The 55675-nt window shown below is 73.6% G+C and carries 51 protein-coding genes and 1 pseudogene (2 of these 52 only partly in view); 34 read left to right on the top strand and 18 right to left on the bottom strand.

The annotated features are described in order from the left end of the window. From ACJ9NR_RS03115 to ACJ9NR_RS03105, 3 genes are all read left to right on the top strand, one after another. Positions 1-259 carry the 3' end of a lysylphosphatidylglycerol synthase transmembrane domain-containing protein gene (locus tag ACJ9NR_RS03115; RefSeq protein WP_412489910.1) on the top strand. It extends 797 nt beyond the left edge of the window, so the window shows 259 of its 1056 coding nt (coding positions 798-1056); its start codon lies off the left edge, out of view; the stop codon is at positions 257-259. A 126-nt stretch (positions 260-385) separates the two neighbouring features. Then, positions 386-613 (top strand): hypothetical protein, encoded by a 228-nt coding sequence (locus ACJ9NR_RS03110; protein WP_412489911.1) that lies wholly within the window; start codon positions 386-388, stop codon positions 611-613. A 52-nt stretch (positions 614-665) separates the two neighbouring features. Continuing rightward, positions 666-1283, top strand: coding sequence for a TetR/AcrR family transcriptional regulator (locus ACJ9NR_RS03105; RefSeq protein WP_412489912.1), 618 nt, complete (start codon positions 666-668; stop codon positions 1281-1283). 102 nt (positions 1284-1385) lie between these two features. Here the strand turns inward: ACJ9NR_RS03105 and ACJ9NR_RS03100 are convergent, their stop codons facing one another. Then, positions 1386-3011, bottom strand: coding sequence for an MFS transporter (locus ACJ9NR_RS03100; protein ID WP_412489914.1), 1626 nt, complete (start codon positions 3009-3011; stop codon positions 1386-1388). A 301-nt stretch (positions 3012-3312) separates the two neighbouring features. Here ACJ9NR_RS03100 and ACJ9NR_RS03095 point away from each other — a divergent pair, with 301 nt between their 5' ends. The 5 genes from ACJ9NR_RS03095 to ACJ9NR_RS03075 all read left to right on the top strand — a co-directional run bounded on the left by ACJ9NR_RS03095 (position 3313) and on the right by ACJ9NR_RS03075 (position 7886). Continuing rightward, positions 3313-3543, top strand: coding sequence for a YHS domain-containing protein (locus ACJ9NR_RS03095; RefSeq protein WP_412489915.1), 231 nt, complete (start codon positions 3313-3315; stop codon positions 3541-3543). Beyond that, the gene (gene ftsH, locus ACJ9NR_RS03090; RefSeq protein WP_412489916.1) at positions 3540-5579 is read left to right on the top strand and encodes an ATP-dependent zinc metalloprotease FtsH; all 2040 of its coding nucleotides are present in this window, start codon (positions 3540-3542) and stop codon (positions 5577-5579) included. Before ACJ9NR_RS03095 ends, ftsH begins: the two co-directional genes overlap by 4 nt. A gap of 322 nt (positions 5580-5901) precedes the next feature. After that, positions 5902-6183, top strand: coding sequence for a PspA-associated protein PspAA (pspAA, locus tag ACJ9NR_RS03085; protein WP_412490524.1), 282 nt, complete (start codon positions 5902-5904; stop codon positions 6181-6183). Positions 6184-6378: 195 nt separating this feature from the next. Further along, the gene (locus ACJ9NR_RS03080; RefSeq protein WP_412489917.1) at positions 6379-7122 is read left to right on the top strand and encodes an ANTAR domain-containing protein; all 744 of its coding nucleotides are present in this window, start codon (positions 6379-6381) and stop codon (positions 7120-7122) included. A gap of 5 nt (positions 7123-7127) precedes the next feature. After that, complete coding sequence (locus ACJ9NR_RS03075) at positions 7128-7886, top strand: GAF and ANTAR domain-containing protein (RefSeq protein WP_412489918.1); 759 nt, start codon at positions 7128-7130, stop codon at positions 7884-7886. A gap of 93 nt (positions 7887-7979) precedes the next feature. On the opposite strand, the gene ACJ9NR_RS03070 is transcribed toward ACJ9NR_RS03075, so the two are convergent. Further along, complete coding sequence (locus ACJ9NR_RS03070) at positions 7980-8441, bottom strand: OsmC family protein (protein ID WP_412489919.1); 462 nt, start codon at positions 8439-8441, stop codon at positions 7980-7982. Positions 8442-9026: 585 nt separating this feature from the next. On the opposite strand from ACJ9NR_RS03070, the gene ACJ9NR_RS03065 reads away from it, so the two are divergent. Continuing rightward, positions 9027-9737 (top strand): CBS domain-containing protein, encoded by a 711-nt coding sequence (locus ACJ9NR_RS03065; RefSeq protein ID WP_412489920.1) that lies wholly within the window; start codon positions 9027-9029, stop codon positions 9735-9737. A gap of 168 nt (positions 9738-9905) precedes the next feature. Further along, complete coding sequence (locus ACJ9NR_RS03060) at positions 9906-10355, top strand: avidin/streptavidin family protein (RefSeq protein ID WP_412489921.1); 450 nt, start codon at positions 9906-9908, stop codon at positions 10353-10355. A gap of 97 nt (positions 10356-10452) precedes the next feature. Here the strand turns inward: ACJ9NR_RS03060 and ACJ9NR_RS03055 are convergent, their stop codons facing one another. From ACJ9NR_RS03055 to ACJ9NR_RS03045, 3 genes are all read right to left on the bottom strand, one after another. Continuing rightward, positions 10453-11505, bottom strand: coding sequence for a class I fructose-bisphosphate aldolase (locus ACJ9NR_RS03055; RefSeq protein ID WP_412489922.1), 1053 nt, complete (start codon positions 11503-11505; stop codon positions 10453-10455). A gap of 67 nt (positions 11506-11572) precedes the next feature. Further along, the gene (locus ACJ9NR_RS03050) at positions 11573-12598 is read right to left on the bottom strand and encodes a 6-phosphofructokinase (RefSeq protein ID WP_412489923.1); all 1026 of its coding nucleotides are present in this window, start codon (positions 12596-12598) and stop codon (positions 11573-11575) included. A gap of 345 nt (positions 12599-12943) precedes the next feature. Further along, positions 12944-13618 (bottom strand): CBS domain-containing protein, encoded by a 675-nt coding sequence (locus ACJ9NR_RS03045; RefSeq protein ID WP_412489924.1) that lies wholly within the window; start codon positions 13616-13618, stop codon positions 12944-12946. 244 nt (positions 13619-13862) lie between these two features. On the opposite strand from ACJ9NR_RS03045, the pseudogene ACJ9NR_RS03040 reads away from it, so the two are divergent. Next, positions 13863-14081, top strand: a pseudogene (locus ACJ9NR_RS03040) (DUF1918 domain-containing protein); the annotation flags it as partial. Positions 14082-14168: 87 nt separating this feature from the next. On the opposite strand, the gene ACJ9NR_RS03035 reads toward ACJ9NR_RS03040, so the two are convergent. Continuing rightward, on the bottom strand, positions 14169-15323 hold the full coding sequence (locus ACJ9NR_RS03035; protein ID WP_412489925.1) for an ABC transporter ATP-binding protein: 1155 nt from the start codon (positions 15321-15323) through the stop codon (positions 14169-14171). Between the two features lie 158 nt (positions 15324-15481). On the opposite strand from ACJ9NR_RS03035, the gene ACJ9NR_RS03030 reads away from it, so the two are divergent. Next, on the top strand, positions 15482-16183 hold the full coding sequence (locus tag ACJ9NR_RS03030) for a hypothetical protein (protein WP_412489926.1): 702 nt from the start codon (positions 15482-15484) through the stop codon (positions 16181-16183). A gap of 2 nt (positions 16184-16185) precedes the next feature. Beyond that, positions 16186-19599 carry a glycosyltransferase gene (locus tag ACJ9NR_RS03025; RefSeq protein WP_412489927.1) on the top strand — a complete coding sequence of 1138 codons (3414 nt, stop codon included), beginning with the start codon at positions 16186-16188 and terminating at the stop codon, positions 19597-19599. Between the two features lie 12 nt (positions 19600-19611). Here the strand turns inward: ACJ9NR_RS03025 and ACJ9NR_RS03020 are convergent, their stop codons facing one another. Next, positions 19612-19869, bottom strand: a complete 258-nt coding sequence (locus ACJ9NR_RS03020; protein WP_412489928.1) for a DUF1876 domain-containing protein — start codon at positions 19867-19869, stop codon at positions 19612-19614. Between the two features lie 567 nt (positions 19870-20436). Here ACJ9NR_RS03020 and ACJ9NR_RS03015 point away from each other — a divergent pair. Then, a complete protein-coding gene (locus tag ACJ9NR_RS03015; protein ID WP_412489929.1) occupies positions 20437-21426 on the top strand; it encodes a CapA family protein in 990 nt (329 codons plus the stop codon). A gap of 385 nt (positions 21427-21811) precedes the next feature. Next, positions 21812-22309: a hypothetical protein gene (locus ACJ9NR_RS03010; RefSeq protein ID WP_412489930.1), complete on the top strand. Its 498-nt coding sequence runs from the start codon at positions 21812-21814 to the stop codon at positions 22307-22309. A gap of 183 nt (positions 22310-22492) precedes the next feature. On the opposite strand, the gene ACJ9NR_RS03005 is transcribed toward ACJ9NR_RS03010, so the two are convergent. Next, positions 22493-24463 carry an N-acetylmuramoyl-L-alanine amidase gene (locus ACJ9NR_RS03005; RefSeq protein WP_412489931.1) on the bottom strand — a complete coding sequence of 657 codons (1971 nt, stop codon included), beginning with the start codon at positions 24461-24463 and terminating at the stop codon, positions 22493-22495. A 303-nt stretch (positions 24464-24766) separates the two neighbouring features. Beyond that, on the bottom strand, positions 24767-25909 hold the full coding sequence (locus tag ACJ9NR_RS03000; protein ID WP_412489932.1) for an aminoglycoside phosphotransferase family protein: 1143 nt from the start codon (positions 25907-25909) through the stop codon (positions 24767-24769). Positions 25910-26154: 245 nt separating this feature from the next. Here ACJ9NR_RS03000 and ACJ9NR_RS02995 point away from each other — a divergent pair, with 245 nt between their 5' ends. Beyond that, entirely contained in the window at positions 26155-27648 is a 1494-nt protein-coding gene (locus tag ACJ9NR_RS02995) for a DNA-binding protein NsdB (RefSeq protein ID WP_412489933.1), read from the top strand. Positions 27649-27702: 54 nt separating this feature from the next. Here the strand turns inward: ACJ9NR_RS02995 and ACJ9NR_RS02990 are convergent, their stop codons facing one another. Further along, positions 27703-29118, bottom strand: coding sequence for a PP2C family protein-serine/threonine phosphatase (locus ACJ9NR_RS02990; RefSeq protein WP_412489934.1), 1416 nt, complete (start codon positions 29116-29118; stop codon positions 27703-27705). A 326-nt stretch (positions 29119-29444) separates the two neighbouring features. Between ACJ9NR_RS02990 and ACJ9NR_RS02985 the strand changes: the two genes are divergently transcribed. Beyond that, the gene (locus tag ACJ9NR_RS02985) at positions 29445-29858 is read left to right on the top strand and encodes an SsgA family sporulation/cell division regulator (RefSeq protein WP_412489935.1); all 414 of its coding nucleotides are present in this window, start codon (positions 29445-29447) and stop codon (positions 29856-29858) included. A 1-nt stretch (position 29859) separates the two neighbouring features. On the opposite strand, the gene ACJ9NR_RS02980 is transcribed toward ACJ9NR_RS02985, so the two are convergent. Beyond that, positions 29860-30957 carry a baeRF3 domain-containing protein gene (locus ACJ9NR_RS02980; protein WP_412489936.1) on the bottom strand — a complete coding sequence of 366 codons (1098 nt, stop codon included), beginning with the start codon at positions 30955-30957 and terminating at the stop codon, positions 29860-29862. A gap of 149 nt (positions 30958-31106) precedes the next feature. Then, positions 31107-31541 (bottom strand): PaaI family thioesterase, encoded by a 435-nt coding sequence (locus ACJ9NR_RS02975; RefSeq protein ID WP_412489937.1) that lies wholly within the window; start codon positions 31539-31541, stop codon positions 31107-31109. Positions 31542-31619: 78 nt separating this feature from the next. Between ACJ9NR_RS02975 and ACJ9NR_RS02970 the strand changes: the two genes are divergently transcribed. Continuing rightward, a complete protein-coding gene (locus ACJ9NR_RS02970) occupies positions 31620-32045 on the top strand; it encodes a MarR family winged helix-turn-helix transcriptional regulator (RefSeq protein WP_412489938.1) in 426 nt (141 codons plus the stop codon). Between the two features lie 21 nt (positions 32046-32066). Here the strand turns inward: ACJ9NR_RS02970 and ACJ9NR_RS02965 are convergent, their stop codons facing one another. Continuing rightward, entirely contained in the window at positions 32067-33638 is a 1572-nt protein-coding gene (locus ACJ9NR_RS02965) for an alpha/beta hydrolase (RefSeq protein ID WP_412489939.1), read from the bottom strand. A 299-nt stretch (positions 33639-33937) separates the two neighbouring features. Here ACJ9NR_RS02965 and ACJ9NR_RS02960 point away from each other — a divergent pair, with 299 nt between their 5' ends. From ACJ9NR_RS02960 to ACJ9NR_RS02950, 3 genes are all read left to right on the top strand, one after another. After that, positions 33938-34618 carry a chaplin gene (locus tag ACJ9NR_RS02960; RefSeq protein WP_412489940.1) on the top strand — a complete coding sequence of 227 codons (681 nt, stop codon included), beginning with the start codon at positions 33938-33940 and terminating at the stop codon, positions 34616-34618. 246 nt (positions 34619-34864) lie between these two features. Beyond that, entirely contained in the window at positions 34865-35719 is an 855-nt protein-coding gene (locus ACJ9NR_RS02955) for a GNAT family N-acetyltransferase (RefSeq protein ID WP_412489941.1), read from the top strand. Positions 35720-35814: 95 nt separating this feature from the next. After that, on the top strand, positions 35815-36591 hold the full coding sequence (locus ACJ9NR_RS02950) for a GNAT family N-acetyltransferase (protein WP_412489942.1): 777 nt from the start codon (positions 35815-35817) through the stop codon (positions 36589-36591). Positions 36592-36681: 90 nt separating this feature from the next. On the opposite strand, the gene ACJ9NR_RS02945 is transcribed toward ACJ9NR_RS02950, so the two are convergent. Further along, positions 36682-37383 carry a TetR/AcrR family transcriptional regulator gene (locus ACJ9NR_RS02945; RefSeq protein WP_412489943.1) on the bottom strand — a complete coding sequence of 234 codons (702 nt, stop codon included), beginning with the start codon at positions 37381-37383 and terminating at the stop codon, positions 36682-36684. 148 nt (positions 37384-37531) lie between these two features. Between ACJ9NR_RS02945 and ACJ9NR_RS02940 the strand changes: the two genes are divergently transcribed. Together ACJ9NR_RS02940 and ACJ9NR_RS02935 are read left to right on the top strand one after the other, a co-directional pair. Next, the gene (locus ACJ9NR_RS02940; RefSeq protein WP_412489944.1) at positions 37532-38491 is read left to right on the top strand and encodes an NAD-dependent epimerase/dehydratase family protein; all 960 of its coding nucleotides are present in this window, start codon (positions 37532-37534) and stop codon (positions 38489-38491) included. A 66-nt stretch (positions 38492-38557) separates the two neighbouring features. Beyond that, positions 38558-39481, top strand: a complete 924-nt coding sequence (locus ACJ9NR_RS02935; RefSeq protein ID WP_412489945.1) for an NAD-dependent epimerase/dehydratase family protein — start codon at positions 38558-38560, stop codon at positions 39479-39481. Between the two features lie 188 nt (positions 39482-39669). Here the strand turns inward: ACJ9NR_RS02935 and ACJ9NR_RS02930 are convergent, their stop codons facing one another. Continuing rightward, positions 39670-39933 carry a GlsB/YeaQ/YmgE family stress response membrane protein gene (locus ACJ9NR_RS02930; RefSeq protein WP_412489946.1) on the bottom strand — a complete coding sequence of 88 codons (264 nt, stop codon included), beginning with the start codon at positions 39931-39933 and terminating at the stop codon, positions 39670-39672. 298 nt (positions 39934-40231) lie between these two features. On the opposite strand from ACJ9NR_RS02930, the gene ACJ9NR_RS02925 reads away from it, so the two are divergent. Beyond that, a complete protein-coding gene (locus ACJ9NR_RS02925) occupies positions 40232-41683 on the top strand; it encodes a hydrolase (protein WP_412489947.1) in 1452 nt (483 codons plus the stop codon). A gap of 161 nt (positions 41684-41844) precedes the next feature. Here ACJ9NR_RS02925 and ACJ9NR_RS02920 read toward each other — a convergent pair whose 3' ends face one another. Beyond that, the gene (locus ACJ9NR_RS02920; protein ID WP_412489948.1) at positions 41845-43029 is read right to left on the bottom strand and encodes an ROK family protein; all 1185 of its coding nucleotides are present in this window, start codon (positions 43027-43029) and stop codon (positions 41845-41847) included. 126 nt (positions 43030-43155) lie between these two features. Here ACJ9NR_RS02920 and ACJ9NR_RS02915 point away from each other — a divergent pair, with 126 nt between their 5' ends. The 8 genes from ACJ9NR_RS02915 to ACJ9NR_RS02880 all read left to right on the top strand — a co-directional run bounded on the left by ACJ9NR_RS02915 (position 43156) and on the right by ACJ9NR_RS02880 (position 51677). Continuing rightward, positions 43156-44610, top strand: a complete 1455-nt coding sequence (locus ACJ9NR_RS02915; RefSeq protein WP_412489949.1) for an APC family permease — start codon at positions 43156-43158, stop codon at positions 44608-44610. 149 nt (positions 44611-44759) lie between these two features. Next, positions 44760-45251, top strand: coding sequence for a GNAT family N-acetyltransferase (locus ACJ9NR_RS02910; protein ID WP_412489950.1), 492 nt, complete (start codon positions 44760-44762; stop codon positions 45249-45251). A 115-nt stretch (positions 45252-45366) separates the two neighbouring features. Continuing rightward, positions 45367-46134 carry an ArsR/SmtB family transcription factor gene (locus tag ACJ9NR_RS02905; RefSeq protein ID WP_412489951.1) on the top strand — a complete coding sequence of 256 codons (768 nt, stop codon included), beginning with the start codon at positions 45367-45369 and terminating at the stop codon, positions 46132-46134. A gap of 120 nt (positions 46135-46254) precedes the next feature. Continuing rightward, on the top strand, positions 46255-47565 hold the full coding sequence (locus ACJ9NR_RS02900) for an NAD(P)/FAD-dependent oxidoreductase (RefSeq protein WP_412489952.1): 1311 nt from the start codon (positions 46255-46257) through the stop codon (positions 47563-47565). Beyond that, positions 47559-48293 carry a DUF1365 domain-containing protein gene (locus tag ACJ9NR_RS02895; protein WP_412490526.1) on the top strand — a complete coding sequence of 245 codons (735 nt, stop codon included), beginning with the start codon at positions 47559-47561 and terminating at the stop codon, positions 48291-48293. The genes ACJ9NR_RS02900 and ACJ9NR_RS02895 overlap by 7 nt, the downstream gene beginning before the upstream one ends. Next, on the top strand, positions 48290-49567 hold the full coding sequence (locus tag ACJ9NR_RS02890) for a class I SAM-dependent methyltransferase (protein ID WP_412489953.1): 1278 nt from the start codon (positions 48290-48292) through the stop codon (positions 49565-49567). The genes ACJ9NR_RS02895 and ACJ9NR_RS02890 overlap by 4 nt, the downstream gene beginning before the upstream one ends. Next, entirely contained in the window at positions 49564-50874 is a 1311-nt protein-coding gene (locus ACJ9NR_RS02885) for a class I SAM-dependent methyltransferase (RefSeq protein ID WP_412489954.1), read from the top strand. Before ACJ9NR_RS02890 ends, ACJ9NR_RS02885 begins: the two co-directional genes overlap by 4 nt. Beyond that, positions 50871-51677, top strand: a complete 807-nt coding sequence (locus tag ACJ9NR_RS02880) for a DUF1295 domain-containing protein (protein WP_412489955.1) — start codon at positions 50871-50873, stop codon at positions 51675-51677. Before ACJ9NR_RS02885 ends, ACJ9NR_RS02880 begins: the two co-directional genes overlap by 4 nt. 111 nt (positions 51678-51788) lie before the next feature. Here the strand turns inward: ACJ9NR_RS02880 and ACJ9NR_RS02875 are convergent, their stop codons facing one another. Both ACJ9NR_RS02875 and ACJ9NR_RS02870 read right to left on the bottom strand, forming a co-directional pair. Continuing rightward, positions 51789-52373, bottom strand: a complete 585-nt coding sequence (locus tag ACJ9NR_RS02875; protein ID WP_412489956.1) for a sigma-70 family RNA polymerase sigma factor — start codon at positions 52371-52373, stop codon at positions 51789-51791. Positions 52374-52832: 459 nt separating this feature from the next. Then, positions 52833-53474: an RNA polymerase sigma factor gene (locus ACJ9NR_RS02870; protein ID WP_412489957.1), complete on the bottom strand. Its 642-nt coding sequence runs from the start codon at positions 53472-53474 to the stop codon at positions 52833-52835. A 184-nt stretch (positions 53475-53658) separates the two neighbouring features. Between ACJ9NR_RS02870 and ACJ9NR_RS02865 the strand changes: the two genes are divergently transcribed. Both ACJ9NR_RS02865 and ACJ9NR_RS02860 read left to right on the top strand, forming a co-directional pair. Next, positions 53659-54678: a MerR family transcriptional regulator gene (locus ACJ9NR_RS02865; RefSeq protein WP_412489958.1), complete on the top strand. Its 1020-nt coding sequence runs from the start codon at positions 53659-53661 to the stop codon at positions 54676-54678. Between the two features lie 146 nt (positions 54679-54824). Then, positions 54825-55675, top strand: the 5' portion of a protein-coding gene (locus ACJ9NR_RS02860; RefSeq protein ID WP_412489959.1) for an NAD(P)/FAD-dependent oxidoreductase. It continues 430 nt past the right edge of the window; only the first 851 of its 1281 coding nucleotides appear in the window; its start codon is at positions 54825-54827; its stop codon lies beyond the right edge, outside the window.

Raw genomic sequence — 55675 nt, 5'->3', positions numbered from 1 at the left:
CGGTGTGCCCTGGCACGGGCTGCTGCTCGCCTACGTCCTCACCCAGATCCCGGGCAGCCTGCGGCTGACCCCCGGCAGCCTCGGCGTGGTGGAGACGAGCCTGTCCGCGCTCCTCGTGCTGTACGGCCTGCCGTCGGCATCCGCGATCGCCGCCACGCTCCTGTACCGGGCCGTCAGCTTCTGGGCACTGCAGCCGATCGGCTGGGCGTGCTGGCTCGCCGTCACCCTCCATGCCCGTCCGCCCCGGCGCCCCGGCTGACCGGCCCCGGCTCGGCCGTCCGGACAGGGCCGCCAGCTCCCCGCGCCACCAGGCCGCTTGCGGGACGGCGCCGCGAGCGGGAGACTGTTAACGCAAGGATGACTGCGTTTGTGGGAGGCGAGAGGCATGCTGCTCCCCGAGGGCTTCTGGATGTCGTTCACCTTCATCGTGGTGGCCGGCCTGGCGGCCACGGCCGTCGTGGCGGCGCTGATCGCGGCGCTCGCCTCCGGGCGCACCGCGGCCCACCCGCACGAGAGCCCCCACCTCGCCGGGGCGCCGCGCACCCCCGTGGTGCGGTCCCTGCACACGAAGCGGCGCGGACCGGCGCAGGCACCTTCCCGGCGAGCGGGCTGATCGCTTCCCTCACGGGGGTGAAGCGGCCGCGCCCGTGCGTTACGTTGGCACGGTGCCGGTCACCGATCAGCCACGCGTACGCCGACCCGGCGGCCGCAGCGCCAGGGTCCGCGCCGCGGTGTTGTCGGCGACGGTGGACGTGCTGCTGGACGGCGGCATGGAGGCGTTGTCCATCGGCGAGGTCGCCCGGCGCGCGGGGGTGCACGAGACGTCGGTCTACCGGCGCTGGGGGAACAGGGCCAATCTTGCTCTGGACGCGGTGCTCGACCGGACGCGGACGGAGGTGCCGATCCCGGACACGGGCTCCCTGCGGTCGGATCTGAGCGCGTTGCTGCACCATGCCGCGTCGTTCGCCCGCACACCGCTCGGCGCGTTGCTGCTGCGGATGGCGGTGCGCGAGGACCTGGCCGAGTACGAGGAGACCCGCGAACGGTTCTGGCACCACCGATTCGCGGCCGGGTCGGCCGTGCTCGGCCGCGCCGAACAACGGGGAGAGGTGCGCGCGGGCGTCGATCACCGGCTGGCGTTCGAGACGCTCATGGGGCCGCTCCACATGCGGCTCCTGCTGACCCGGGAGCCGCTGGACGACGACTTCCTGGACGGCGTGGTCGATCTGGTCCTGGCGGGCATCGGCGCCCGGGAATCCTCGCGGGCCGAGCCATCGTCCTGAGCCGTCAGTCATCGTCCTCAGCCGCCCAGCCGCCCAGCCGCCCAGCCGCCCGGCCGCCCGGCCGCCCGGCCGCCCGGCCGCCCAGCCGTCAGCTGTCAGCCCTCAGCCGTCCCGCTCGGACCGGTCGTGTGGCGCGTCCTGCTCGGACCGGTCGTGCGGCGCGTCCCGCTCGGACCGGTCGGGCGACGGGCGTGAGGGCAGCGCGGCGAGCGCCAGTACGGCTCCGCCCGCGGTGACCGCCGCCCCGACGGTCAGGCCGAGGCCCATGCCGCTGACGAACGCCGATCGCGCCAACTGCGCGAGGAGCCGTCCGGAGGTACCGCCCACCCGTTCGGCCAGGCCGAGCGCGCCGCCGAGGGACCCGAGCACGCTGTCCGACACCTCGCGCGGCAGCCGGTACGGGGCCAGCGGCGGTCGCATGCGGTCCTGGTACCGGGTGCTCAGCAGGCTCCCGACGATCGCGACCCCGAGCGCACCGCCCATCTGCACGGAGACGCCGTTGGTCGCCGAGCCCACCCCGGTGTCCCCCGGGGGCAGCGTGCCCATCAGCGAGTCCAGGGCGGCCGGGACGACCAGCCCGGCGCCCAGCCCGAGCAGCAGCATGCCGCCGACCACATCGCCGTAGGTGGAGCGCACATCGGCGCCGGACAGCTGCCACAGCCCGCCCGCGACGGCCACGAGCCCCGCCGTCACCACGGCCTTGGTGCCCGCCACGCGTACCAGCACCGGCGACAACGGGGCGATGACCGCGAGCAGCCCGGCCACCGGCAGTACGCGGACCCCGGTGGCCAGGGCGGTGTAGCCGAGGCTGAACTGCAGATACTGGGTCAGCACGAACAGCGCGCCGAACAGCCCGAACATCGCCAGCGCGACCGAGGACGTGGCGACCGAGAACCGGCGCTCGCGGAAGAAGCCGAGATTGAGCATGGGATGGGAACTGGCCCGCTCCCACAGCGCGAAGCACACCAGCACCGCCAGCCCGGCGCCGCCCGCCGTCAGCACGACCGCCGACGTCCAGCCGTGGACGGGTGCCTCGATGATCGCCCACAGCAGGAGCCCGAGGCCCGCGATCGACAGTACCGATCCCATGGGGTCGGGGCGCAGTGCGGCGGGGTTGCGGGACTCCGGCACCAGCACACGCGCGGACAGCACACCGGCTACCGCGAAGGGGATGTTGACCCAGAAGACCGACCCCCACCAGAAGTGCTCCAGCAGCAGTCCGCCCGCCACGGGACCGATGGCTATCCCCAGGCCGCTGGTGGCCGCCCACACGCCGATGGCCCGCCGCCGCTCGCCGGGATCGCGGAACACGTCGGTGATGATCGACAGGGTGGCCGGCATCATCATCGCCGCGCCCACGCCCATGCCCGCCCGCGCGGCGACGAGCATCCCGACGGAGCCGGAGTAGGCCGCCCACGCCGAGGCGGCGCCGAACACCACGAGACCGCCGGTGAACACCCTCCGGCGGCCGAACCGGTCCGCGCTGCTGCCCGCGACCAGCATCAGCCCGGCGAACGCCAGCGCGTAGGCGTCCACGATCCACTGCAACTGGGTCGTCGTCGCGCCGAGTTCCCTCACCAGGGTGGGAAGCGCGACGTTCAGGATCGTGTTGTCCAGCGTCACGATCAGCAGCGACACACACAGCACCACCAGGGCGGCCCAGCGGCCGCCCGCACCGCCGGCGCGCGGCTCGGCGGCCGCCGGCGGCATCTCATCTGCCTTCGTCATGACTCCATGCAGCGCCCCGGACGTCTGCCCGGGCAGGTGCCGAACGTCCTCCGGAAGGGCCGCCCGGCCGTTGCCGCGGGAAGCCCGCCGGCCGGTTGCCGGCCACGCCGCCCGTGCCGCACGGTGCCGCGGGGGCCGCCGCACGGTGCCGCATGGGCCGGGTAGCCCCCGTGGACGGGGACGGTGGGCCCCTGTGGCAGGGGGCCCGGGGCCGTGACAGTGGAGGTGTGACCCACGCCGCCCGTCCTCGCAGCGCGTGGCCCCGGTGTCACCGACGCGTGTCCCGACCGTGGAGGCCGACGTGAGCATCCGCCGTCACAACCATCACCGGCACGGCAATCCGGAGACGGTCACGGATCCGGTGTGCGGCCTGCTGCTGAGCAAGTACGGCACCACCGTGCGCCGCGAGGCGGACGGAACGACCTACCACTTCTGCTCGGCCCGCTGTGGCTGCGCGTTCGACGCCGACCCGGCTCGCTACGCCGTCTCCACCCGGTGGCCCGGTACCGGGGACGCAGGGAGAACGCCATGACCAAGCAGGCCCAGCCGCCGCCTCCCGGGGACCGGCCCGCCCCCACCGCACCGCCGCCCCCGCCCGCCTGGCGGCACTGGCTGTGGCCGATCGCGATCGTGCTCGCCGTCGGCCTGTGGACGCTGCTGCCCGGGATGCAGCCCTCGGCGCCGCAGAAGGAGAACCTGACGTACTCGACGTTCCTCACCGACGTCGACGCCGGGAAGGTCAAGTCGGTCACCATCAGCACCGACGGTGACACGAACGGCACGCTCACCGACGGGCGCCGCTTCACCACCGTCGTCCCCGTCCAGCTCGCCGGCGACCAGCTGCTCGGCCGGCTGGAGAAGAAGCACGTGGAGGTGACGGCGTCCCAGCCGTCCACCTCGCCCTCCTTCGGCTCCCAGATCCTGGCCTGGGTCCTGCTGCTGGGGCCGATCGTGCTGATCTTCTGGTTCTGGCGGCGGCTGTCGAAGGGCGGCGCCGCGCAGATGACCGGGGCCCTGGGCGGGGTCGGCAAGTCCCGGGTCAAGGTGTTCGACGCGGAACGGCCCGAGACCACGTTCGCCGACGTCGCCGGGTACGCGGGCGCCAAGTCCGAGATCGCCGAGGTGGTCGACTTCCTGCGGCGGCCCGAGCGCTACCGCCGCGCCGGGGCGATGGCACCGCGCGGTGTGCTGATGGTCGGCCCGCCCGGCACCGGCAAGACGCTGCTCGCGCGTGCCGTGGCCGGGGAGGCCGAGGTGCCGTTCCTGTCCGTGGTCGGCTCGAGCTTCGTGGAGATGTTCGTCGGCGTGGGCGCCGCCCGGGTGCGGGACCTGTTCGCCGAGGCGCGCAAGCGGGCGCCGGTCATCGTGTTCGTCGACGAGATCGACGCGCTCGGCGGCCGCCGGGGAGCGGCGGGCGGGGTCGTCTCCAACGACGAGCGGGAGCAGACGCTCAACCAGCTCCTCGCCGAGATGGACGGGTTCGAGGCCGCCGAGGGCATCGTCGTGCTGGCCGCCACCAACCGGCCCGAGCTCCTGGACCCGGCCCTGCTGCGCCCCGGGCGCTTCGACCGGCAGGTCACCATCCCGCTGCCCACCCTGGCCGAACGCGCCGCCATCCTGTCCGTGCACTGCCAGGACAAGCGCCTGGGCAAGGACGTCGACCTGGAGACGGTGGCGCGCGGCACGCCCGGCTTCTCCGGCGCGGACCTGGCCAACCTGGCCAACGAGGCCGCCATCGTCGCCGTGCGCGAGGACCGCGAGGAAGTGTCCGCGGACGACTTCGACACGGCCCGCGACCGGATCCTGCTCGGCCGCCGCGAGGGTTCGAACGTGCTGCTGCCCGCGGAGAAGGAGGCCGTCGCCGTGCACGAGGCCGGGCACGCGCTGGTCGCCGCGCTGTCCCCGAGTGCCGACCCGGTGGCCAAGGTCACCATTCTGCCCGCCGGTCAGGCCCTCGGCGTCACCGAGCAGCTCCCGCTCGTCGAGCGCCACTTGTACGGTGAGGACTACCTCACCCAGACGCTGGCCGTACGGCTCGGCGGACGCGCCGCCGAACTGGTCGTTCTCGGGCAGGGCTCCACGGGCGCGGCCAACGACCTCGCGGGCGCCACCGAACTCGCGACCAAGATGATCCGGGAGTTCGGGCTGTCGCCCGCGCTGGGACCGGTGGGCTATCCGCAGGGCGGCTCGGTGTTCCTGGGCGGCGGGGCCCCGATGAGCAGCCGCCCCTTCGCGGAGGCCACCCAGGCCGCCATCGACGCCGAGGTCGCCCGCCTGCTGCGCGAGGCCGAACAGCGCGCCACCGAACTGCTCACACGGCACCGCGCACAACTGGAGGCACTGGCCGGTCTCCTGCTCAGCCACGAGACCGTGGACGCCACGGTGGTGTACGGCCTGCTGGGCGCGGAACCCCCGAGCGTACGCCCCACCGGGGAGACCATCGCACCGCGCCGCGTCTCGGTCACCAAGAAGCCCGCCGCCCACCGGAGCACCGGTCACGAGCCCGCGACGCCCGCTCCCCTGCCCGCCCGGGGCGGGACCGGGACACCCCGGGAGCGGGAACCCTGAGACGTGTCCGCATGCGTGCGCGCCCGCCCCGGTACGCGTACCGCACCCGCGGGCCGACGCGAGTCCCATGCCCGTCCCCGTCCTCGGCCCCATCCGTGTCCTCGCCCCTGGCCGCATCCGCCGTCGCCGGGACAGCTCGCACGGAGCCTCGCGCTCGGGGCCAGGGCGCCGGGCCGGCCGGGGGCGAGGGACGTTCGGGCCCTGGCCAAGGCCCGTGGGACCCATGCGGCGCCGGCGAGGCCGCGGAAGCGTGGAGACCGGGGCACCCCACCGTGTCATGTGAAACCGGCCGGCAGCCGGACGAGGAGGCACTGTCGTGATCATGCGGATTCTCGGTGAGGGTCAGTACGAGATCGCCGACGCCCACCTGGGCAGGCTGGGTGAGCTGGGCGCCGCGCTGCAGTCGGCGGCCGGGTGCGGGGACGACGAGGAGTGTGCGGCCGGGTTCCAGGCGCTGCTGCAGGCGGTACGCGATCTGGGCACGCCGCTGCCGGACGACGTGCCCGCGCCGTTGGACCTCATCCTTCCCGACGAGGGCACCAGCCGGCGTCATCTGCGCGAGATGCGGGGCCTGCTGGCCGATGAGGGTCTCATCCCCGCGTGACGGCGGTGCGTACCCGCCCGGACCGGCCGGGCGGCCGGTGAGTCCGGGGCCGCTTCCGGCAGTTCGTTCCCGAGGAGGCTGCGGAGGCCGCGGATCGGCCACGGATGCCGCGCCCGCGGCCGCTCTCCGTCGTAGTCTTCGCTCTGGGCCGGCGGGTGAGCTGCCCCGGGTCCGGCTGCGAGAGAGTGGGGATCGGTGATCAGCGACGGCATGGCCGAGGTGCTGCGGTCTCTCGGCCGCCGGCCCGGCGACGAGGTGATGCGCCGGAGCGCCGAGGTGCTGGCCGCCGACGGCGTCGCCGTGTCGCTGCTGGTGGGCAAGGGCGGGCTCGCGGAGCCGCTGTGGTGGACGCCGGGCGTGAGCGCGCGGTTCGAGGAACTGCAGTACACCCTCGGAGAGGGACCCGGTCCCGAGGCGATCCGTACCCGGGCACATGTGCTGGAGCCGGATCTGGAGGGGGTCCGCCCGGGACGGTGGCCCGATCTGGTTCCCGCGGCCCGCAAGACGGGCGTGCACGGGGTGTGCTGCTTCTTCCTGGGGGTGGGCGGCATCCGGCTGGGGGTGCTGACGGTGCTGTGCTCACAGGACCGCAAGCTGACCGAGCAGCAGTACCAGGACGCCGTCGCGCTGGCCACCGGGCTGACCGCCGCCCTGCTGGGCCGGAATCCGCCGGAGACCTGGCCCGGCGAGGGCGAGGTCCCCCAGGGACGGACGATGTGGGCGTCGGACGGTATGCACCGGCCCGTGGTCCACCAGGCCACCGGCATGGTCAGCGTGCAGCTCGACGTCTCGCTCGCCGAGGCGCTCGCGCGCCTGCGCGCCCACGCCTACGCCAGTGGACGGCCGCTGGGCGAGGTGGCGCAGGACGTGGTGGCCAGGAGACTCAGTTTCAGCAGTGATACCAACGGGCCGTACACGGCCGACGGCGGAAAGGGATGATCGGCATGGCCCGCGAGCAGCGTCTCGCCGAGATCTTCGTGGAGCTGGCGGACTCCCTCGTCGATGACTTCGACATCATCGACTTCCTGCAGCGGCTGTCCTCCCTCTGCGTGGAGCTGCTGGACGTCCGGGCGGCCGGCATCATGCTGGCCGACGGTCAGGACGGCCTGCAGGTCGTCGCCGCCTCCGCCGAACGGACCCGGCTGCTGGAGCTCTTCGCCCTGCAGCACGACCAGGGCCCCTGCGCGGAGTGTCTCCGCAGTCGCGAGCCGAGGATCAACATCGATCTGACCGACGCGGAGACGACGGCCGGCTGGCCGGACTTCGCCGCGCGGGCACGGGACGCCGGCTACACCGTCACCCACGCCCTGCCGCTGCGGCTGCGGCAGCGGATCGTGGGCGCCCTCAACCTCTTCCAGCCCGGCCCGCACGTGCTCGGGCAGGGGGACATCGCTCTCGCTCAGGCGATGGCCGACGTGGCCACGGTCGCCATCCTCCAGCAGCGCTCGCCGGAACAGCCGCACGTCGAGCACAGCCGGGTCCAGACGGTGCTCACCAGCCGTGTGCTCATCGAACAGGTCAAGGGTGTGCTCGCCGAGCGCTGGGGGACCACGGTCGACCAGGCCTTCGACGCGCTCCGCGCCCAGGCGCGACAGGACGGCGTGGGCGTGGCCGAGCTGGCCCGGCAGATCATCGACGGCAGCCGCAGCACGGCGGCCATCCCGCCACCGGCGGCACCGGCCCGGGACGGCGGCCCGAGCTAGTGTGCTGCGCAGCGGATCCGTCGGCGGTGTCGGGCGAGGGACCTCGGCGCAGGACACCGGGAAGGACCACCGCTGTCCGTCGGCGGCCGTCCGTCAGCCGAGTTCGACCGTGACCTCGGGCGGGGCGTGCAGGGTGTTGTGGACGGCGCAGCGGCCGACGACCGCGTGCAGGCCCTCTGCCAGGGCCGGGGTGACAGGCGCCGGCAGCAGGATGCGGACGCGGATGGCGGTGATGTGCGGCGCCGGGTCGTCGGCCAGGGCGAAGTCCGTCTTGACCCGCAGGTGTTCGTAGGGCTGGTCCAGCAACTGCAGGAAGCGGACCGCGTCCGAGGCGACACAGGAGGCGAGGGAGGCGACGAACAGCTCCACCGGGGTGGGGCCGTCGTTGTCGCCGCCGGCCTCCAGGGGCTGGTCGACGGTGAGTTCGTGGTCGCGTACGAAGAGCGCGAACGCCCGGTCCGCGACGTGCGTGACCTCGATCTGTCCGGGTGGCTCGGCGATGCCGCGACGCGGCCGAAGGCTGCGGGTGTCGCGGGCTGGTGACACTGTCTGCACGTGACGCCTCCTCGGGGCACGTGGTGCGTGGGAACGGATGTCAGGTCCGGGGCGGTGCGCTCGTGGCGAGCCGGGACAGAGCGGCCCGGTGCCCTCGGGGGGCGTGCGGGCGCGACCATGGTCCTCGTCCCGGATGCCGTACGTGGTCGAACGCTTCGGCGGCGCGCCGGGCGCGCAGCACGCCGTCCGCGGGCGCCGCGATGCCCGCGCCTTCGCAGCCGTAGCAGCCCACAGCGCATCTCCCCGCCTCAGGTGCCGCGCTCTCATCGTCCGGCGGGGAGGACGGCGGCGAGTTGGGCCACTCGGCTCCTGTCGAGGGCCGACCGGACGCAATCACGGTCCGCGGACGCGGTCGGCACGGCTCGCCGGATCACCCGGGCCCCGGCCCGTTCCGCCGGTTGTGCCGACATACCGATACGACGACACGGCGACATGCCGACTCGCGTGCCGGCGCCGGCGGCCATGGGCCGGTCGGAACGGGCTGTGTCCCATTGGGCCCGTGCGGCGCGCGGGGCTCGGGGCAAGGCTGGGCAGTGGAAGGGGAGTTGCGCACGCCGCGCGGACGGAAGGAGGAAGGGGACGGCGATGAGGTACCGCAGGATCAAGGACGTCATGACCCACGATGTCGTACGGGCCGGTCGTGAGACGCCGTTCAAGCAGGTCGCCCGGCTGCTGTCGGAACACGGCATCAGCGGGCTGCCCGTCGTCGACGACGGGCGGAAGGTCCTCGGGGTGATCTCCGAGACGGACCTGCTGCAGCATCAGGTACAGCGGCAGGAGGGCCGCGGGCGCAGGCGCCTCCGTCTGCCGAAGCCGACCCGCACCGCCCGTGCGGCCGCGGCCAAGGCCCGCGCCAGGACCGCGGAGCACCTCATGACCCGGCCCGTGCTCACCGCCACTCCGGAGGAGTACGTCACCGAGGCCGCCCGGACCATGTGGGAGCACCGGGTGGAGCGACTGCCCGTGGTGGACGACGAGGGACGCCTGGTCGGGATCGTCACCCGGGGCGACCTGCTGCGGGTCTTCCTGCGGACCGACCAGGAGGTACGGCGCGACGTGATCGAACAGGTGACCAGGGGCCTCGGCCTTCCCCGCCACGCCGTCGACGTCGTCGTCGACGCGGGAGTGGTGACCCTGAGGGGACACCTGGAGCGGCGCGCCGACGCCGAGCTCGCGGCGCTGATCGCCGCTCACGTGGACGGAGTCGTGGCGGTCACCGACCGTCTCACCCACCGCCCGGCCCCCGCCCGGCCACCCCGGGCCGGCGGGCTCTCCAGCCTGTCCGGCCACATGTAGCCGCTCGTTCCCGGGCCGTGCGGCGGTCTGTTCGGCCCTGGTGCGCGAGTCGCGGCGCGCCTGTAGTGGAGGGGAGGGGTGTACGGCATCCGGGCGCGGTCCGCGCGCCCGGTGACCGGCGGTGAGCGGCCGCGTGAGGCACGACGGTGAACGAAGAAGGAGCGAGCGATGAGCATCACCGGAGACTGGTACAACGAGTTCGGTTCGCACATGCGGATCACGGCCGATCCCACCGGCTCCATCCGGGGCACCTATGTCTCCGGCGCGGGCCACGCGGTGGGTGCCTACCCGCTGGTCGGACGCTATGAGACGGCTGCCTGCGCGGGCCACGGGACCCCGCTCGGCTGGACGGTGGCCTGGCGCAACGGGACGACCGACGCCTGCTCGGTGACCAGCTGGAACGGCCAGTACTACGCGGACGGCGAGGAGCGGCTCTGCGTCACCTGGCTGCTCACGGCGTCGGCGACCGAGGCCAACACCTGGGAGGCCACGGCCGTCGGACAGGACGTCTTCACCCGCGAACCGCCCACCCGGGAAGAGGTCGAGCGGCGTCTGCGGCACACCGGGGCCACCTCTCACCCCCGGCCCGTCGGCCTCGACGAGGTGACGCCGGTGTGAGGTGCGGGCGGCCGCGGCGGGCCGCCGGCGGACGCGGGAACGCGGGCCCGGTTCCTTCGGGGACCGGGCCCGCGTGCGGGTTCTCGCCGTGCCCGCCTCAGGCGATCGTGACGTCGCCGTCCAGGTAGACGTCCTGCACGGCGTGCAGCAGTTCGACGCCTTCCCGGGTCGGCCGCTGGAACGCCTTGCGGCCGGTGATGAGGCCGGTGCCGCCGGCGCGCTTGTTGATGACGGCCGTCCTCACGGCCTGGGCGAGGTCGTCCTGACCGGCGGAGGCGCCACCGCTGTTGATCAGTCCGACCCGGCCCATGTAGCAGCTGGCCACCTGCCAGCGCGTGAGGTCGATCGGGTGGTCGGTGGTCAGCTCGCTGTACAGCAGCGGGTGGGTCTTGCCGAACTCCAGCGCCCGGTAGCCGCCGTTGTTCTCCGGCTGCTTCTGCTTGACGATGTCGGCCTCGATGGTCACGCCGAGGTGGTTGGCCTGGCCGGTGAGGTCGGCCGACACGGCGTAGTCCTGGCCGTCCTTCGTGAACGCGGGGTTGCGCAGGTAGCACCACAGCACGGTGAACATGCCCAGTTCGTGGGCCCGGGCGAAGGCCTCGCTGACCTCCCGCAGCTGGCGGTCCGACTGTTCGGAGCCGAAGTAGACGGTGGCGCCGACGCCCGCCGCGCCGAGGTCGAAGCACTGCTGGACGTCGCCGAACATGACCTGGTCGTAGTGGTTCGGGTAGGTCAGCAGCTCGTTGTGGTTGAGCTTCACGATGAAGGGGATGCGGTGCGCGTAGCGCCGTGAGACGGCACCGAGCACCCCCAGCGTGCTGGCGACCGCGTTGCAGCCGCCCTCCAGGGCGAGTTCGACGATGTTCTTCGGGTCGAGGTAGCGCGGGTTGGGCGCGAACGCGGATGCTGCGGAGTGCTCGATGCCCTGGTCGACCGGCAGGATCGACACGTAGCCCGTGCCGGCCAGGCGGCCGTGGTCGAAGAGGGACTGCAGGTTGCGCAGCACCCGGGGTGAGCGGTCGGTCGCCGACACGACCCGGTCGACGAAGTCGGGACCCGGCAGCACCAGGTCCTGACTGGGGATCCCCCGGGCGGTGTGGGTCAGCAGGTCCTTGGCGTCGTCGCCCAGCAGCGCGTGGATGTCGGTCATCGTTCCTCCCGAGAAGGCGCGGTGGCGGGCCGTGCCGCACACCGGCCGACGATGAAGATGAAGCGGATCAGCCGTAGAACACCTCGAACTCGTCGTACAGCGACGGGTCCACGACCTTCGTCCTGCCCGTGGTCTCGTCCAGCGGGACGCGGACGATCTCGGTACCGCGCAGGGCCACCATCGTGCCGAAGTCGCCGTCCCTGACCGCGTCGACGGCGTGCAGTCCGAAGCGGGTGGCCAGCCACCGGTCGAAGGGGCTCGGCGTGCCGCCGCGCTGGATGTGGCCGAGCACCGTGGTGCGGGCGTCCGTGCCGGTGCGCCGCGCGATCTCCTGGGCCAGCCACTCGCCGATGCCGGACAGGTGCACATGGCCGTACTCGTCCACCGTGCGGTCCTTGAGGACCATCTGTCCCTCCTTGGGGACCGCTCCCTCGGCGGCGACGACGATCGGCGCGTAGTTGATCCGGAAGCGGCTCTTCACCCAGGCACAGACCTGGTCGATGTCGAACGGCCGCTCCGGGATGAGGATCACGTTGGCACCGCCCGCGATGCCGGCGTGCAGGGCGATCCACCCGGAGTGCCGGCCCATGACCTCCACCACGAGGGTGCGCATGTGCGACTCGGCGGTGGTGTGGAGACGGTCGATGGCCTCCGTGGCGATGCCGACCGCGGTGTCGAAGCCGAAGGTGTAGTCGGTGCCGGCCACGTCGTTGTCGATGGTCTTCGGCACGCCGACCAGCCGGACGCCCTGACGGCTCAGTTCGGCGGCCGCCCCGAGGGTGTCCTCGCCGCCGATCGCGACGAGCGCGTCGATGCCGTGCGCGGCGAGCGTGTCCTTGACGCGCCGCACTCCGTCCTCGTGCTTGAGGGGGTTGGTGCGGGAGGAGCCGAGGATCGTTCCGCCGCGCGGCAGGATGCCCCGCACCGCGGCGATGTCCAGCGGCACCACCCGGTCCCGGAGCGCGCCGAGCCAGCCGTCCCGGAGACCGACGAACTCGAAGCCGTACTCCTGGGTGCCTTTGCGGACGACGCTGCGGATCACGGCGTTGAGGCCGGGGCAGTCTCCGCCACCGGTCAGCACTCCGATCTTCATGGCTGCCTCCCGACCGAGGGGAACGTGGAGAGCCGAGGTGCCTCTCCCCCCTCATCATGGGCGCCGGTGCTCGCGGCGGCGACCCGCCTTGGGCCCGTGATCGGGGACCTTCGGCCCCATGACCGCGGTGCCGCGGACGTCCGACCATGGCTGCGCCCGTGGGGCGGGTGTGACGAACACCGCGGACGGGGGGCCTCGCCCTCACCCCTTCGGGGGAAGGCGTCGGCGGAGGACGGGCGGCTGCGCCACCACCGTGCGGCGGGGATCCGTGGCGGCCCCCGGCCGGCCCGTGCGCGGGGCGCGGGGCCGGGCGAGGGCCCGTGGGCGCCGGCCGGCGCGCGGTGCTCAGGCCGTGGCGGACGGCGTCCGGGAGGTGCCTGTCCGGTGTCCCAGGTGTGCGTGGACCGAGATCACGCCGTCGACGTCCCGGCACAGCCGTTCGATGATCGGGACCAGGCTGGGGACCTGGACGCTCCCCCTGAGCGTGACCTGCCCCTCGCGCACCTCGACGCTCACGTCCGAGGGGGCGAGGTGCAGGGTCCGCTGCAGCACGTCACGGACGATCTCGTCGCGGATGGCGTCGTCCCGGCGCAGGAAGATCCGCAGCAGGTCACCGCGGCTGACGATGCCCCTCAGCCGGTCCGCCTCGTCCACGACGGGCAGCCGCTTGATGTTCCGCAGCGCCATGAGGCGGGCCGCCTCGGCCACGGTCCACTCCGCACGCGCGCACACCGCGGGAGCCGACATCAGCTCCTCGGCGCGGCAGCCCTCGGCCCTGGCCCGCTCCCAGGCCTCAGGACGGGGAACCGGGGTCGCGCCGGACGGATCCGCCCGGGCGGAGCACTTGCGCAGCAGGTCCGCCTCGGACACCACGCCCAGCGGGTGGTCCAGTTCGTCCACCACGGGCAGGGCGGTGATGTCGTGCTCGGTCAGCAGCTCGACCAGCTCCTTGAACGGTGTGTCGCGCCGGGCCCGGACGACATCGCGGGTCATCAGATCGGCGACGGTACGGTGCTGCATGTCGCGCCTCCTTTCCCCGGGTGGGACGGCCGCAGCGCGGCACGCACCGGCCGGCGGCCCCCACCTTTCAAGCGTGTCAGCGATCGGCCCCTCGGCGCAGAGCCCCCCAGCACTTCTTGAGGGCCGGACGGCCCTGCGGGCGGGCCGTCCGGCCCCCTCGGATCAGGGTTCTCGACCCAAGCGGGCGGCGCGCCGGGCGTGCGACGTTGAGTACAGGAGCAGTCCGAGGAAGCGGGTGGAGATCATGCGAGCCCACATCGGTGACGTACTGGTTGTCGAAAGCCCGACCACCGGCATCACGAGGCGCGACGGCGAGATCGTCGGCCTGCGACACGAGGACGGAACACCTCCCTACGAGGTGCGCTGGTCGGACACGCACGAGGTGACACTCGTGTTCCCCGGCCCTGACGCGCATGTCCGTCATGCCGAACAGCTCCCCGGCACCCCGGTCGCCGAGCGGCGCACGACCGGCACGGCCTGAGACCGCGGGACGTCACGCCGTCCCCGCCCGGGCTGCGCGGCCCGCGCGGGGACGGCGTGACTCACCGGCTCACCGGGTCGTGTCCTGCGGCAGCCGCACCCGGACCGAGGTCGTCTCCCGCACCTCGTCGAACCGCTCGCCGGTCACGGCGGAGAAGCAGTGGACGGCCTCCGGGCGTACGGCGACGCGCAGGTGCGCGCCCTTGCCCTGGGTGGGCCGTCCCGGAAGGCGGACGACCACCGGGGTGATCTCCTGGCCGACCTTTCCGCTGGTGTGCAGATAGGCGACGGCGCCGGTGTCCTCGACCGCGTCGACCACGAGTTCCAGCCCGGGGGTCTCCAGGTCCTCGGGCGCGAGGACGTCGAACCGCTCCGGGCGGATGCCGAGCGTGATCTCCGTGGCACCCTCGGCACCGGCGGCCCGCAGCGTGTCGCGGGGCAACGGCACGAGCAGTGCGCCCAGCAGAGCCCCGTCCGCGGTGAGCGGAAGCCGGAAGAGGTTCATCGCGGGCGACCCGATGAACCCGCCGACGAAGGTGTTGGCCGGGCGTTCGAAGACGTCCTTGGGCGTGCCCACCTGCTGCAGCACCCCGTCCTTGAGCACGGCCAGCCGGTCTCCCATGGTCATGGCCTCGACCTGGTCGTGGGTGACGTAGACGGTGGTGGTGCCCAGGCGGCGCTGCAGCACGGCGATCTGGGTCCGCGTCTGCACCCGCAGCTTGGCGTCCAGGTTGGACAGCGGCTCGTCCATCAGGAACACCCGCGGTTCACGGACGATGGCCCGGCCCATGGCGACACGCTGCCGCTGACCGCCCGAGAGGGACTTGGGCTTGCGGTCCAGGTAGTCCGCGAGGTCCAGGATGGCGGCCGCCTCCTCGACCCGCTGCCGGACGCGCGGCTTCGGCATACCGGCGATCTTCAGGGCGAAGCCCATGTTGTCGGCCGTCGTCATGTGCGGGTACAGCGCGTAGTTCTGGAAGACCATCGCGATGTCGCGGTCCTTGGGCGGCAGGTGGGTGACGTCCCGGTCGCCGATGCGGATCGCCCCGGAGTCGACCTCCTCGAGCCCGGCGAGCATCCGCAGGCTGGTCGATTTGCCGCAGCCGGACGGTCCGACCAGCACCATGAACTCGCCGTCGGCGATCCTGAGATCGAGTTCGCCGACGGCCGGCCGGTCCATGCCGGTGAAGCGGCGGGTTGCCTTGTCGAAGGTCACGGACGCCATGGCCTACCCCTCCCCGATACATCTCCTGCTCCCAAGCTGGAGCGGCCGGCGTGCCGCCGGGAGGACCCGATCGACCCGCATTGCGTGCCGCTCGGCCCTTGGACGATCCCGGGTCCCGGTGGAAGCTGAAAGGGACGAAAGGCCGCGAAGGGGGCATCATGCTTCGTCCGCATCTGAAGCTGCCCCGGCCCGGGCATCCGGGCGGTGACGAGGCGAACACCGACACAGTGCGCTTGATCCCACCGGAGGCGGCACCTCCCGCCGGGGGAGAGGCGGAACGCGGGCCCGTCTTCGTCGACACCAGCGGGCGCCGCGGCCTGCGCATGCGACGACTGGCCTACACGGCGGGCGCGCTGTGCGCCGCGTACACCGGCGTGCTGGTGCTCAGCTTCCTGGGCGCGACGCCGTTCGCCCCGCGGACCGTGCTGCCCGTGCCGGGCCTGCCCTCCCAGAAGCCCGGCAGCGTCCAGGAGCCGCCGGGCGAGCAGCCCGCCACGTCCGTCGGACCGGAGTCCGGCGGCGCGTCCCTGTCGCCCTCCGGCATCCCCGGGCGGTCCGGCTCGCCGACCGCCCCCGCCACATCCGGCGGAGATCCCTCCGAGCCCGCGCAGGACTCCGTGGTGCCCCCCGCACCCACGAACGGCACCACGGTGCCCGCCTCGCCGACCGCCTCTCCCGGCACCGGCCCGGCCTCCAGCCCGCCGGCCTCCGACAGCCCGTCCGCGGACTCCACGCCGCCGGCCACCCCCTCCGGGGTCCTGTCCAGCCCGGTCCCGCAGGCCACCGGCAGCACGCCGGGCTCCGCGCCGTCCGCCGCCGCACCGTCCGCCACCACCAGCAGCGTCCCGCCGGGAAGCTGATCATGTGCGCCCAGCCGTCGAGGCGCTCCACGAGACCCCGGCGCACCCGCCGCGGCACCGCCTCGCGTCCCCGGATCGTCTCCCTCCTCGTCGTCCTGGTCATGGTCGCGGGGGTCCTGCTGCTGCACGGCTACACGCACGGGGAGTTCGCCGCCGACCACCGCGTCCACCCGCCGGTGTCGGCCGACCACGTACCGCGGGAGGTGCTGAACGGCGGTCCGGTGATCGACGCCACCGGGTCCCGGACGCGCAGCCACCGCATCCCCGACCGGACCCTCGCGCTGACCTTCGACGACGGCCCCGACCCGACATGGACCCCGCGGGTCCTCGACGTGCTCGACCGCCACGGCGTCAAGGCCACCTTCTTCGTCATCGGCGCCTCGGTCTCCCGGCACCCCGGTCTTCTGCGGCGCACCGTCGACTCGGGGCACGAGATCGGCGTGCACACCTTCACCCACCCCGACCTGGCGTACCAGTCGGGGTTCCGGGCGGACCGCGAACTGGCCCAGGCCCAGCTGGCCCTGGCCGGGGCGGCCGGCATCCACAGTTCGCTGGTGCGCCCGCCCTACTCGTCCCACGCCGCGGACCTGGACGACGTGTCCTGGCCGGTGATCCAGCGGCTCGGGCGGAAGGGGTACATCACCGCGCTCGTCGACATCGACACCGAGGACTGGAAGCGCCCCGACGCGGCCGCCGTCGCCGCGCACGTCACCCGGGAGCTGACCGGCCAGGGAGCCGTGGTGCTGTTCCACGACGCCGGCGGCGACCGCTCCCGCACCGTGCGCGCCCTGGACATGCTGATCCCGGAACTGCGCGCCCGCGGCTACCGGTTCACCACGGTCACCGACGCGCTCGGCGCCCCCAGCGCCCACCACCCGGTCTCCGGAGCCGAGTTGTGGAGCGGCCGGGTCTTCGTGGCCGCCGTGGCCGTCGGCGACCGGCTCGTACCCGCCCTGGCCGTGCTGATGGTCGCGGTCGGCGTACTGATGCTGCTGCGCTTCGCGGCGATGCTGGTGCTCGCCCACCGCCACGCCCGAGCGCGCCGGGACCGTGACTTCTCCTGGGGGCCGGAGGTCACCGAGCCCGTCAGCGTGGTGATCCCTGCCTACAACGAGGCCAAGTGCGTCACCCAGACCGTGCTCTCCGTCGCCAGGAGCGAGCATCCGGTCGAGACGATCGTGGTGGACGACGGCTCCACCGACGGCACGGCCGACGTCGTCCGGTCGCTCGCGCTGCCCGGCGTCACCGTCCTGCGCCAGCCCAACCGCGGCAAGGCGGCCGCCCTCAACAACGGTGTCGCGCACGCCTCGCACCGGCTCGTCGTGACGATGGACGGCGACACGGTCTTCGAACCGGACACCGTCCACCAGCTGGTGCAGCCCTTCGCCGACCGGCGCGTGGGCGCGGTGGCGGGCAACACCAAGGTCGGCAACCGCGGCCGTCTGCTCGGCACCTGGCAGCACCTCGAGTACGTGATGGGCCTCAACCTCGACCGCCGCATGTACGACGTCCTCGGCTGCATCCCCACCGTGCCCGGAGCCGTCGGCGCCTACCGCCGCACCGCGCTGCGGCACGTCGGCGGGGTGAGCGACGACACCCTCGCCGAGGACACCGACCTCACCATGGCCCTGCACCGGGCGGGCTGGCGGGTGGTGTACGAGGAGCGGGCCCGCGCCTGGACCGAGGCGCCGGCCACCGTCGGGCAGCTGTGGCGGCAGCGGTACCGATGGAGCTACGGCACGCTCCAGGCGATGTGGAAACACCGCCACGCCGTCGTCGAGCGGGGCCACGGCGGGCACTTCGGCCGCTACGGCCTGGCCCTGGTGGTGCTGTTCACCGTCCTCGTCCCGCTGCTGGCCCCGCTCATCGATCTGTTCCTGCTCTACGGGCTGATGTTCCAGGACCCGGCCCGCACCGCGGCCGCCTGGGGCGCGCTGGTCGTCGTCCAGCTGCTGTGCGCCTCCTACGCGCTGCGGCTGGACGGCGAGAAGCAGAGGGCGCTGTGGGCGCTGCCGCTGCAGCAGCTGTTCTACCGCCAGCTCCTGTACACGGTGCTGCTCCAGTCCTGCACCACCGCGCTCACCGGCGCCCGGCTGCGCTGGCACAAGCTGCGCCGGACCGGCCGGGTGGCCGCGCCGGTGCCGCCCGCCCCGTCGCTCGCGCCCGCGGCTGTGCCCGGACCCGCGACCGTCCCCGGACCCGCGACCGTCCCCGAACCAGCAACTGTGCCCGAACCCGCGCCGGCGCCCGCGCCGGTGCGGGGCGCCGCCCGGCCCGCCGCGTCGCCCGCCCGGAGCGGACGCAACCTCTACCTGGACTTCCTGCGTGCCGTCGCCCTGGTCCGCGTGGTGACGTACCACACCTTCGACTGGGCCTGGCTCACCCTCGCCTTCCCCGCGATGGGCGTGATGTTCGCGCTGGCCGGCTCGCTGATGGCCCGTTCCCTCGACCGCGGCGACCGCTCCGCCGCGGCGGTGGTGCGCGCCCGGCTGCGCCGGCTGCTGCCCCCGGTGTGGCTGTTCGGCCTGGTCGTCGTCATCGCCATGCTGCTCACGGGCTGGCGTCCGGACGAGGGCGGCGGTTCGAAGGCGGCCGCGTGGGCGCGGATGGCGCTGTGGATCGTGCCGGTCAGCGAGCCGCCGTTCGCTCACACCGACTGGGCCTGGCAGATCGTCGCGCCGCTCTGGTACATCCGCGCCTACCTGCTGTTCGTGATCGTCTCGCCGCTGCTGCTGCGCGGGTTCCGCCGGGCACCGTGGGTGGCGGTGGCCTCCTTCCTCGCCCTGGCCGCGCCGGCGCAGAGCGAACTGCTGCCGCTGCCGGACCGGGTGGCGGAGCCGATCACCGATTTCGTCACCTTCGGAGCCTGCTGGCTGCTGGGATTCGCCCACCGCGACGGGCTGGTGCGGCGGCTGCCGGCGGCCCGCGTGACGGCGCTCGCCGCGGCGCTGATGGCCGGGGGCGGGGCGTTCGCCCTGACCCACCCGACCGAGGAGGGCTACGACCTCGGGGCGATCCCGCTCGGCCAGGCCCTGTGGTCCTTCGGCTTCGTGCTCCTGCTGCTGCGGTTCGGGCCGGACGGGGACCGCTGGGTGCGCCGCCACCGGCCGGTGCACGCCGGTGTGGTCCTGTTCAACGCCCGTGCCGTGACGGTCTATCTGTGGCACGAGGTCGCGCTGGTCCTCGGCGTGCTGCTCATCGACCAGATGTGGCGGGTGCCCGCGCTGGAGAACTCCCTGCCGCTGGGCGCGAACTGGTTCCTGTACCTGCTGGTCTGGCCGCTCCTCGCGCTCGCGGTCGTCCTGGTGGGCTGGTGCGAGGACAAGGCGGCCCGGCGCCCGGTACGACTGTGGCCGGGGCCGGGCCGCCCTCTCGGGTCAGCCGGTTCAGGCGGTTTCGGCGCATCCGGCCCGTGAGGGCCCGGCGCGTCACCGCTCGAGCGGACCGGCCAGCTGGACGATGTCGTCGGCGGCGACGTCGTGCAACCGGACGGCCAGGTCCTCCAGGGCACGGCTGACGGCGAGTTCGTCACCGATCTCGGGGATGGGGCGGTCGATCGGGTTGCGCCGGGAGACCCCCTTGCCCGTGACGGTCGACGTGTCCCGCGTGGTCAGCACGGCACGCGCGTGCGTCTCGTCGTCGTTCTCGGTGAGGTAGATCTGCACAGTCCACTGCTTGGCTTCCATCGTGATCACTTCCGCGGGGAGCAGGAAGCGGGGCGGCTTCCCTACTCATCAGCGTGTGCCGGTCGCCGGGGGCCGTACAGAGTCGAACGGCCCATCCGAACGGTTCGGCGTCCCTGCCGTCCGCCCGGCGCGCGACGGGCGGCGTGCGCGGCCGCGCCGCCGGTCGGTGGGGCCGTTCGTCCCGCGGGTCGAGCCGCTCGGCCCCTGCGCGCGGGCCGCCCGCGGTGCCAGGGTGAGAAATGAGCCCGTGAGGCGCGGAGGCGGCGGATGCCTCTTTCGGAGGCCCGGTCGCCGCCGGCTCGTTCGGACCGGTCAGGGTGGCGGCCCGAGCAGAGCGGAGCGCGCCTCACGGGTGGGTGCCGGTGTGGGGGCCGGCGCCTGCGGGAAGGGGACGGGCCGACGGCCCGCCCGGATGCCGGGCCCGCACCGGGCCGACGCGGGACGACGTCGTCGTCGGGGAGGCCGCGCGGCTCCATGGGCCCGGCATCTCGCTCGTCAGCCGTGCGGGCCGGCACACCGGCCGGTGTGCCGGCCCGCCTCCGGCAGCCCACGAGGAGGCGGAGGAGCATGACCGTCACGATCGCTCTGGCCGGGGACACCATGCTGGGCCGCGGGGTCGCGGAGGCGCTCGGACACCGCAGGCCGCCGCCCCTGTTCACGCCCGCGGTGCACCAGGCCGTCGCGGCCGCCGACCTGTTCCTGCTGAACCTCGAATGCTGCGTCTCGGACCGCGGTGAGCCCGTCGACGTGCCCGGCAAGCCGTTCTTCTTCCGTGCCCCGCCCCGGGCGGCCGGGGTGCTGGCCGACCTCGGCGTGGACACGGTGTTCCTGGCCAACAACCACGCCCTCGACCACGGCCCGGACGCCCTCCTCGACACCATCGCTCACCTGGCCCGGGCGGGCATCGGCAGTGTGGGTGCCGGCGCGTCGGCCGCGGCGGCCCGCGCCCCGCTCCTGCTGGAGGCGGGCGGGCTGCGTCTCGGGGTCCTGGCGGTGACCGACCACCCGGCCGAGTACGCGGCGGGCGCCGACCGGCCGGGCGTGGCGTACGCGGACCTCCGGCAGGCACAGGCGCCGCGGTGGCTCACCGACTCGATCGGCGCGTTGTCCGAGCAAGCCGATCTCGTCCTGGTGAGCGTGCACTGGGGCCCGAACATGACGCCCCGCCCCGTGCCCCACGTACGGCGCGCCGCCGCCGAACTCACGGCCGCCGGAGCCGACCTGGTCGTCGGGCACTCCGCCCACGTCTTCCACGGCTTCACCCGCCAGGTCCTCTTCGACCTGGGCGACTTCGTCGACGACTACGCCGTGCACCCGGCCCTGCGCAACGATCTGGGCCTGCTCTGGCTGGTCACCCTGGACCGGTCCGGCGTCCGGCACACCGAGGCGGTGCCCATCGCCCTGGACTACTGCCACACCCGCCTCGCCGACCGGGCCGAGTACGCCTGGACCGCCGACCGGCTCACCCGCGCCTGTGCCGAACTCGGTACCCGCGTCGTGGACGACGGCGACCGGCTGACCGTCCGGTGGCCCCACCGGACGGCACGCGCGAGCTGACGGGCGAACCGCTCCGCAGGAGCGGCGGTCCGCCCACCGGCCCGCGTCCGCGGTGCCGGGACCGCTCCGGTCGACGACGGCGAGAGCGATCCACGGCCCCCGCCGGGCAGCCCGTCGGGGCAGCCGCTACGACGCCGTCGTCCCGCCCCGGCTCCGCGCGCCCCGGCCGAGGGCGGCCCTCCGGGCCGGCCGCGAGCGGCCGGCGGCGCACCCGGCGGCCCGGGGCCGGGAGCAGGCGCGGGCCGGGCGCCGAGGAGCGAGCGCCCGTGCGCCCGGCCCGCGGTCCACCGCGGGACGGGCACGGACACCACCGGCCCGGCCGTGCCGCCGGGACCTGGCTGACCTCGCCCGCGCCACCGCCTCCGGTCCCATTACCATGGGCGACATGTCGTTCCTCCGCCGCCGCAGCGCGACTCCCGCCGGCCCAGACTTCGACGTACTGGCCATGGACCCGGGCGACTGGCCCGGCAACCTCGGCGCGGGCCTGCTGCCCGCTCCCGACGGCAGCTGCCAGGGCGTCTTCCTGCGCTACGACCTCTTCGGCGGTCGCGGCCCCGCGATGATCATCGGCAATCTGCCGGAGGGCTCCCCGGCCCGCGAGGTCGCCGAGGGCGAGATCCCCTTCGAGGTCGGCCAGCTCCTGCTCGCGCTGGAGAACGACGAGGAGGTGAGCGTCGTCGGCGTCGACGACATGCCGGTGATGCAGGGCGACAACCTCATGATCGTGCGCCGTCTGAAGCTCTCCGAGAGCCGGATCTCCTGCGTCCAGTTCGACCGCAGCGACCATGTCCTGGTGACCATCGCGGCCTGGGACCGCCCCATCACGGACGACCTGTACGCCCTTCTCAAGCCCCTGCCCGCGGAGCTGTTCCAGCAGGGCTGAGCGCAGGCCCGTACGGCGCACGGCGGGAGGCAGGCGGTCGCCACCACCATGAGCAGGGGCTGCCTGCGCGGCAGTGGGGGAGCCGGAGGAACTGTTCGCTCCCGAGCCGCCGGAGACGGCGCACCGGCCGGCGGGAGGAGCGCACGCCCCTCCCGTCGGCCGGTGCCGTGCCCGGGCCGGCCGCTAGCCCTTCGACGGCATCACCGTCACGTCCGCCGCCCGCACGAACTCCACCCGGTGGCCGTACTGGATCTCGTAGTAGAGGTCCTTGCCCCGTACCACCCGGTGCGAGTCGGTGGTGAAGGTGACCGCGTAGTAGTACTCGCCCGGCACCACGTCACCGACCACGTACTTCTGCCCCTTGGGCAGGGTGTACGGCAGCGGGGAGACCGACTGGACCGGCACCCCCGCCGGATAGGCCGACGCCTCCGGATAGGCGCGCCCGTACACCGGGACGCTGTCCACGCCGGGCTTGGGGGTCACCACGAAGCCGGACGCGGGCACCGCGGTCGGGTCCTTCCCCGGGTTCTTGAACCACGCCTTCTGGCCGAGGTACCAGATCGCCGTCCAGTCGCGGTAGTGACCGGCGACCGCGTACTGCTGACCGGTGGAGGCCCGCGCGGCGACGTCGTTGACGTCGATCGTCGAGGCGCCGGTGCCGTGCAGGCCGACATCCCTGACCAGCGGGGAGCTCTCGTCGTGGTCGGAGTACAGCCGCACCTCACTGCTGCCGTGCGCCGCGCAGGGTTCGTTCCTGGTGACGCAGCCGGTGTACACCGGCCGGTTGGACGCGTAGTCCGGCAGGATGGTCACCAGCCCGCCGCTCCGGCCGGCGGTGCGCCGGAACGGGTGGCCCAGCAGGTCGAAGTAGTGCCGCCAGTCCCAGTACGGGCCGGGGTCGGTGTGCATGCCGGGGACGGTCGAGGCCGTCGGTCCCGGCACGTTCTCGTGGCCGAGGATGTGCTGGCGGTCCAGCGGGATGCGGTACTTCGCGGCCAGGTAGCGCACCAGCCGCGCCGAGGCCCGGTACATCGCCTCCGTGTACCAGGCGTCCGGCGAGGCGAGGAAGCCCTCGTGCTCCAGGCCGATCGACTTGGCGTTGACGTACCAGTTGCCCGCGTGCCAGGCGACGTCCTTGGCCTTCACATGCTGGGCGATGAGCCCGTCCGTGGAGCGCAGGGTGTAGTTCCACGACACATAGGTCGGGTCCTTGATCAGATTGAGCACGCCGTCCCAGGCGCCCTCGGTGTCGTGGATGACGATGTACTTGATGCTCTGCGACGCCGGGCGGTCGCCCAGGTCGTGATTGCCGTAGTCGTTGTCCCCGAACTCCTCGTACGGTGCCGGGATCCACTCGCAGGACACCGACTTCGGGCACTCCGTGCCCTGGTCGGAGACGGTGCGCAGACCGGTCTCCCCGATCTGTGCGGTGTCGGGGGTGAGGTGCGGCCGGGCGGCGAGGGCCACCTGCTGCCCCGCGTCCGTGACGCGCTGGGCGCCGGTGCGGATCACGTCGTAGACGTCGTTGGCGTACGCCGCCGCCGTGGCCGTGTCGTCGGCGCCCGAGAAACGCGCCACCGCGCCGTACCAGTCCGCCGGGTCCGCGCTCAGCGGCTCGCCCAGTGACTTCTGCGCGGCGGCCAGCAGGGCGGCGCCGCCCGCCACGTTCGCCGCGGGATCACTGCGCAGCCGCTCGTCGCTCAGCCCTGTCAGGCGCGCCGCCTTCGGCAGGGTCTTCAGGCGGGCCGGGAGCCGGGAGTTCTCCGGCACCTCCGGGGCCGGGTGCAGGGCGGGGCGGGCCGAGTCGCCGCGTGCGTCCTCCGTGCCCTCGCTGTGGTGCGAGGCGGTGGCGAGCGCGGTGCGGGCGTCGGTGAGATGCATCGGGCCGTAGCCGCCGGAGACGCTCGGCGCGCCCGCGTGCGTGTCCCAGCGGGACTGCAGATAGGAGACGCCCAGCAGCACGCTCTGCGGTACGTGGTACCTGGCGGACGCCGAGGCGAAGGCCGACTGCAGCCGGTCCGTGGCGGACTGGGCGTCGGAGGGGGCCGCGCCGAGCAGCGGCAGCAGCAGAGCCGCCGTGGCGAGGGCGCCGGCGGTGGTGCGGGTGCGTCTGTGGCCGGACGCGGACGTGGGGTCGGTGGCGGATCCTCGCAATGCAGCCTCCTGGGACGGACGAGCGTGGCGGGGCGTGCAGGGCCGGGCGGTGGGTCAGTGGTACCGGCTGGCCGACGATCCGTCAATCATGCCCAGAGGCGGAGGATTTCCCATGTCAACACGAGGGTGGAGGAGTTTCGCGGCGGAGACTTGCGGGCCTGCGGGGCGTCAGTGGCGTACACCAATGGCCCCTTGTGAAAGTTCTTGCCGGAGGTTGCCGCCGCTCACGTGCGGCCCGGGGGCCCGCACACGAAAGGTCCGCGGTGGCCTCCCTCCGGGCGCACCGCGGACCGTCCGTCCCCGTCAGCGAGTGCCGACCGCCGCGCGCACGGCCCGGCGGGCCAGCTGGCAGTCGTCGTGCAGCCGCCTGAGCAGCAGCCGTTGTTCCTCGCCGGACGGCGCAGCACCCGGGTGGGCCGTGCCCGGTGCCGCCGGGGCCGTGTCGTGCATCGAACGCTGCACGGCCGTCTCGTAGGTGCGGATCTCCCGTGTGAGCACCAGCATCAGGTTGACCAGGAACGCGTCACGCGAGGCCGGGCCCGCCGACTGCGCGATCTGGCTGATCTGACGGCGGGCCACCGGCGCGTCCCCGAGCACCGACCACAGCGTGGCCAGGTCGTAGCCCGGCAGGTACCAGCCCGCGTGTTCCCAGTCCACCAGCACTGGACCGGCCGGTGAGAGCAGGATGTTGGACAGCAGGGCGTCGCCGTGGCAGAACTGGCCCATGCCCTGCCGGCCCGCCGAGTGCGCGATGCCGTGCAGCAGCTTCTGCAGGTCGCCCATGTCGCGGTCGGTGAGCAGGCCCAGTTCGTGGTAGCGGGAGATCCGGGCCGCGTAGTCGAGCGGGGCGTCGAAGGTGCCGGCCGGCGGCCGCCAGGCGTTCAGCCGGCAGATCGCGCCGAGGGCCATCCTGATGTCCGCGCGGGGCGGTGCCTCGGCCGGATGCCGCTGGAGCGCCGCCACCCGCCCCGGCATCCGCTCGACGACCAGGGTGCAGTTGTCCGGGTCCGCCGCGATCAGCCTCGGTACCCGCACAGGAGGGCGGTGCCGGACGAACGAGCGGTACGCCGCTATTTCGTGGCGGATCCGCTCGGCCCACGCGGGGGACTGGTCCAGTAAACACTTGGCGACGGCCGTGCTGCGCCCGGTCGTGCCGACCAGGAGCACGGACCGGCCGCTGCGGCGCAGCACCTGGACCGGGGCGAACTCCGGGCAGATCCGGTGCACCGACGCGATCGCCGTACGCAGCTGGGCGCCCTGAGGGCCGGACAGGTCCAGTCTCCCGCTGAGCGGCTGGGTGGCGGTGCCCGGTGCGCGCCGCGGCCGGCCGGCGCCGAGCGCGGGGGCCGCGGGACGGGCTGAGGGGTCGAGGTAGGGGCCGCTGCCGGCCGGGCGGGGGCGCAGCGGCCGGGGCGGGGCGGACACGGAGGACGATGCTGCGTACATGGGCGAAACAGATCCCTTCGTGTGCCTGCGACGACAGTGCGCTACCCGGCCCGGCCCCGTGGGTGCACCCTGGGGAATGCACCCCTTCTTTCGAAGCGGCAACCGGGTCGGGGTGGCGCATTCCTACCTGACACCCGTGGACCAGTGGCACACCATCTGGCGCACCCTGGCGAACCCTGGCGAATAGTCGCCCGGCAACTTGCGGCGGGCTACTGTCAACTCAGCCGAGAACCTGGGGGCTTGACGTGAGCGGACAACCCAACACCCGCCTTGCGGACCTGTTCGGCCTGGCCGGCTGGTCCAAGGGTGAACTCGCGAGGCTGGTCAACCGGCAGGCGGCGGCCATGGGCCACCCCCAGCTGTCGACCGACACCTCCCGGGTACGGCGTTGGATCGACATGGGGGAGATCCCACGCGATCCGGTGCCGAGGGTGCTGGCGACGCTGTTCACCGAGCGTCTCGGCCGTGTCGTGACCATCGAGGACCTCGGTCTGGTCCGGCACGGGCGTACGGGGAAACGGCAGGACGCCGGGAGCGCAGAACATCCCGACGGTGTGCCGTGGGCGCCCGAGCGGACCGCGGCGGTCCTCACCGAATTCACGGGAATGGACCTCATGCTCAACCGACGCGGCTTGGTGGGCGCGGGCGTCGCGCTCACCGCAGGATCCGCACTCAGCAGCGCCATGTACGAGTGGCTGCACACCGACCCGACACTCTCCGCCGACGCTCCCTACCACGACAACCCCCTGCACGCCGACCCCGCTGGGTTCGACCGCTTCGAGGCCGCCCCCATCGGGTCGCAGGAGATCGAGGAACTGGAACGCTCGGTCGAGGTGTTCCGCGCCTGGGACGCGGCCCGCGGCGGCGGGCTGCAGCGCAAGGCGGTCGTGGGCCAGCTCAACGAGGTGGGCGGCATGCTCGCCTACCGCCACCCCGACCATCTCCAGCGGCGCCTGTGGGGCGTCGCCGCCAACCTCGCCGTCCTCGCGGGCTGGATGTCGCACGACGTCGGCCTGGAGCCCACGGCCCAGAAGTACTTCGTCATCGCCGCCCACGCGGCCCGGGAGGGCGGCGACCGGCCGCGCGCCGGGGAGGCGCTGTCCAGAGCGGCTCGCCAGATGGTGCACCTCGGCCGGCCCGACGACGCGCTGGACCTGATGAAGCTCGCCCAGTCGGGCTCCGGCGAAGAGGTGCTGCCGCGCACCAGGGCGATGCTCTACACGATCGAGGCCTGGGCCCAGGCCTCGATGGGCAAGGGCCAGGCCATGCGCCGCACCCTCGGCCGGGCGGAGGACCTCTTCGTCTCCGACAAGGGTGACGTGCCGTCGCCGAGCTGGATGCAGATGTTCAAGGAGGAGGACCTCTACGGCATGCAGGCCCTGGCCTACCGCACACTGGCCGAGCACGAGCCGGGAGCGGCCGCGCAGGCCCAGCACTACGCGGAGAAGGCGCTGGCCCTGAGGGTCGACGGACGGCAGCGGTCGAAGATCTTCGACTTCCTGTCCATGGCCTCCGCCTGCTTCATCGCGGACGATCCCGAACAGGCGGACCGGTACGCGCGCCTGGCCCTGATGTCGATGGGGACCAACTCCTCCCACCGCACCTGGGACCGGCTGCGGCAGATGTACCGGCTCACCGCGGAGTACTCCAGCTACCCGAAGATCCACGAGCTGCGGGAGGAGATCAAGCTGGCGCTGCCGAAGTCGGCGGCGAAGGGCGGCGGCAGCGTACGGATATAGGAGCCCCTGCGGCTGCGGCCGGTGCACCGCACCGGGCGTGTGCCGTCCGGTGGTTCACATCACCCTGGCGAACAGTACGCAGGCGTCGTCCTCGCGTTCGGTCTCGCCGAACTCCTTCACGACCGTCCGTACGCAGTCCTGCGCGGTGCCGACCCCGGCGAAGCCGGGGGCCAGGTCCAGAAGGCGGTTCACGGTCTGGGCGACGTCGTGCCCGGGCACCAGCCCGTCGGTGTGCAGCAGGAGCAGATCGCCCGGCCGGAGGGTCTCTTCGGCCTGCTCGTAACGGGCACCGGAGGTCGCGCCGAGCAGGACGCCGCCCGGCGTGCGCAGCCTGCGCCCCGCCCCGTCGCGGTACAGCAGCGGGGCGGGGTGTCCGGCCTGCGCCCAGGTGAGCGTGCGGGTGGCGGGGTGGTAGCGGCAGCAGACGGCGCTGCCGAGGGCCGGCTGCACGGTGGCGTCGAGTAGCTGGTTCAGCCAGGACATCAGCTGCCCGGGCTCGGTGCCCGCCATCGCCATGCCGCGCACCGCACCCAGCAGCGTCGCCATGCCCGAGGCGACGGCGACACCGTGTCCGGTGAGGTCGCCGACGCTCAGGAGCGTCTCGCCGTCGGGCAGTTCCAGCGCGTCGTACCAGTCGCCGCCGATCAGCGTGCTGGTCGACGAGGGCAGGTGGTGCGCCGCCAGATCCAGCGTCCTGGGGCCCTGGTGGGGGAGCCGCAGCAGGCCGCGCCACGGCGGCAGCACGGCCTCCTGCAGTTCGATCGCGAGCCGGTGCTCGCTCTGCGCGCGGTGCTGGTGGCGCTGGAGCGAGTCACGGGTCTCGCTCACCGCCTTCTGGCTGCGGCGCAGTTCACTGACGTCGCGCAGCACGGCCCACATCGAGGAGGTGCTGCCGTCGGCGTCGAGCACGGGCTCGCCCATCATGTGCACCGCGCGCACCTCGCCGTCCGGGCGCACCACGCGGAACTCACCGTCGATGTGCCGCGCGTCGACGAGGCAGTCCGTGACCATCGCCGTCAGCTTCGCGCGGTCCTCGTCCACCACCACCGACGGCAGTTCGTCGAGGCTGAGCGGGGGAGCGGCGGGGTCACGGCCCAGTATCCGGTAGAGCTCCGCGGACCAGCTCGCCTCGTCCGTCAGCAGGTTCCACTCGGCGCTGCCGACGCGGCTGAGCAGCGAGCCGGGCCGCGGGTCGGTCGGCGCGGATCTGGTCCCGGGGGCCGGCGGCAGCGCTGCCGGACCGTCCCGTAACTGCCCCAAGTGGGCGTCGAGATCGGTGAGCTGGTGCAGCGCCAGGTCGCACAGCGCGCGCTGCCAGCGCCCCTGGGGGTCCGAACCGTCGCCGTGCGCCTCCCGCCGTACGGCGTCCACCTCGCCCTTGAGCCGCCGCGCCTGCGAGATCAGCGCGTCGACCGAGCCGCGTCCTGGTGGCTGGGCGGCTGAGCGATCCGCGGAGAGGTGGGACGGCATGGAGCACTCCGAGGCGGGGAGGATGCGACCGGGAAGGACGGATCTGGGGACCGGTTACGACTGTTGCACAGCCCGCGACGCCCTGTAAGGGATTTGGCGACACCCGATGCGGTGGTGCAGCTGGCATATGCCAGCGTCTTCCCGGGCCGACCGGGCGGCGCTGCGGTGAGTCCGGCAGGCTCGCCCGCGACCGGACCGGCCCTGCCGGTCGAGTGACGTAGTTCACACAAATTGGGAAGCGCTTCGATGTAATGCAAACGCGGTCTGCGGGGTCGTACAAGAACACGGCAATCCGGCCGACCCGACGACCGCAGTGGAGAGCGACCATGGACATCACCCTCGAGCAGCCCGCCCGCGGCCGTCTGATCACCGCCGACGAGCAGGAGTTCGCCGTCCCCCTCACGTTGCGCTACGTCTCCACGGACCCGCTGGCCATGCATCTCGACTTCCCGCCCGAGGTCTCCCTGGACGGCACGGACGTCACCTGGACCTTCGGCAGGGCGCTGCTGGACGAGGGGCTGCGCGGGCCCGCGGGCGACGGCGACGTGCACCTCTGGCCGTGCGGAGCGGAGCGTACGGCCATGGAACTCCACTCGCCCTACGGCATGGCCCTGCTCCGTTTCGACACGCCCGCCCTGCGCCGGTTCCTGCTGCGCACCTACGCGGTGGTGCCGGCCGGGCAGGAGGACGTCGGCGCCTCCGTCGAGCAGGGCCTGAGCGCGCTGTTCGGCAACGTGTGAGTCAGTACCGCAGGACGCCCGCGATGCCGGACGCGTCCCCCAGGGTGCCGTCCGGCACGAACCGGACGTCGGCACCCGTCTCCAGGCACTGCTCGACGATCTCGTCCACGATGTCCTCGCGGGCGTCGAGATCGCCGACGCCGGCTGGCGCGAGGTGCTCACCGAGGGCGTCGCGCACCGTCATACGGTAGTTCTCCTCGACCGCGAGCAGCCGTACGCGGCCCTCGCGGGCGCTCTGCCAGACCTCGTCGACACCGGCCGCGAACGCCTTCTGGCCGCGGGCCGTTTCGAGTTCCCGGGCCACGGCCTCGGTGCTCCTGCGCGTCTCGGCGGCGAGCGTGGGCCGCAGCGCCTGCCACACGGCGTCCGGAGTGCCGTGCGCGAGACCGCCGCGCGGCACGTGCACCGCCTCCTTGGCGATGCCGCCCAACTCGTCCAGCAGGGACAGGGCGGCCGGCTCAGCGGTGACGTAGAGCGGCCGGGGCTCCTCGCGCAGGACCATGCCCATCGCGGCGTCGGCCTCGCGCAGGAAGTGCCGGGTGTCCTCGTCGCGGAAGGTGCTCGGCACGTCGCCGATCCGTTCCTTGCGCTCGACGTCGAAGTTCTCCGGGCGCCGGGTGCGGGGGAAGCCGCCGCTGTGGTCCTCCACGACGCGATCCGTCCCGCCGCTCCACAGCGTGACCCGGTCGGCGGAGACCGACAGCACCCAGAACGGCCGTTCCGCGGCGTGCGCGGAGACGAGGTTGCGGGTCAGGAAGGTGTCGGAGAGCACCACGCGCTCCGGGACGGTGCGGGCGAGCGACCACACCTGGTGCTCGCCCGGAGCGGCGAAGATCACCAGACCGTCCTCGGCGTGCGCCAGGTCCACCTCCGTGAGGGCCTGGTCGAGTTGGCGGACCACGTCCAGACGCCGCTCCCGGCTCACGGCGGGATCGGCCTCCAGCTGCCTCCTGGCCTCGGCCACCACATTGCGCAGCCGGACCGGATCCTGGGTTTTCTCGGGCTCCCGGCGGTGTGTCGGCGTCAGCACGGACACGGCCGGATAGGCGCGCGGGCGCCGGAGCTCGGACAAGGTTGAGGGACTCAGGTCGTGCTCCATATCAGCACGATAGGACCGTTTCGCCGATCAGGCACCAGGGGCGGTCGGGCGGAGCGGACGGCCGGAGCCAGGGCCGCCACCGGGGCCGCGGCCCCGGTGGCGGACCCCGTACGGCAGGCCGGTCGCCGGAAGCCCTGCCGCCGGCCGGCTCACCGCCTCTCGCCGACGGGTTCGATCACCGCGATGTCGCCCTGCGCCACCGCGCACAGCGTCCGCGCGCCGTCGGCGTCGATCGTTGCGACCTCGCAGCGGGAGACCACACGGGTGCGCCCGGCCCGCACCACCCGGCCGTGCGCGCGCAGCACCGTGCCTGTGGCCGGGCGCAGGTAGTCGATGGTGAACCCGGACGTGATCAGTCCCGGACCGGCCACGGTCCCGGCCGCGAGCGTGAGCGTGTTGTCGGCCGCGTAGGAGAGCACCCCGCCGTGGACGAAGCCGTACTGCTGCAGCAGCTCCTCACGGATGTCCAGCTCGAGCGTGGCCTCCCCGCCGCCGAAGGCCGTCACCCGGGCGCCCAGCAGTCTGCTGAAGGGCTGCTCGGCCAGGACCTTCCGGGCCGGCTCCAGATCCATCGTCCCGCTCATGTTCCCTCCAGCCCTCCGGTTCACTTCACTGGTGAAGTGAGAGTGGCGCGAGCCCCCGCCGTCTGTCAACATCGGCCCATGCCCGAGCCTGATCAGCGTCTTTTCTTCCTGCTGCAGCGGGCGGCGCACCGGCTGCGCACCACGGCCGACCGGCGCTGCCTGGCCGCCGCGGGCGTGACCACCGCCCAGCTCGGCGCGCTGTTCGCCGTACAGGACCGCCCCGGGATCACCCAGCAGGAGCTGGCCCGCGCCCTCGGCCTCCGGGAATCCGCCGTCACCGCCCTCGTCGGCCGTCTCACCGCGGCCGATCTGCTGCTGAAGCGGGCGCACCCGAGTGAACACCGGGCCGTCGTGCTGGAGTTGACCGAGCCGGGGGCCGCGGCCCTGCGCGCCGCCCGGCCGGAGGTCGACCGCGTCAACGCGGAGCTGCGCGAGCTGCTCGGCGACGAGGGGTTCGTGCGGACGGCGGGGGCGCTGCACCGGCTCGCCCACTGGGAGAGGTGAGCCGCCCCGGTCTCACCTCTCCTAGTCCTCCGGCCCGCACGAACTGCCGCTCGGGGGCAGGGTCCCGTAGAGCAGGAAGGTGTCGACCTTGCCGTGCACGCACTTGGAGGAGGCGTAACCGGTGTGCCCCTCGCCCCTGTTGTCGAGCACCACGGCCGAGGAGCCGAGCCGCTTCGCCGTCTCCACGGTCCAGCGGTACGGCGTCGCCGGGTCGCCCCGGGTGCCGACGAGCAGCATCTTCGGGGTGCGGACGTCGCGCACGTCCTCGCGGATGTAGTCGGTGCCCTTGGGGCGGCCGTAGCACATCAGCAGCTGGGTGAGGCGGTAGCGGCCGAACACCGGTGAGGCCTGCTCGTACTCGGCGCGCAGCCTGCCGAGTTCGCCGACGAGCCGGTCGGCGCCGGGGCGGTCGGGGTCGTCGGCGCAGTCGATCGCCATCAGCGCCGCCGGCAGGTTGTCGAGCGGCACGTCGTTCTCGTCGACGAGGCCGCCGTTTGCGCGCTGCCGGACGGGCAGGCCGGCCCCGCCGGTCGCGAAGCCCAACACCCCGCGGGTGTCGCCGTCCTCGACGAGTTCGGCGATCGCGCGCTCCAGCGAGGGCCACAACTGCTTGCTGTAGAGCGCCTGGCCGATGGCGCCGACGAGGTCCTGCCCGGTGAAGTCCTGCCCGAAGTCCGTGGGCACCGGATCCTCGTCCAGCGAGTGGACGAGCCGGACGACCTGCTCGCGGGCGTCGCGCGCGTCCTGCCCGAAGGGGCAGGCGACGTCCTCGGCGCACCAGTCGGTGAAGTCGTCCAGCGCCGTCTGCTGTCCCTCGGCGCCCGCGACCCCCTGCTCGGACATCGGTTCGGTCAGTGTGTCCACCCCGTCGAGCACGAACCTGCCGACCTTGCCGGGGAACTGGGCCGCGTAGACCGCGCCGAGCCGGGTCCCGTAGGAGAAGCCGAGGTAGTTGAGCTTCTTGTCGCCGAGCGCGGCGCGGATCACGTCCAGGTCGCGCGCGGAGTTCACCGTGCCGATGTGGGGGAGCACCGGGCCCGCGTTCTCGGCGCACTCGTCGGCCGCCTTCTTCACCTGGGCGAGCACGGCCCGCGGATCTTCGCTCCGCGTGCTCGCGCCGGTCCCGGACGAGGTCCCGAACGCCCCGTCGCCGCAGCTGACCGGGGAGGACCTGCCGACGCCGCGCGGGTCGAAGGACACCACGTCGTAGTTGTCGGTGAGATCCATGAAGTCGTGCCCGCCGGCGGCGAGTTCGCTGACACCCGGGGCGCCCGGGCCACCGAAGTTCAGCACGACCGAGCCGTGTTTGCGGCCCGTCGACCGGTAGCGGGCGAGGGCCAGGTCGAGCGTGCCGGACCCGGGCCGGGCGTAGTCGAGGGGGACGGTGACCCTGCCGCACTGCAGGTCCTTGGGCATGTCCTCGCCCGTGCACTTCGAGAAGGTGACCTTCTGCCGGTAGAACCGCGTCAGGTCGGCGCCGGTGCCGTCCCGGGCCGCCGCGGGCAGGCCCGCGCCCACCAGGGCCAGGGCCGTGGCACCGGTGGCGGCGCAACGTCGGACGACAGCGGGCCGCGTGGACAACTTGGCCAGCATGAATGCCTCCAGGGACGCCCGCCGGGGACCGGGAGAGCAGCGTCCCCGATCACGATAGGCGGGCGTCGCGGGGCCCGCCTCCGGGCCAGCGGGACCGCCCGTGGTGCCCTACCCTGTGCCCCTCTCCGTGCCCGTACGGCAGCTTTGCTGCCAGTTCGATAACCGTGCCGCTCGATGGGGTGAAAGACCGATAAGCCATAACCAGGATGGTTCACCCGCGTTTTATCCGGTGCGGGCACGGGCCCGCTTCTCCGGCGCGGGGTACGTGCCCGCGACCATGTCTGGAAGGCAGGGAACCCATGAGAAGGGCTACCCGAAACGGTGTGTTCGCCGTCGCCGCCGCCTCCGGCGCGATGGCTCTGGCGCTGCCGGTGGGCTCCGCCCACGCGGCCGGCGGTGCCGCCGCGGACGGTGCCGCGGCCGACTCGGCCGGTGTGCTCTCCGGCAACACCGTGCAGCTCCCGGTGCACGTCCCGGTGAACGTGTGCGGCAACACCGTGAACGTGGCGGGGCTGTTGAACCCGGCCGCCGGCAACGGCTGCGCCAACGAGAGCGCCGACGAGAGCGCGGACGACGAACACGCGGCGGACGGCTCCGGCTCGGACGGCAGCGACGCCCAGGGCGCGAGCACGGACTCGCCGGGCGTGCTCGCCGGCAACACCGTCCAGCTCCCGGTGCATCTCCCGGTGAACCTCACCGGGAACAGCGCGAACGTGGTCGGTGTCGGCAACGCGACCACCGGCAACCACTCCACGAACACCTCGGGCCACCACTGCACCGAGCAGACGCCGAACCCCACCACCCCGGCCAAGGCGCACCCGCGACCGGTGACCGCCCGGCACGTGGCCCCTCCACGGGGCGAGGCCGCTCTGGCGCACACCGGGAGCGACGGCACGCTGCCCGCCGCCGCGGCGAGTGCCGCCCTGATCCTGGGCGGAGCCGTACTCCACCGGAGGTTCGGACGACGAGCGACGCGCTGAGGGCGCGCCGAGCCCCGGGGCCGGACGCCGGCTCCTGCCGTGCCCCCGCGCCGGACGGAAGGCGCTGCCGCTCGTCCGGCAGGACCTTCCGGCGGCGCTGCGGGCCGGCAGGCCAACGGCTGCGGACCGGCCGGGCAACGGCTCAAACACGCCGTGACGCGTATTCCAAGATCCGCGAGGATGCTGTGGGCGCGGTCGATCACCGCGCGCCGAGTCCGCCGTACCCCCACGAAACGGAGCGCAGGCATGACCGCCGCGGCCTTCGAAGACCTCGTCGTCACCCAGGCCGGCCCCGACGACTGGCCGGTCATCAGCGGTTGGGCCGCGAACGAGGGATGGAACCCGGGGGCCGCCGACGGGCCGGCGTTCTTCGCGCAGGACCCCGAGGGCTTCTTCCTCGGCCGGATCGACGGCGAACCGGTCTCGGCGATCTCCGTCGTCAACCACGGCCCCGACTACGCCTTCCTGGGCTGCTACCTCGTCCGCCCCGACCTGCGCGGCCGCGGCCACGGCCGCACCACGTGGAAGACCGGGCTGGCCCACGCGGGCAGCCGCACGGTCGGCCTCGACGGGGTGGTGGCCCAGCAGGACAATTACCGCCGCTCCGGCTTCCGGTTCGCCCACCGCACCGTCCGGTACACCGGCACCGCGCCCGCGGCCGAGCCACCGGCGGACGTCCGCGCCGTCCGCGACGCCGACCGCGCCGACATCAGCGCCTACGACAGCCGCTGCCATCCGGCCGACCGCCCCCGTTTCCTGGCCCACTGGCTCACCGCCCCCGGACACCGCGCGGTCGTGCGCCGCACCGGCGGGCGCGTCACCGGATACGGGGTGATACGGCCCGCCCACGACTCCCTCCGCGTCGGGCCCCTCTTCGCCGACACCCCCGAGGACGCGCAGGCCGTCCTCGCCGCACTGACCGCCGGGGCGGAGGGCCGCGAGGTCGCCCTGGACGTGCCCGAGGCGAACCCGGCGGGCATCGCCCTGGCGGAGCGCGCGGGCCTCGCTCCCTCCTTCGAGACGGCACGTATGTATACGGGCCCGGTGCGGGCCCACGCAGGCGAGCGCGTCTTCGGCGTGACGACGCTGGAGCTCGGCTGAGGGCGTCGGCCCGGCCCCGGGCGTCGCCGGGTCCGGCCGGGCGGCGGTGCGCAAAACCCTTTGCCCCGGTCAGCGCCGGATGCTGGAGTGAGGCCATGGATCACGCCGCGGTGCTCGCCCTCTACGACCGGGACATGCGCGAAGGCGCGCGGCCGGACGGTCCCGGCACGCGTGTCGAGCGGACCGGCGGCGTCGTCCGCCAGGTCTCCTCCCCGCGCGGCTGGAACGGCGTCGTCTGGTCCGGGCCGGACGGGACGGACGCGGACGCCGCGATCGCCGGGCAGATCGCCCACTTCTCCCGTCTCGGCCGCACGTTCGAGTGGAAGCTGTACGGGCACGACCGGCCGGTGGACCTGGGACAGCGGCTGCGCGCCGCCGGTTTCGTGCCCGAGCCCGAGGAGACGCTGATGATCGCCGAGGTCGCGGTCCTCGACCTCGACGCCGAGCCGCCCGAGGGCGTCCGCCTCGTGCCCGTCACCGACGCGGCGGGCGCCGGTCTGGTGGCGGACGTGCACGGGCGGGCCTTCGGCGCGGACGCCTCCCGGATGCGCGAGCAGTTGCTCGCCCGCCTCACCCGGGACCCGGACACGGTCGTCGCCGCCGTCGCCCTCGCCGGTGACGTACCGGTGAGCGCGGCCCGCATGGAACTCGTGCCCGGCACCCGGTTCGCCGGGCTCTGGGGCGGGGGCACGATCGAGGGTTGGCGCGGCCGCGGCGTGTACCGCGCTCTGGTCGCCCACCGCGCCCGCGCCGCCCTGGACCGCGGCTACCGCTACCTCCAGGCCGACGCTTCCGAGCAGAGCCGCCCGATCCTGGAGCGCCTCGGCTTCGAGCCGCTGACCACGACGACGCCGTACGTGTACCGGGTGTAGTCGCCGTCGGCGGGGCGGGTCCGGACGGCCGGCGGTCCGCACACCTCGCCTCCACCGGGCGTGGCGCCCGGCGGCCGCTCCGGCGGCGGATCAGTCCAGCCCGAAGGCGTCCGCCAGCGCGTCGATCTGCGCCCTGAGCAGGGTGCCACCGTCGTGCCCCATGCCCGCGAACTGGCCCGAGACCTCCAGGCCGATCGCCCCGTGCATGTGGGACCAGGCGAGCACGGCGCCGGCCAGCGCGACCCCCGCCGAGGAGCCGGACGCCCGCGCCCACCGGGAGACAGCCGCGTCCGTCTCCGCCCAGGCCGTCATCTGCCGGACCACGGGCCGCACCGCTGCCGAGGGCTCGGCGCCCTCGAACGCCTGCAGGAACGGTCCGAGCACCGCCCGGGCGCTGTCCAGGGTGTCGGGGGGCGCGGTGTACCCCGGTACCGGGGTGCCCTCGATGAGCAGGTAGCGGTGCGGCTGGGCGACGGCCCACTCCCGGCAGGCGCCCGCGAGCGCCCGCGCCCTGGCCCGCGGTGACGTCTTTGGCGGGAGGGCGTCCGCGGCCGCGGAGACGGCTGCGGCCAGGTCGGCGTAGGCGTCCCGGATCAGGTCCGTCAGCAGGGCGTCGCGGCTGTCGAAGTAGCGGTAGAGCGCCGGCCCGGACAGGCCGACCTCCTTGGCGATCCGGGTGAGCGCCACGGCCGGCGTACCGCCCTCGGCGAGCTGCCGCAGCGCGATCTCCTTGATCTCCGCACGCGTCTGCTCGCGGTAACGCGCCCTGGGGGTCTGTGCGGTGCCGGCCACGGACGGCCTCCTCTCCGGTTTAGGTGACACACCTTAACGATGGGCTGAACACTCAGCTATTGTTAGCTCCCATCGAAACAGTTATGGTGTCTAACAGAAGTTAAGGCTAGTAGCTATTCACGGTCGGTAACCAACCAGGGAGTCCACCATGACCGGCACCACCGCCCGCACCCGCGCCCAGCACACCGTTCTCGGCTCCGGACCCGCCGGTACCGCCCTCGCCGCGGAACTCGTGCGCAGGGGACACTCCGTGCGTCTGGTCGACCGCAAGGGCGACGGCCCCGACCTGGCAGGCGTCGAGCGGTTCGCGGCCGACGTCAGCACCCCGGAAGGCGCCCACGCCGCCGTCGTGGGCGCCGACGTGGTGTACCACTGCGTCAACGTGGCCTATCACCTGCAGGTCGAGGTCATGCCCCGGGTCCAGGAGGCGGTCCTCGCCGCGGCCGAGGCCGTCGGCGCCCGCCTGGTGGTGCTCGACACGCTGTACCCGTACGGCGAGACCGGGGGAGCGGTCATGACCGAGGACACCCCGTGGAAGGCGACCAGCCGCAAGGGCCGGATGCGCGCCGAACTCGACGAGAGGTACCTCGCGGCCCACCGTGCGGGCCGCGTCCGGGTCGTGCTCGGCCGCTCCGCCGACTTCGTCGGCCCCGGCGTGCTCAACTCCACCCTCGGGGCGACCGTGTTCCCCGGCGCGCTCACCGGCGGTGAGGTCCTGGGCTTCGGCGACATCGACCTGCCGCACAGCTACACCGACATCGAGGACGTGGCCGCCGGTCTCGCCACGCTCGGCGAGCACCCCGAGGGCGACGGCCGGGTCTGGCACCTGCCGACGGCGCCGGCCGTCAGCACCCGGGAGATCCACAAGATGATCGAGGAGCGGGCCGGCCGGCCGCTGAACGTCGTCGTCCTGCCGCAGCCGCGCCCCGCGGGACCGTTCGACGAGCAGTTCATGGCCGAGTACGCGGAGATGTTCTACCAGCACACCGAGCCCCAGATCATGGACTCCTCGGCGTTCGAGCGGGCCTTCGGCGTGGCACCGACCACCCTGGGGCGGACCCTGGACGCCACCCTGGCCTGGTACGGGCAGTGGCTCGCGCGGCGCTGACCGGGCTGACCGGGCTCACCGCCGCCGGGATGTCACATCCGGGGCCGCCCGATCCGTCGCAGGGTCATGACGACGCACCGGAAGAACCAGAGCATCCTCCTCGCGGGCGCGAGCGGCGTCCTCGGCGGTCACATCACCCGTGCCCTGACCGAGGCCGGCCACAAGGTCACCGGCCTCGGGCGGGGCGAGGCGGCCGGCGTCCGGGCCGACCTCATGGACCGTGACGCACTGCTGAGGGCGGTCGACGGCCGGCACTTCGACACCGTCGTCCACGCCGCGACCGCCCTGCGCAAGCCCCCCACGCGTCACCGTGACATGTACGCCACCGACGCGCTGCGCACCGACGGCACCGCCCACCTCATCGAGGCCGCCCGGGCCACCGGCGCCCGTCGCTTCGTGTCGGAGTCGATGGTCTTCGGCTACGGCTACGGCGACTTCGGCGACCAAGTCCTCACCGAGGAGGACCCCTACGGCCCCCGTGGCAGCACGGTGGAGCTGGAGAAGCATCTCGAGGGCATGCGCGTGAAGGAGCAACTCACCTTCGAAGCGACCGGATTGGAAGGTGTCGCGCTCCGCTTCGGCCTCTTCTACGGCCCCGGCGGCACCGACGCGCTCCTGCCCATGCTGCGCAAGCGGCAGCTGCCCCTCCCCGCCGACCACGGCCGGGTCCTGCCGTGGGTGGAGCTGACCGACGCGGGACGCGCGGTGGCCGCCGCGGTCGAACGCGGACGCCCCGGGCAGGCGTACAACGTCGCGGACCGCACACCGCTGGGATTCCGCGCCCATGTCCTGTGCGTGGCCGGGGAGTTCGGGGTGCCGAAGCCCATGACCGTGCCGCTGTGGCTCACCCGCCCGATGCCCTACGCGCACACGGTGATGTCGTCGAGCATGCGGGTGTCGTCGGCGAAGGCGGAGCGGGAACTCGGCTGGACGCCACGCTACGCCTCCTGCCGGGAGGGTCTCGCCGCCCTTGCGGCCCGGCGGCGATGAGCACCCGGCCACCGGCGGCCCGGAGGCGGCTCTCCCGCGTGTGGCCACCGCAGCCCCGGGGGCGGCGCGGCGGAATGCGGGATCCGGCTACCGTGCGCGGGGCGCCGAGCAGCCATGACCGGGGCCGGGCCAGGCGCTCGCGCGCCTCACCCGGCCCGAGACGGCCGCCGTGCCGGCGGGCCGCCGTCTCAGCGATGTGCCGTCGAGCGGTCCAGCGCGGCGACGCCGAGCGCGGCGAGACCGATCTGGATGAGCCACTCGATCCAGTCGATGCCGTTGGTGTCGGCCACGTCGAACGCGTTGGCGATCGCCGAGCCGATCAGTGCGGCCACGATACCGACGAGGATCGTCAGCAGGATGCCGATGTGCTGCCGTCCGGGGACGACGAGCCGGCCCAGCACGCCGATGACGATGCCGATCACGATGGCACTGATGATGCCTGCGATTTCCATCTCCGCCCCTCTTTGTCAAGACCCCCGCACTCTGCAGATGCCCGCTGTGGGCGCGGACACTCCGCCCGGCGCCGACCTCAGGGTTCAATCAGGGGTCAACGCCGGGTCAATCTCCGGCCGGTGGGGCGGTGGCGCCTGTTCAGGGCCCCTCATGCCATGTACCGTTCAACCGTTCCGCCGCCCCCCAGTGATACGGCGAAACGTCTACGCGCGCAGACGGCCTGCCTCTACGCGCGTAGGTCCGGCTTCGCACCGCACGGCCCCCGCTCTTCCCCGACCCCACACGGAGGTACGCCGGATGCTCGGACTCACCCGTTCCCGTCACAGACTCACCACCGTCCTGGCCGCGTTCGGCCTGGTCGCCGCGGGCGCCGCCGCCCAGGCCACGGTCGCCGCCACGCCCGCGCGCGCGGCCACCACGCACCGCGTCCTGTTCGACAACGCCCATGCCGAGACGGCGGGCAACGCCGACTGGATCATCTCCACCAGCCAGCCCGACCCGCTCTCGCAGGACTCCTCGCCGTCCGCCGAGACGGACTGGACCGGCGCGCTGTCCTCCTGGGGCGTCGCGCTGCAGAAGACCGGCGGCTACAGCCTGAAGACGCTGCCTTCGGGCTCCAGCCTCAGCTACGGCGGCTCCTCGGGCACCGACCTGTCGAACTTCGACACGCTGGTGCTTCCGGAGCCCAACACCCTCTTCACCACCGCCGAGAAGACAGCGATCATGAACTTCGTCAAGAACGGCGGCGGCCTGTTCATGATCTCCGACCACACCGGCGCCGACCGCAACAACGACGGCGAGGACGCGGTCGAGATCCTCAACGACCTGATGAGCAACAACAGCGTCGACTCCACCGATCCGTTCGGCTTCTCCATCGACTCGCTCAGCATCGGCTCCGATCACCCCTCCGCCATCAGCGACAGCGGCGACCCGGTGCTGCACGGCTCCTTCGGCACGGTCACCAAGAGCCTGATCGCGAGCGGCACCACCGCGACCCTCAAGCCCTCGGACAACCCGAACGTCAAGGGCCTGCTCTACCGGACGGGTTACTCGGGCAACACCGGCGCCTTCTTCCTCACCAGCACCTTCGGCAACGGGCGCGTCGCCTTCTGGGGCGACAGCTCACCCATCGACGACGGCACCGGCCAGTCCGGCAACACCCTCTACGACGGCTGGAACGACAGCACCGCCACCAACGCCGCCCTCGCCCTCAACGCCACCGCCTGGCTCGCCGGCGACGGGACCGGCACAGGGGGCGGCGGTGGCTCCGGCACCTGCGCCGCCGCCCAGCTGCTCGGCAACAGCGGCTTCGAGTCGGGCGCGACCACGTGGAGTGCCACCAGCGGCGTCATCACCGACTCCACCGGTGAGCCGGCCCGTTCGGGCTCGTACTACGCCTGGCTGGACGGCTACGGCAGCGCCACCACCGACACGCTCTCGCAGTCGGTGACCGTCCCTGCCGGCTGCACCACCGCCGCCCTGAGCTTCTACCTGCACGTCGACACGGCGGAGACCACCACCAGCACGGCCTACGACACCCTCAAGGTCCAGGTCCTCAGCAGTTCCGGCGCGGTCCTGGACACCCTCGCCACCTACTCCAACCTCGACGCGTCCGGCGGCTACACCAAGCGCGCCTTCAGCCTGGCACGGTACGCCGGCCAGACGGTCACCCTGAAGTTCACCGGCACCGAAGGCTCCAAGCTGCAGACCTCGTTCGTCGTCGACGACACCGCGCTGAACGTCGGCTGACACCCGTGGGGCCCGGTCGCGCCGGGCCCCACGGGCTCATCTCCCCGGCACCGTCCGCGTGGGCGTGTCCCCGCCGGACACCCGGTCGAACATCCGGTGGACGGCCCCGCCGGGAGCTACGAGGGAACGGCGTCCATCACCGCGCCCGGCACGGAAGCCGATCACCGCACGGCCGACCGGCGCTCGAACACCACGTCACGCGCGGCCCCGAGGGCCGTGGCCACGGCGCCCAGCAGCACCGCGTCCTCGCCGAGCCGGCTCGGCACGACCTTGGTCCGCAAGGGGGTCAGCGCCCGCAGGTTCTCGCGCACCGGATGCAGCAGCAGGTCCACGCTGTGGCCCACCCCGCCGCCGAGGACCACCAGGTCGGGGTCGAGCACGGCCGCGGCCGCCGCCACGGTGTGCGCGATGCGCTCGCCCTCCAGCCGCACCGCCTCGACCGCGGCGTCGTCGCCCTGCCGGGCCGCGTCGAACACGGCCTTCGCGGTGAGCTGCCCGCTCATCCCGAACCGGCGCGCCGCCTGCACGACGGCCACCCCCGACACGGCGTCCTCCAGCCGGTCCGGCTTCTGCCGTCCCGGCCACGGCAGGAACCCGATCTCCCCGGCCAGCCCGTGCGCGCCGGTGAACAGCCGTCCCTCGCTGACCACGCCCATCCCGAGGCCGGTGCCGATCAGGATGTAGGCGAACAGCCGGCTGCCCGCGCCGATGCCATAGGTGTACTCGCCGAGCGCGGCGAGGTTGGCGTCGTTGTGCATCTCCAGCGGAACGCCCAGCTCCTCGCGCATCCGGTCGAACAGCCCGGCGCGTCCCCACCCCGGCAGATGCATCGCGTAGCGCACCCGGCGCTGCTTCTCGTCGTAGACCCCGGGGGTGCCCACCACGGCGTGCACCACCTCGTCCTGGCCGACGCCCGACCCCGCGACCACCTGCCGGGCCGTGGTCACCACCAGCTCGGCCATGGCGCCCGAGCTGCGGGCCCGGTTGCGCACGTCGGAGCGGGCGACGACGGTGCCGTCCAGGTCGGCGACGGCGACCCGCAGCCAGCTGCGGCCCACGTCGATGCCGAGGACGTGGCCGGCCGCCGGGTCCGGGGCGTACAGGACGGCGGTACGGCCGCGCCCGGGCGCGAGGGTGCCGACCTGGTGGACCAGCCCGGCGGCCTCCAGGGCCGCCAGCGCGCTGGAGACCGTCGGCTTGGACAGCCCGCTCTCCCGGGCCAGCTGGGCGCGCGACGCGGCGCCGCCGGTGCGCAGGCGGTCGAGCAGCAGGCGCTCGTTGGTGCTGCGCAGCCGTCGGCGGTTCCAGGGCCGTTCCTGCTGGTCCACTGCGTCACTGGCGGGCATCGCACCATTCTCACGTATCCGCGGGGGCCTCTTGACGCTTCTAGTAAGGCTCCTTAACTTTATCGGCCAAGAGCCTTGCCGGGCGAGCCGTGGGCAGCCCAGCGCCCGGTGTCCGAGGAGACCCCCATGTCCGGTAGCCCGCCACCCAGCGGTGGCTTCGTCCGTCGCGTCGGCCTCTTCCAGGCCACCACCATCAACATGAGTCAGATGTGCGGCATCGGACCGTTCGTCACGATCCCGCTGATGGTCGCCGCGTTCGGCGGTCCGCAGGCCGTGATCGGCTTCGTCGCCGGCGCGCTGCTCGCGCTCGCCGACGGGCTGGTGTGGGCCGAGCTGGGCGCCGCGATGCCCGGCTCCGGTGGCAGTTACGTCTATCTGCGCCAGGCCTTCCAGTACCGCACGGGCCGGCTGATGCCGTTCCTGTTCGTCTGGACGGCGATGCTGTTCATCCCGCTGATCATGTCGACCGGCGTGGTGGGCTTCGTCCAGTACCTCGGCTATCTCGCCCCCGGCCTGGGCCAGACCGCGGGCGACCTGATCGGCCTCGGTGTGATCGCCCTGGTCGTCCTCCTGCTGTGGCGGGGCATCGAGCACATCGCCCGGCTCACCGCCGTGATGTGGACGGTCATGATCACCTCCGTGCTGCTGGTCATCCTCGCCGCCGCCTCCGACTTCAGCGCCCACCTCGCCTTCACCTACCCCGCGCACGCCTTCGACCTGGGCGGCAACCACTTCTGGATCGGCTTCGCGGGCGGCCTGACCATCGGTATCTACGACTACCTCGGCTACAACACGACGGCCTACATGGGCGCCGAGATCAAGGATCCCGGGCGCGTCCTGCCGCGCTCGATCATCTTCTCCATCCTCGGCATCATGGCGATCTACCTGCTGCTGCAGATCGGCACGCTCGGCGTGATCGACTGGCACCGCATGACGCACGCCGACGACATCGCCTCCACCTCGGTGGCGTCGGCCGTGCTGGAGAAGACCTGGGGCAAGGGGGCCGCCGACACGGTCACCGTCCTCATCCTGATCACCGCGTTCGCCTCGGTCTTCACCGGTCTGCTGGGCGGTTCCCGGGTGCCGTACGACGCGGCCCGCGAGCGGGTCTTCTTCCGGCCCTACGCCAGGCTGCACCCCCGCCACCGCTTCCCGATGCTGGGCCTCGCGACCATGGGCGTGATCACGGCCGCCGGCTTCCTGATCGGCCGGCACACGGACCTCGCGACGCTCATCCAGCTGCTGACGACGGTGATGGTCATCGTCCAGGCGCTGGCCCAGATCGTCGCGCTGACGGTGCTGCGCAAGCGGCAGCCGGCGCTGCGCCGGCCGTACCGGATGTGGCTCTACCCGGTACCGAGCGCCGTCGCCTTCGTCGGCTGGTGCGTGATCTACGGCTACGCGGACAAGAACTCGCCGGGCCGCCACCCCATCGAATGGTCCCTGGCGTGGCTGGCCCTGGGCTGCCTGGCGTTCGTGCTCTGGGCGCGGCTGGAGAAGGTCTGGCCGTTCGGCCCGAAGGAGATCGCGGAGGAGTATCTGACGCCGGCCGAGCCGGATCCGTCGCCCGCGCAGGCGTGATCCGCCCCCGCGGTCACCGTGCCTCCGCTAGGGTGTGGTCATCCGTGAAGCCTCTCCGGGCGGACGCTGGTCCGCCCGGAGAGGCTTTTCTGGTGCCTGCCGACCGACCGTCCGGCAACCCGGCGGATCACTCGCGAAGGAGAGCCCCCGTGTCCGACCTGTCCGTCCGCCCCGCGACCGTCCAGGACCGCCCCACCGTCGAGCGGTTGTGGCTGATGTTCCGTCATGACCTCTCGGGTTTCATGGGCGTACTGCCGGGCCCCGACGGGACGTTCCGCGGCGAGCGGGTCGACTCGGCCTTCACGGAGGCCGGTTGGGCGCCGTACCTCTTCCGCCGCGCGGACCGGCCCGTCGGCTTCGCGTTCGTCCGCGGCCTCGACGGGCCGGCCCGCGTGCTGAACAGCTTCTTCGTGGTCCGCGGCGCACGCCGCGAGGGCATCGGCGGCACCGCGGTGCGCGAGGTCGTCCTGCGCCACCCCGGCCGGTGGGAGGTGGCCTTCCAGTACGCCAACGAGCCCGCCGTCCGCTTCTGGCGCCACGTCGCCGCCCGACTCGCCCCGGACGCCTGGTCGGAGGAGACGCGGCCGGTGCCGGGGCGGCCCGACCTGGCGCCGGACGCGTGGATCTCGTTCGTGAGCTGAGCGTGCGCCCCGGGCGCGTGCGGTCGCCGGGGACGCCCGGCCGGGGTCCGCACTCCTTGACATGCAAGTAATTGGCTGCATAACTTTGGGTGTGCGATCAGAGAGTGACCCGGGAATGGACAAGGTCTTCAGGGCGCTGGCCGACGACACGCGCAGGCGGCTGCTGGACCGGCTGCGCGAGAGCAACGGGCAGACCCTGGGCGAGCTGTGCGAGCGCATCGACATGACCCGCCAGTCGGTGACCCAGCACCTGGCCGTCCTGGAGGCCGCCAACCTGGTCAGCACGGTGCGGCGGGGGCGGGAGAAGCTGCACTACCTCAATCCGGTCCCGCTCCACGAGATGCAGGAGCGCTGGATCGACAGGTTCGAGCGGCCGCGTCTGAGCGCGCTCAGCGCCGTGAAACGACAAGCCGAGGAAGCCATGGCCGACAAACCGACATTCGTGTACGTCACCTACATCCACAGCACACCCGAGAAGGTCTGGGACGCCCTCACCGACGCCGGCCTGACCGCCGCCTACTGGGGCCACAGCAACGTCTCGGACTGGCGGCCGGGGTCCCGCTGGGAACACGTCCGCACCGACGGATCCGGCATCGCCGACGTGGTCGGCGAGGTCGTCGAGAGCGATCGCCCGACCCGTCTGGTCACCACCTGGGCCGCGCCGGACAGCGAGGGGCAGCAGGACGGCCGCTCCCGCGTGACCTTCGACATCCGGCCGCACGAGGACATCGTCCGCCTCACCGTGACCCACGAGGACCTCAGGGACGAGGGCGAGCTCTCCGCCGCCGCCGACGGCTGGTCGGCCGTCCTGTCCAACCTCAAGTCGCTCCTGGAGACCGGCAGTCCGCTGCCCCAGGAGCCGTGGTCGGTACCCGGCCACTGAGCCGGCGGAAAGAGCCCGCCGCCCCCACCCGGCGAAACGCCGCGCCCCCGGCCAATCCGCGCGCGCCCCGGCCTCGGATTACCCGCGACATCAGTGATCGACGTCGCGGGAGGAGAGGCGATGGCGGCCGCAACGGCATCGGGCAGTCCGGGGGACGCGGCGGAGGGGGGCGGCGGCCGGCGGCGCGCCGCCGTCGTCGGCAGCGGCGTGGCGGGGCTGACCGCCGCGCACATCCTGCGCCGCACCCATCACGTCACCCTGTACGAGGCCGACGACCGGCTCGGCGGGCACGCCCACACCCACGAGCTGGCCTCGTCCGACGGGCGGACCCACCGGGTGGACTCCGGCTTCATCGTGCACAACCGCCGCACCTACCCCAACCTCCTGCGGCTCTTCGGCGAACTCGGCGTCGCCACACAGGAGTCGGAGATGAGCATGTCGGTGCGGTGCGAGGGCTGCGGTCTCGAGTACGCCGGAGCCCGCGGCCCCGCCGGACTGCTGGCCCGGCCCCGCAACGCCGCGCGCGGCGCCTATCTGCGGATGCTCGCCGAAGTCCCCGTCTTCCACCGGGCCGCCCGGCGCCTGCTCGCCCGGGAGCCCGACGCCACCCTCACCCTCGGTGAGTTCCTCCGGCGCGAGGGCTTCACGCCCTACTTCCGCACCCACTTCATCACCCCGCTCGTGTCGGCCGTCTGGTCCTGCGACACGGCGACCGCCCGGCGCCACCCCGCCGCCTACCTGTTCCGGTTCATGGCGCACCACGGCATGCTCTCGGTCGGCGGCTCGCCCACCTGGCGCACCGTGACCGGCGGCTCGCGCAGCTACGTCGACCGGGTCGCCGAGCGGCTCGACGCCGTGCGCACCGCGACGCCCGTGCACACCGTCACCCGGCACGCCGACGGCGCCGTCCTGACCACGGCCGGCACCACCGACTCCTACGACGCGGTGGTCGTCGCCGTCCACCCCGACCAGGCGCTGCGGCTGCTGGCCGACGCGACCCCGGAGGAGAAGGAGGTCCTCGGGGCGTTCCGGTACTCCCGCAACCACACCCTGCTGCACACGGACACCAGCCTGCTGCCCCGCGCCCGAGGAGCCCGCGCCTGCTGGAACTACCTCATGCCCTCCTGCACGGCGGGTGCGGACCGGGTGCGCGTCAGCTACGACATGAACCGGCTCCAGCGCCTGGACGCCCCCGAGACGTTCGTCGTCACCCTCGGCGGCGAGGACCGCGTCGACCCGGCTCGGGCCCGGGCGCGGATGGTCTACGAACACCCCGTGCACACACCGGAGTCGGTCGCCGCGCAGCGGCGGCTGCCCGAACTGAACACGCCCGTCACCGCGTTCGCGGGCGCCTACCACGGCTGGGGGTTCCACGAGGACGGCTGCCGCTCCGGCGTGCTGGCCGCCGCGGCCCTGGGAGCGCGCTGGTGACGTCCGCTCCCGCCCTCTACCCGTGCACGATCACCCACGTGCGCACCGCACCCCTGCGGTACGCGCTGCGCCACCGCACCTACCTGTGGCTGATCGACCCCGACCGGCCGCCCCGGCTGCCGCGGCCCCTGCGGGCGCTGGCGCGCTTCGACGCCCGCGACCACTTCACCGGCCGGGAGCCCTCCCTCCGCGCCGGACTGGAGTCCTTCCTCGCCGGCAAGGGCGTGCACCTCGACGGCGGACCCGTCCTGATGCTCACCCACGCGCGCGTGCTCGGCCACGTCTTCAACCCGCTCACCCTCTACTGGTGCCACGACCGCGACGGCGCGCCGCGCTGCGTGGTCGCCGAGGTCCACAACACCTACGGCGGGCGCCACTGCTACCTGCTGCACCCCGGCACCACCCATACCGCCGAGGCGGCCAAGGAGTTCTACGTCTCGCCGTTCTTCCCCGTCGACGGGCGCTACCGCATGCGCCTGCCCGAGCCGGGCGAGCGGCTCCACCTGACCGTGCACCTCGAGCGCGAGGCCGGGCGGCCGTTCACCGCGACCGTCCGGGGCGTCCGTACCGGGCTGACGGCGGGCCGGCTGGTGCGGCTGGCTCTGCGCCACCCCTGGTCCACGGCCCGGGTGTCCGCGGCGATCCGGCTGCACGGCATCCGGCTGTACCTGCGGGGACTGCCCGTCCAGCCCCGACCCGACCACCGCATCCCGGAGCGTATGAAGTGAGCACGACCAACACCCGCGCCGATGTGCGGCGGACCGACGGCGCCGTGCCCGCGGACGCCGGGCACTGGCCCGACGTGGCCGCCCGCCCGCACGCCTCCTGGCCGCGGACCGCCATGACCCGGGCGGTGCTGCGCCGGGCCCTCGACCGGCTGCCCCTGCGGGCACGCTTCGCCGGGGGCGACACCGCCGGCCGGGGCGGCCCGCTGCTGGACGTACACGACCCGCGGGCCTTCTACGCCCGCATCGGCACCCAGGGCCTGATCGGCTTCGGGGAGTCCTACATGGCCGGCGAGTGGGACGCCCCCGACCCGGTCGGCGCCCTGACCGTCCTCGCCGCCCACGCCGCACAGCTCCTCCCGGCCCCGCTGCAGCGCCTGCGCGGCCTGTGGGCCCCGCGCCGGCCCGCCCACCAGCGCAACACGCCCGACGGCGCCCGCGACAACATCAGCCGCCACTACGACCTGTCCAACGACCTCTTCGCCCTCTTCCTCGACGACACCCTCACCTACTCCTCGGCCGTCTTCCGGGGCTTCCCCGCCACCTGGGACCTGCTCGCCGCCGCCCAGCACCGCAAGATCGACCGCCTGCTGGACCTCGCAGGCGTCCGCGAGGGCACCCGGCTGCTCGAGATCGGCACCGGCTGGGGAGAACTCGCCGTACGTGCGGCCGCCCGAGGCGCCCACGTCACCTCGCTCACCCTCTCCGCCGAGCAGCGCGGCCTGGCCCGCGCACGCGTCCGGCAGGCGGGTCTGGCCGACCGGGTGCGCATCGAGCTGTGCGACTACCGCGAGGCCCGCGGCCGTTACGACGCCGTCGTCAGCGTCGAGATGGTCGAAGCGGTCGGCGAGGAGTTCTGGCCGGTCTACTTCCGCACCCTCGACGACCGTCTGGTGCCCGGCGGCAGGGCGGCCCTGCAGGCCATCACCATGCCGCACGAACGGATGCTGGCCACCCGGCACACGTACACCTGGATCCAGAAGTACATCTTCCCCGGCGGACTGCTGCCGTCCGTCGAGGCCGTGGACGAGACGGTGCGCGAGCACACCCGGCTGACCGTGACCCGCCGGGACGCCTTCGGACCGCACTACGCCGAGACGCTGCGGCTGTGGCGGGAGCGGTTCACCGAGCGCGCCGGCGCCGTGGCCGCGCTCGGCTTCGACGAGACCTTCCGCCGCATGTGGACCTTCTACCTCGCCTACTGCGAGGCCGGCTTCCGCTCCGGCTACCTCGACGTCCAGCAGTACCTGTTCACCAAGGAGGACACCGCACGATGACCATGGCCCGCACCACCAGGCCGGGCGCCGCCCACCGGCTCGCCGCGCTCGCCGAGGAGGCGCTCGGCGGCGCCCTCCCGGTACGGCTGCGCGCGTGGGACGGCAGCGAGGCCGGACCCGCCGACGGCCCCGTGCTCGTCGTACGGTCCCGCAGAGCCCTGCGCCGGCTGCTGTGGGAACCGGGGGAGCTGGGGCTCGCCCAGGCCTACGTCACCGGCGAGCTCGACGTCGAGGGCGACCTCGCCGAGGGGCTGCGCGCGATGTGGGCGGCGGCCCGCGAGCGCGGCCTGCACCCGCCGCGCACCGCCCTCGCCGGCCGGGCCCGCGCCCTCGGCACGGCCGCACGGCTCGGCGTCCTCGGTCCGCGCCCGGCCGCTCCCGCCGCCCAGGCCCGGCTGCGCGGCGGCCTGCACAGCAAGACCCGCGACCGGGCGGCCATCAGCCACCACTACGACCTGTCCAACGCCTTCTACGCCCTGCTCCTCGACGAGACGATGGCCTACTCGTGCGGTTACTGGGCGAGCGAGGACCCGTCCTTCACCGCCGCCGACGCACAGCGCGCCAAGCTCGAGCTCGTCTGCCGCAAGCTGGCCCTCGAACCCGGCGCCCGGCTGCTGGACATCGGCTGCGGCTGGGGCTCGCTCACCCTGTACGCCGCCGAGCGCCACAAGGCCCAGGTCACCGCCGTCACACTGGCCGCGGAACAGGCGGCGTACGTCCGCGAGCAGGTGCGCGAGCGCGGGCTGTCGCACCGCGTCGACGTCGTCTGCCAGGACTACCGCGACATCGACGGCGGCGCCTACGACGCCGTCGCCACCGTCGAGATGGGCGAGCACGTCGGCGACGCGCAGTACCCGGCGTTCGCCGCCTGCCTGCACCGGCTTCTGCGCCCGCGGGGGCGGGTGCTGGTGCAGCAGATGTCCCGGGGGCGCCGGGCGCCCGGAGGCGGTGCCTTCATCGAGGCGTACATCGCGCCGGACATGCACATGAGGCCGCTGGGCGAGACCGTGACGCTGCTGGAGGAGGCCGGCCTCGAGGTGCGGTCCGTGGAGTCGCTGCGCGAACACTACGTGCGCACCGTGTCCGCCTGGCACCGCACCCTGGAGGACCGCTGGGACGACGTGGTGCGACTCGTCGGCGCGGAGACGGCGCGGGTGTGGCGGCTGTACCTCGCGGGCGGCGCCCTCGCCTTCGAGGAGGGGCGGATGGGCGTCGACCAGATCCTGAGCGTGAAGCCCACCGCGCGCGGCGCCGCCTGCCTGCCCCCGACCCCCGCCGCCTGGTACCGCGGACCGGAGCTGTCGTGAACGGCTTGTCCTGGGGCGGCTTCGCGCTCAACCTCGCGTGGGCGGCCGCGACGGCGCTGGCCGTCATGCTCGCCACCTTCGCGGTGGCCGTCCGCGGCGGCGTGCACCGGATCGTGGACGTCGCCTGGGGGCTCGCCTTCGCCGCCGTCGCCGTCGTGAGCTGCGCGGCGTCGGCCGGTGAGGGCGACACCGGGCGGCGCGTCCTGGTCACGGCCCTGACCGCGGTCTGGGGCCTGCGGCTCGCCGCGCACATCGCGCGGCGCGGCCGGGGCCACGGCGAGGACCCGCGCTACGAGAACCTGCTCGCCAGGGCCCCGGGCAGCCGGAACCTGTACGCCCTGCGCAAGGTCTACCTCCTGCAGGCCGCGCTGGTGTGGCTGGTGTCGCTGCCCGTGCAGGCCGCGCAGTACATCCCCGCCCCGATGACGGGCTTCGCCGCCGCGGGTGGCGTCCTCTGGGCCGTGGGGCTGTTCTTCGAGGCGGGCGGCGACGCGCAGCTGGCCCGCTTCAAGGCCGACCCCGCCAACAAGGGGCGGCTGATGACGCGCGGGCTGTGGAGCTGGACCCGGCACCCCAACTACTTCGGCGACTTCTGCGTGTGGTGGGGCCTGTTCCTGATCAGCTGCGACTCCGCCGCGGCGGCCGCGGCCTGCGTCGTGTCCCCCCTGGTGATGACCCTGCTGCTGACCCGGGGCAGCGGAAAGGCGCTGCTGGAGCGGCACATGAGCGAGCGGCCCGGCTATGCCGACTACGCCGCCCGCACGAGCGGGTTCTTCCCCAGGCCGCCACGCGAGCGCAGGTGAGCGGTGTGTGCCCGCGGACGGCACGCGCCCGGCGCCCCGCAGGGTGCCGCCGCCGGTCGGTGGGCCACCGCGGGGCGCGGGCCCCGGCCGGGGTGTGCGTGACGGCGGCGGTCACCGCTCCGCGCCCAGGCAGTCGCGCAGCCGGATGAGACCGTCGCGCAACCGGGTCTTGACCGTGCCCAGTGGCAGCGCCAGGTTCTCCGCGATCTCGCGATGGGTCAGCCCGCCGTAGTAGGCCAGCGTGACGGACTGCCGCTGGACGTCCGTCAGCGTGCGCAGGCACCGGCGGACCTGCTCGCGCTCCAGCCGGGCCTCCACCTGCTCGGTGACGTGGTCGTAGTCGGGCGACCGGTCCAGCCGGGCCGCCCGCTGCTCCCGCGCCGCGGACGCCTGCGCCCATCTGACGCGGTCCACGGCGCGCTGGTGGGCCAGGGTGAGGACCCAGTTGACCGCCGAGCCGCGCTCCGGCCGGAACCGGGGTGCCGTCCGCCACACCTCCACCAGCGCGTCCTGGGCGACCTCCTCCGACTGCGCCGCGTCCCGCACCACGGCCCGCACCACCCCGAGCACCGGACCGGCGACGGCGTCGTAGAGCGCGGCGAAGGCGTCGTGGTCGCCCAGGGCCACCCCCCGCAGCAACTCCTCCAGGTCCGGCTCCGGTGACGGGCTCGTGCCGACGTACACGGCTTCTTTCACGGGGAGTCCTTAGTCACGGGGGAGTCCTTCCGGCGCGCACAGGGCCGCGTGCACAGGGCCGCGCGCACAGGGCCGGGAGTGGCCTCCGGGGAGAGCCGACACTCCCCGGAGGCCGCCGGGGCGAGGAGGCCCCCGGCCGGAGGCGGCCCGTCAACCGCCTCCGCCACACACCTCTTCTTCCGGCGCCGACGAAGAGGCGGATGCGGTCCCGCGCCGGAACCTCCGCCACAGACACGCGAGCACGAGGAGCCCGGCCCCGACCGCCGGGAGGCGTACGGCGGCCGGGACGGCGGCGGCCCGCCCGGCCTCCGGACGCGGCAGGAGGCCGGTGCGCTCACGCGTCCGCCCGACCGCTCCGCCGTGGGCCGGGCATGTGCCGCCCTTCCTGCCGCAGAGGGTGCGCGGCGTGATGCGCACCGTTTGTGCGTCGAATGAAGGTGCGAATCCGGGCCGGGCCTCTCAGGCGCCCTCCTCCGGCCGGAGGGAGCGGCGCAAGCGGTGCAGGCCGCGGCGGGCGTGGCTCTTGACCGTGCCGAGCGGCCAGCCGGTGCGCTCCGCGATCTGCGCCTGCGTGAGGTCCTCGTAGAAGGCCAGCCGCAGCACCCGCTGCTGGGCGGCGGGCAGCTTGGCCAGTTCGTGCAGGACGAGGACGCGGTCCAGGGCGGCCGTGTCGGGCTGCCGGAGGGCGGGGTCGGACAGCGCCGGCGAGGTACCGGCGGAGGCGACCACGGCCATCCGCCGGGTGCGGGCGGAGAGCGCGTCCGCGATCTTCCGCCTGGTGATGCCGACGATCCAGCCGCCCATCGAGCCGCGATCGGGACGGAAGGCCCCGCGCCCGCGCCAGACCCCGAGGAACACCTGCTGGGTGACGTCCTCCGCCTCCCGCGCGTCGCCCAGGGAGCGCCAGGCCAGCGTGTGCACCAGGCCCGACCAGCGGTGATACGCCGCCTCCAGGCACTCCTCGTCGCCCGCCGCGAGACCCCGGGCGAGGTCCTCCTCGGCGAGCGCCTCCGCCACCGGCGCCGGCCCGGGTGCCCGCGGCGCCCGTTCGGGCCGTGGCACCGCGGGGGCCGGGGCGATGGCACTGCGCTGCGGGCTCATGACGACGACTCCTCACGTCGACGGCTTCCGCGCCGGGTGTCCGGTGCCGGGCGGGGCGACCGGTCGCAGGCCGGTGCGGGACGGCTTCCGGGGCGCGTCCCCGTGCGGCCCATGCTCCGAGCCGGGAGGCAAGGTCATCAACTTGCGTCGTTTCTGCGTCGTCTGCCCGTCGTATAGTCCCCGCATGAGCCGCTCGACCACGCCCGAGGACCCCACGACGGGCGTGCCCCTGACCACCGGCGGCCTCGCCCGCCGGCTGGGGGTCTCGCCCACCACGCTGCGTTCCTGGGACCGCCGCTACGGCATCGGGCCCGCCGTCCGCGCCGACGGACGCCACCGCCGCTGGACCCCGCGGGACGTGGCGATGCTCGAGGCGATGTGCCGGCTGACTTCCTCGGGAGTTCCGCCCGCGGAGGCGGCGCGCGCCGCGAAGGAGATGGCCGGGGTCCTCCCCGCCGGGGGCGAGGAGCCCGAGGAGGCGCCGCGACAGGGCCGTTCGAGGGCCCCCGGCACGCTGCCGCTCGGGGACGTGCGCCAGGAGTGCCGGGGGCTGGCCCGCGCCGCCGTGCGCCTGGACTCCCCGGCCGTCGAGGAGCAACTGGCCGCCGCCGTGCGGCAGTACGGCATCACCGTCGCCTGGCAGGAGGTGATGGTGCCGACCCTGCACGCGGTGGGCCGCAAATGGGCCTCGTCCGGCGACCGTTACGTCGAGGTCGAGCACCTGCTGTCCTGGCACGTGTCCACCGCCCTGCGCCGCGGCACCCCGCACCTCTCGGCGCAGCGCGACGCGTCGGCGGCCGGTCCCGCCGTCCTGGCCTGCGTGCCGGGGGAGCAGCACACGCTGCCGATCGAGGCGCTCAACGCCGCCCTGGCGGAACGCCGGCTGCCCGCGCGGATGTTCGGCGCGGCCGTACCGGCGGAGGCGCTCGCCGCGGCGGTGCAGCGGCTGGGTCCCCCGGCCGTGGTGCTGTGGGCGCAGGCGCGCTCCACGGCGAGCCTGGCGCTGGCCCGGCACGTCGCGGGCACCCAGTGGGGGGTGAAGGGCGCCCGCCGCCGGCCCCTGGTCGTGCTGGGCGGGCCGGGCTGGTCCGGTCCGCAGGCGCGCGGGATGCACCGGCCACCGACGCTGCGGGACGCTCTCGACGTCCTCTCCGACGTGCTCACCGTGCCGGGCGGCGACGAGGCGTCCGGCGAACGGCCCTGACGGTTCGCCCGGTGGGTGGACGCGGCACCGCCCGGCGCATCCGGACGGCGCGCACCACGGGAAGTGATCCACATACGCGTGCGCCACCGCGCACGGCCACCGCCGGCCGGGAGGTGTCCGGACGGCCCGAGACCGGAGGGGCCGCCATGCCCGCGCCCGCCCGCACCCCCGACGTCCTGGTGATCGGAGCAGGCGTCGCCGGACTCGCCTGCGCGCACGACCTCCTCGCGGCGGGACTCGACGTCCGCGTCGCCGAATCCTGCGACCAGGTGGGCGGACGGATGCGCTCCGACCGGGTCGAGGGCTTCGTCGTCGACCGCGGCTTCCAGGTCTTCAACACCTCCTACCCCCAGATCCGGCGTCGGCTGACCCTCCGAGACCTCGGACTGCGGCCGTTCACACCGGGCTTCCTCGCCCACACCAGCCGGGGCAGGCTCCGTCTCAGCGACCCCACGCGACGCCCGGGCAGCCTGCCCGACCTGCTTCCCGGGCGGATCGCCGGTCCCCGCGATCTGGCGGCCCTGGGCATCCTCTGCGCCCGGGACATGCTGGCCCCCGTGAGCCTGGTGAAGCGGTCGCAGGACCGCACCACCCGCACCGCGCTGGCCGACGCCGGCTTCTCCGACGCCTTCGTCGAACGCTTCTTCCGGCCGTTCCTGTCCGGCGTGTTCCTGGAGGACGAACTGGAGACCTCCGGCCGCTTCTTCCACCTCGTCTGGCGCAGCATGCTGCGCGGCACCCTGTGCCTGCCGACCGCGGGGATCCGCGCGGTGCCCGGCGCGCTGGCGGCCGCGCTGCCGGCCGGGACCGTGCACCTGGAAACCGCCGTGACCGCCCTGACCGGCGAAGGAGCCGTCACCGCCGCCGGCACCGAACTGCCCGCGCGCGCCGTGGTGGTGGCCACCGGGCCGGGCCCGGCCGCCGGCCTGCTGCCCGGCCTGCGCCCGCCCGCCCACCGGACGGTCACGACGTACTACCACGTGGCCCCGCGCTCCCC

Origin of the sequence: Streptomyces sediminimaris (assembly GCF_047049295.1) — a bacterium.
Classification (GTDB): Bacteria; Actinomycetota; Actinomycetes; order Streptomycetales; family Streptomycetaceae; genus Streptomyces; species Streptomyces sediminimaris.
This window is presented reverse-complemented; position numbering and strand designations above follow the sequence as displayed.

Coding starts and splice junctions, on each gene's coding strand:
- ACJ9NR_RS02985 (WP_412489935.1), top strand. CDS start 29,445: ATGGACATCACCCTCGAGCAGCCCGCCCGCGGCCGTCTGATCACCGCC.
- ACJ9NR_RS03060 (WP_412489921.1), top strand. CDS start 9,906: ATGAGCATCACCGGAGACTGGTACAACGAGTTCGGTTCGCACATGCGG.
- ACJ9NR_RS03015 (WP_412489929.1), top strand. CDS start 20,437: ATGACCGTCACGATCGCTCTGGCCGGGGACACCATGCTGGGCCGCGGG.
- ACJ9NR_RS02975 (WP_412489937.1), bottom strand. CDS start 31,541: ATGAGCGGGACGATGGATCTGGAGCCGGCCCGGAAGGTCCTGGCCGAG.
- ACJ9NR_RS03010 (WP_412489930.1), top strand. CDS start 21,812: ATGTCGTTCCTCCGCCGCCGCAGCGCGACTCCCGCCGGCCCAGACTTC.
- ACJ9NR_RS03030 (WP_412489926.1), top strand. CDS start 15,482: ATGCTTCGTCCGCATCTGAAGCTGCCCCGGCCCGGGCATCCGGGCGGT.
- ACJ9NR_RS02925 (WP_412489947.1), top strand. CDS start 40,232: ATGCTCGGACTCACCCGTTCCCGTCACAGACTCACCACCGTCCTGGCC.
- ACJ9NR_RS02915 (WP_412489949.1), top strand. CDS start 43,156: ATGTCCGGTAGCCCGCCACCCAGCGGTGGCTTCGTCCGTCGCGTCGGC.
- ACJ9NR_RS03020 (WP_412489928.1), bottom strand. CDS start 19,869: ATGGAAGCCAAGCAGTGGACTGTGCAGATCTACCTCACCGAGAACGAC.
- ACJ9NR_RS03025 (WP_412489927.1), top strand. CDS start 16,186: ATGTGCGCCCAGCCGTCGAGGCGCTCCACGAGACCCCGGCGCACCCGC.
- ACJ9NR_RS03110 (WP_412489911.1), top strand. CDS start 386: ATGCTGCTCCCCGAGGGCTTCTGGATGTCGTTCACCTTCATCGTGGTG.
- ACJ9NR_RS02920 (WP_412489948.1), bottom strand. CDS start 43,029: ATGCCCGCCAGTGACGCAGTGGACCAGCAGGAACGGCCCTGGAACCGC.
- ACJ9NR_RS02960 (WP_412489940.1), top strand. CDS start 33,938: ATGAGAAGGGCTACCCGAAACGGTGTGTTCGCCGTCGCCGCCGCCTCC.
- ACJ9NR_RS02980 (WP_412489936.1), bottom strand. CDS start 30,957: ATGGAGCACGACCTGAGTCCCTCAACCTTGTCCGAGCTCCGGCGCCCG.
- ACJ9NR_RS02905 (WP_412489951.1), top strand. CDS start 45,367: ATGGACAAGGTCTTCAGGGCGCTGGCCGACGACACGCGCAGGCGGCTG.
- ACJ9NR_RS03055 (WP_412489922.1), bottom strand. CDS start 11,505: ATGACCGACATCCACGCGCTGCTGGGCGACGACGCCAAGGACCTGCTG.
- ACJ9NR_RS02955 (WP_412489941.1), top strand. CDS start 34,865: ATGACCGCCGCGGCCTTCGAAGACCTCGTCGTCACCCAGGCCGGCCCC.
- ACJ9NR_RS02970 (WP_412489938.1), top strand. CDS start 31,620: ATGCCCGAGCCTGATCAGCGTCTTTTCTTCCTGCTGCAGCGGGCGGCG.
- ACJ9NR_RS02930 (WP_412489946.1), bottom strand. CDS start 39,933: ATGGAAATCGCAGGCATCATCAGTGCCATCGTGATCGGCATCGTCATC.
- ACJ9NR_RS02865 (WP_412489958.1), top strand. CDS start 53,659: ATGAGCCGCTCGACCACGCCCGAGGACCCCACGACGGGCGTGCCCCTG.
- ACJ9NR_RS03100 (WP_412489914.1), bottom strand. CDS start 3,011: ATGACGAAGGCAGATGAGATGCCGCCGGCGGCCGCCGAGCCGCGCGCC.
- ACJ9NR_RS02900 (WP_412489952.1), top strand. CDS start 46,255: ATGGCGGCCGCAACGGCATCGGGCAGTCCGGGGGACGCGGCGGAGGGG.
- ACJ9NR_RS02870 (WP_412489957.1), bottom strand. CDS start 53,474: ATGAGCCCGCAGCGCAGTGCCATCGCCCCGGCCCCCGCGGTGCCACGG.
- ftsH (WP_412489916.1), top strand. CDS start 3,540: ATGACCAAGCAGGCCCAGCCGCCGCCTCCCGGGGACCGGCCCGCCCCC.
- pspAA (WP_412490524.1), top strand. CDS start 5,902: ATGCGGATTCTCGGTGAGGGTCAGTACGAGATCGCCGACGCCCACCTG.
- ACJ9NR_RS03075 (WP_412489918.1), top strand. CDS start 7,128: ATGGCCCGCGAGCAGCGTCTCGCCGAGATCTTCGTGGAGCTGGCGGAC.
- ACJ9NR_RS02950 (WP_412489942.1), top strand. CDS start 35,815: ATGGATCACGCCGCGGTGCTCGCCCTCTACGACCGGGACATGCGCGAA.
- ACJ9NR_RS03050 (WP_412489923.1), bottom strand. CDS start 12,598: ATGAAGATCGGAGTGCTGACCGGTGGCGGAGACTGCCCCGGCCTCAAC.
- ACJ9NR_RS03035 (WP_412489925.1), bottom strand. CDS start 15,323: ATGGCGTCCGTGACCTTCGACAAGGCAACCCGCCGCTTCACCGGCATG.
- ACJ9NR_RS02885 (WP_412489954.1), top strand. CDS start 49,564: ATGACCATGGCCCGCACCACCAGGCCGGGCGCCGCCCACCGGCTCGCC.
- ACJ9NR_RS03065 (WP_412489920.1), top strand. CDS start 9,027: ATGAGGTACCGCAGGATCAAGGACGTCATGACCCACGATGTCGTACGG.
- ACJ9NR_RS02935 (WP_412489945.1), top strand. CDS start 38,558: ATGACGACGCACCGGAAGAACCAGAGCATCCTCCTCGCGGGCGCGAGC.
- ACJ9NR_RS02965 (WP_412489939.1), bottom strand. CDS start 33,638: ATGCTGGCCAAGTTGTCCACGCGGCCCGCTGTCGTCCGACGTTGCGCC.
- ACJ9NR_RS03045 (WP_412489924.1), bottom strand. CDS start 13,618: ATGCAGCACCGTACCGTCGCCGATCTGATGACCCGCGATGTCGTCCGG.
- ACJ9NR_RS02990 (WP_412489934.1), bottom strand. CDS start 29,118: ATGCCGTCCCACCTCTCCGCGGATCGCTCAGCCGCCCAGCCACCAGGA.
- ACJ9NR_RS03000 (WP_412489932.1), bottom strand. CDS start 25,909: ATGTACGCAGCATCGTCCTCCGTGTCCGCCCCGCCCCGGCCGCTGCGC.
- ACJ9NR_RS02940 (WP_412489944.1), top strand. CDS start 37,532: ATGACCGGCACCACCGCCCGCACCCGCGCCCAGCACACCGTTCTCGGC.